We start from the raw sequence: 57,671 nt of genomic DNA on the forward strand, positions 1-57,671 counted from the left end.
ACGAACTGAACCCCGGGCACCCGCACCTGCTGCCTGCCACGCTGAACCCCGGCGCGCTGGGTGCGAACGTGGTGCGCAAGCCGCTGTACTCCCGCGAGGGGCAGAACGTGCAACTGCCCGGCGAGGCCAGCACGCCCGGCGACTACGGCGACCTGCCCGTGGTCGAGCAGGCGTACACCGAACTACCCACGGCGCAGGCACCGGACGGGCCGCGCTACCCGGTGCTGGGCGTGTGGATCGCCGGGGACGAGGTGTGCGGCCTGGGCGTCCGCGAGGGCCGCTCCCGCGTGACGGACAACCGCGCGACCTTCGCCCCGCACGTGGTCGTGCCCGGATGAACGCGCCCACCACCTTCCGGCAGCGGCTGTACTCGTTCCTGGATCCCAGTGACGGGGCGGGCCGCGCCGAGCGGCTGTTCAACGCGCTGCTCGTCACGCTGATCCTCCTGACGATCGCCGTGACGATTGCAGGCACGGTCCCCGAGGTGCAGCGCGAGTACGGCCCGGTCATCCGTGTCTTCGACTACGTGTGCGCCTTCGTGTTCGGTCTGGAGTACCTGGGGCGGCTGTACGTCACGCCGCTGCGGCCCGGGTATGACGGCAGCTTGCGGTCGTACCTGCGCTACGCCACGTCGCCGCTGCCACTGATTGACCTGCTGGTGCTCGTCTCACTGATGGTGCCCGCCACGACCGCTCTGGCCAGCCTGCGCGGCCTGCGCCTGCTGAAGCTCCTGAGCCTGCTCAAGCTGGGCCGTTACTCGGATTCGCTGCAACTGATCGGGCGGGTCATCAGCCAGCGTGCAGGCGAGCTGCTGTCCACGGTCCTGATCGTGCTTGTGCTGGTATTCATCGCCGCCAGCCTGCTGTATCAGGTGGAATCCAGCGCCGGCACCAAAGGCTTCGAGAGCATCCCGCAGGCGCTGTGGTGGGCGGTCGTGACCCTCACCACCACCGGGTACGGCGACGTGTACCCCGCCACGCCCCTGGGCAAGGCGGCGGCCGGGCTGATCATGCTGTTCGGGGTGGGCATGGTGGCCCTCCCGGCGGGCATGATCGCCAGCGGTTTCGCCGAGGAACTCTCCCGCCTGCGCCAGCAGGAGACCGCGGCGGCCTGCTGCCCGCACTGCGGCAAGACTCTCGAATAACGGCGTAACGAATGGGGGCGACGGCAGATGACCGTCGCCCCCCGTCATTCCGTCGCTCAGCGGCGGCCTTTGACCAGCCAGGCGTGCTCCTCGATTCCGGCGGCCTGGTTGGCGGCGCGGGCCATGACGAACAGCAGGTCCGACAGGCGATTCAGGTACACCTGCACGTGCGTGTTGGCGTCCTCCTCGTGCAGCAGGCGGATCACCTCGCGTTCGGCGCGGCGGGCGACGGTGCGGGCCACGTGCAGGCTGGCGGCGGCGGGCGTGCCGCCGGGGTGCACGAAGCCCGTGAAGGGCGGCGCGGCCTCCTGGTAGCGGTCGATCATGGCCTCGATGAACGTGGCGTCCTGCTCGTCCATGCGGGTGATCTTCTTCTCGTACGTGGTGCCGCTGCGCGTGGCGAGGTCCGCGCCCACGTCGAACAGGGCGTTCTGCAGGTACTCCAGGTCGGCGTCCAGCGCCGGGTCGGGTTTGTGGCTGCGGGTGTTGTGCGCGCGGGCCAGTCCGATGGCGCTGTTGAGTTCATCGACGGTGCCGTACGCTTCCACGCGGATGTTTGCCTTGCTGACCCGGTCCGCGCCGTACAGTCCCGTGGTGCCGCCGTCGCCGGTCTTGGTGTAGAGCTTCATGCCCACAGGGTAGTGGATGGTGAACGGTTGATGGTTGATGGAAGGTCCGGCGACCCTCTATCAACCATCAACTGGCGGCGGTTCTTACCGTCCGGTGGATTCGGTCAGTTCCCGCAGGGTCGTGGCGATGTCGGGGCGCAGGTCGGCGGCGCGGTACCGCCACGTCCAGTTGTGGTCGCCGGTGGTGCCGGGGAGGTTCATGCGGGCGTCGGTGCTGAGGTTCAGGAGGTCCTGGAGGGGCACGATGGCCAGCGCGGCGCGGCTTTCGAAGGCCATGCGGGTCAGCTGGGCGGCGAAGGTGTCCTCGGTGGGGTCGCTGCTGGTGTACACACGGAAGTTGTGTTTTTCCTGCTCGGTGGCGTGCACCCACCAGCCGCGGGTGGTGTCGTTGTCGTGCGTGCCGGAGTACACGACCTGATTCTCGCGCAGGTTGTGCGGCAGGAAGTCGTTGACGCTGAAGTCGCCGCCGCCGAACGCGAACTGCAGGACGGCCATGCCGGGGAATTCGAAGTCGTCGCGGAGTTTCTCGACGTCGGGCGTGATGACGCCAAGGTCCTCGGCGATGATGGGCAGGATGCCCAGCGCCTCGCGGACGGCGGCGAACATCTCGTGGCCCATGGCGGGCACCCACTGGCCGTGGATGGCGGTGTCGGCGGGGAAGGGAATTTCCCAGCTGGCCGCGAACCCGCGGAAGTGGTCGATGCGGATCAGGTCGAAGAGGTTCAGGCTACCCTGGAAGCGGTCGATCCACCACTGGAATCCGGCGTCCTGCATGGCTTTCCAGTTGTACAGGGGGTTGCCCCACAGCTGGCCGGTCTCGCTGAAGTAGTCCGGGGGCACGCCGGCCACGACGGTGGGCTGGCCCTGGTCGTCGAAGTAGAACTGGTCGCGGTTGGCCCACACGTCGCTGCTGTCCATGGCGACGAAGATGGGAATGTCGCCGATGATCTGGATACCTTTCTCGGCGGCGTAGCGGCGCAGGACGTTCCACTGGCGGAAGAACAGGAACTGGATGAACTTCACGCGTTCAGTGGTACCGGTCAGCTGTTCGCGGGCAGCGCTCAGCGCTTCGGGGTGGCGGTCGCGGGTGGCGGCCTCCCAGGCGTTCCAGGGCAGGCCGCCGTGCGCGTCCTTGAGGGCCATGAACAGCGCGTAGTCGTCGAGCCACGCAGCCTGCTCCTTCTTGAACGCCTCGAAGTCGGCTTTCAGGTGCTGCGCGCCGCCGAAGGCGTAGTGGGCGTAGGCGCGGCCCAGCATCTGGTTGCGCCACACGTACTGCTGCCCGAAGTCGACCTTGTCGGCGTTGAAGTCCGGCAGGGCGTTGAAGTCGGTGTCTTCCAGCAGGCCGTGTTCGCGCAGGGCGGTCAGGTCGATCAGGTAGGGGTTGCCGGCGAAGGCGCTGAACGCCTGGTAGGGGCTGTCGCCGTAGCCGGTGGGGCCCAGGGGCATGACCTGCCAGTACTTCTGGCCGGCGCGCGCGAGCCAGTCCACGAAGGCGCGGGCGTGCGCGCCGAGTTCCCCGATGCCGTAGGGGCCGGGGAGGCTGGTGGGGTGCAGCAGAACGCCGCTGGATCGTGTGATGGTCATGGGAGAACCTCCTGGTGGTCGGCTGTGGGCCGCTGGCGCGTACGGGAACGGAATCGGGAACCTCTGCCAGGAATGGAAGTGATTCCACGTTGACTGTCAAGGATAGTACCGTGAAGGCGCGGGGCCGTCACCCCAGGTGAAGACCTCCCCAGGTCCAGCGGTCCAGTCAAATGGGCCAGTCAAGTGGGCCAGCCGGTCGGTTCAGGCAGGTGGCCCGGCACAGGGAGATGGGCGTCCTGTCCCGCCTGCACGCCCGGAATCCGCAGCAGAAAGCCCGGTCAACCCGTCTGTCTGGGCGACCGGGCAGCCCCGCCTACTTGGTGTTCAGGAAGTCCAGAATGGCGCGCGCTAGGGCCTGCGCCAGTTGTTCGCGGTACGCGGCGGAGGCCAGTCTGGGCCCCTCGACCGGGTGGGACCCAAAGCCCACCTCGACCAGAATGGCGGGCGTGGTGGGGTTACGGATCACGTAGAAGGCGTCGGTCTGCACGCCCCGGTTCACGGCTCCGGTCGCGGCGATCAGGCGGGACTGCACCTTCTGCGCCAGCTGACGGCTGAACGAGATCTTGGCCTGGGCCAGAATGTCACCCAGCAGGTTCTGCGCGGTGTTCGCCGCCTGACGGGTCAGCTGCTCGCCGAGGCTGCCGCCACCGTTTTCCTGCACGGCCAGGTTGCGGTTACTGCCGGCCAGCGGCTGCCCGAAGTAGTACGTCTCGATGCCCTGCGCGGACGCTCCGGCCGAGTTCACGTGAATGCTGACGAACGCGCTGACCTGCCCGTTATTCGCCAGCCGCGACCGGGCCTCCAGGTCGGCGCTCTTGTTGGTGCTCAGGTGCCGGTCCGTGGTGCGGGTCATGGTCACGTCCACCCCATGGCGTTGCAGTTCGGCGCGGGTGCGCAGAGCCACGTCCAGCGTGACGTCCTCCTCGGTGACCCAGCGGCTGACCATACCGGGATCGATGCCGCCGTGCCCGGCGTCCAGCACCACGCGCGGGCGGGTGGCGGCCGTACTGGCCGGGCGGGTCACGGCGACCGGGCGGGCGGCCGCCGCAGCCGGCGGGCGCGCCGCCGTGGCCGCTGCCGGAATGGCCGACGCGGCCGCGCTGGTGGGCACGTCGATCACCAGCCGCGCGGGCTGACCGCCACCGGCTGGCAGGACGCTGCTTCTGGCGCTGCTGTGCCCGGCGGCCAGCGTGACCGTGACCGTGCGGCCCGACACGGCGTACGCGGTGACGCCCGCCGCGTTCAGGGGGCCCTGTTCGCTGGGCAGCGACACGCCGAGTTTCACGGTGATGGATTGCGACGCCACCTTCGCGCTGACGCTGGGCGCGCCGCCCGAGGCGGGCAGGTCGAACACCAGTCGGGTGTACCCATCGTGGGAACCGACGCGGGGGGCCGCCTGCCCCGAGGTGAACAGGAGCGCGCCGGCCAGCGCGGCGGCGGTCAGCAGGGACCGCGTGGAGGGAACAATCTGACGCTTCACTGCGCGGAGTGTAGCGCCCACGCCCACCCAGCCGGGTGGGAACGCATGAGCCGGGACCGCCCCAGATGAGAAGGCCGCGCCGCGTTCCCCGGTCCGGGGCAGGCCACCTGAACCGAACCTGACGGGCCTCCTCACGCCGCTCAGCGCCCCGCCCGCTACGGTGGGTCTCATGAAGCGCACCCCCTCCCCCACCCTGACGCGTCTGCTGACCGGCACGCTGACGGCCCTGACCCTGGCCGTGGGCAGCGCGCAGGCCGTCACGTTCGGCGGCCTGAACGTCACGCCGCGCGGCCCGCAGAACCTGAACCTCGAAACCGGCGCGACCGACCTGCCGCAGGGCGGCACCGCCACCGACAGTCGCGGCGGCGTGAAACTGACGGCGGCCCGCATGCAATTGCAACCGGGGCAACTGCTGAGCGCGCAGGGCGCGACCATCACCACCCGGCAGGGCGGCACCCTGAAAGCCGCGCAGGTCACGTACGACCTGAAGGCTGGAACGGTCACCGCCACCGGGAACGTCACGTACGACGACGCCCGCTTCACGGCCCTCAGCGCGCCCAGCATGACCCTGAACGTCAAGACCGGCTTCGTGACCGCGCGCGGCGGCGTGAAGGCCAGCAAGCCCGCCATGACCGGCGCCGCGCTGGCCTTCGACCCCAGCACCATGCAGGCCATGCTGTCCGGCCCGTACCGCGTGAACCAGGGCACCCTGCGCGCCGACACGGCCGCCCCCGCTGGGCGCCTGCTGCTGGTGTTCAGCGCCCGCTCAGTCGTGCGCGCCACCGAGGACCCCGACAGCAGTAACCGCAACCGCTTCGAACCGTACCTGCGGTGAGTTGATGGTCGAAAGTCGATGGTTGATGGAGGGGCGTTCCTTCCATTAACCATCGACTTTTAACCTGTGCCCTGCTTACGCGTTGGGTTTCAGGAGGTGGCCGAGGCAGTGGCCGTAACTGACGCCCTGCTGCGCGTCGATCACGAGGTCCTGCACGCTGAACTCCTGCAACACGCCCAGCATGGCGTCGCGCATGCGGGTGTAGATGGTGGTGCGGGCGTGGCAGCGGTCCTCCTCGGGGCAGTGCTCGTGCCAGTTGAGGCTGATACAGGACAGCGGCGCGACCGGCCCGTCGATGGCGCGCACGACCTCGCACAGGCTGATCAGCTGCGGGCGGCGCGACAGCGCGTAGCCGCCGCCGATGCCTTTCTTGCTCTTCACGACGCCCTTGGCGGTCAGGGCCGCCAGGATGCGCACCAGGTAGGGGCGGTGAACGCCGGTCGATTCGCTGATTTCCTCGCTGGACACCCAGCGGGCCGGGTCCTGGGTGCCCAGGAATCCCAGTGCCTGAAAGGCGTACACGTCGGTGGCTGAAAGCCGCATGGCAGGCAGTGTACCGCGCCGCGCGCCCACACCACCCCAGGGTATGAGGTTGGGGGAGTGGGGACTTCAGTCGAGGGTTGTCAGTCCCGCATCAACCCTCGGCGCCGTACCGCTGCTGGAGGTACGCCAGCGCGACGGGGTCCACCTGACCGCCGGGCACCCAGCGTTCCTCCAGGTTCTCGGTGCCGAACAGTGCCCAGGCGGCCGCTTCGGTGTCGGCATCCCAGGGTCCGGCGGGCAGAGCGGCTGCGTGCCCCTGGCGGATCAGCAGGGCCCGCAGCCAGTCCAGCTGCTCCGGCGTGAGGGGACGGGTGGTTTCGGGGCGGGTGAACAGCAGGTCGTGCACGTCGAGCAGGCGGGCCAGTTCCGCGCAGGGGGCGGCGTGGTCGTCGGCGCGCAGGTTCACCCAGTCGTCGGTCAGGCCCCCGTAGCCGCGCCCGGGTCCGGCGCACAGCAGGGCGGCCGACTGACGACCCCGGCTGTCCCCTCCGGCCGCGTCGCCGGCCATCAGGGCGGCCAGCAGGCGGCGCGGCAGGGGCAGGTCCGTTCCGGCTTCCCAGGCGGCGCGCATGGCGGTCACGACGCCCGCCCCGGCCAGGATGTTGCCCTGGATCGCCACGTCCGGCGCGGCGTACCCGCCCGCCCAGGCGTGGCAGCCGGGGCCGGTGAAGGTGGCGCTGCCGCCGCTGGCGGCTACCAGCCCGAACTGCCGCTGCGCGATGCCGGGGTCGGTCGCCTGGAAGTGCGCGCTGACCGCCTGCGCGTCCAGGCCGCTGCTCAGCAGGCGCAGGCCTTCCGGGCCGAAGGTGGGGTTCACGTAACTCTGGGTGGCGACGGCGCCCACGCCGCCCTGCACGAACGGCACCAGCGCGCCCACGGCCAGGAATTTGCTGGCGACGGCCACGCCCAGGTCGCCCGTGCGGGCGTCACGGCCCACGATGGAAAAGGTCATGCGTGTCAGGGTAGCGTCTGCGCGGGGGCGTCCGGTCAGGGTGCGTGGACGGGCCGGAGGGCAGATGCGGTAGCCTCGGACCCGATGAACTTTGCGCAGGCTGTCACCGACCGAACCCGCCGCCTGAACACCCGCCTGTGCGTGGGCCTGGACCCCCGCCTAGGCGAGTACCGAGACGCCGCGCACCTGCGCGCCCACACGCTGGACGTGCTGGAGGCAACCGCACCGTACGCCGCGTGCGTCAAGCCGCAACTGGCGTTCTACGAGGCGCTGGGCCTGGAAGGAATGCGCATTCTGGAGGACGTGTGCGCGGCCGCCCGCACGCTGGGCCTGCCCGTGCTGCTGGACGCCAAACGCGGCGATATCGGCAGCACCGCGCAGGCGTACGCGCAGGGCTGGCTGACCGGACGGCACGCGGGCACGGCCCTGACCGTCAATCCCTTCCTGGGCTTCGAGACCCTGACGCCGTTCGTGGAGACGGCCCGCGTCAGTGGCGGCGCGGTGTTCGTGCTGGTCAAGACCAGCAACCCCGGACAGGCGGACCTTCAGGGGCACGGCGTCAGCGAACGCGTGGCCGACGAGATCACGCGCCTGAACGCCGCCGAGGACGGCGAGTACGCCAGTGTCGGCGCGGTCGTGGGCGCCACGCACCCGCAGGATCTCGCGGCGTTCCGCGCCCGGATGCCGCGCGCCCTGCTGCTGCTGCCGGGCCTGGGCGCGCAGGGTGCCACGGCGGCGCAACTGGCCCCCGCCTTCGATGCGGGCGGAACCGGGGCGCTGGCCAGCGCCAGCCGGGGCGTGCAGTACGCGCGGGGTCTGGACGTACCGGCCAGCGTGCAGGCCGCCCGTACCTTCCGCGACGAACTGAACGCCGCACTGGCCTAAGCGGGCAGCGTCATACGGATTCCGTCTGTTTCGTTGACAACCCGGAAACGCACCGGGTTGCCAACTCCACGCCCGGAGGGGCGTTTCTCTCCCACTCGCATCCGCTCGGATTGAATGGCTTACAGAGCCATTCAATCCGAGTCCGTATCACTCCACGGGCGGGTGCTTCTCGGCGGGTTGCAGGCTGAGCAGCAGGGCGGCCCCGATGACCAGGGCGGCGCCCAGCAGGGCCAGTGGCGCGGGACGCTCTCCGAACAGTGCGGCGGCCAGCGCGGCGGCCACGACGGGTTCCAGGCTGGCGATCACGCTGGCGCGCGTGGCGTTCAGGCGGCGCAGGCCCGCGCTGTACGCCAGGTACGCCAGGTACGTGCTGAAGAACGACAGGGCGATCAGGCTGCCCCAGGCGGGCGCGGTCTTGGCGCTGAACGTCACGAACGGCAGCAGGCACACGGCCCCCACGGGCAGCGCGACGGCCAGCAGCGCGGGCGGCGCGTACCGGTCGAAGAAGGCGCGGCCGTAGATGTAGTACAGCGAGTACGTGAACCCGGCCGTCAGGCCCAGGCCCAGCGCGGCCGGGCTGACGGTCACGCCCTGCCCCCCGCCCAGGCTGATCAGGCCGATGCCGCCCAGCGTGCCGCCGATGGCGAGGGCCTCGCGCCGGCCCAGGCGTTCGCGCCACGCCGCCCAGCCGATCAGGGCGACGAAGGCGGGCGCGGTGTACAGCAGCACGCTGGCGAGGCTCGCGCCGCCCGCCCGGACGGCCAGCTGGTAACTGCCGTAGAACACGCTGACGCCCGCCACGCCGAACGCGGCCGTGACGAGCAGGTCCCGGCCGCGTGGCAGGGGCGCGCGGATCACGGCCGTGTGCAGCGCGTACAGCCCTCCGGCCAGGGCGGCGCGCCAGAACGCGACTTCCAGCGGGGCGATCCCGGCCGCCTGCGCCTGCTTGCCCAGGATGCCCAGCAGGCCCCACAGGACGGCGGCGGTCAGGATCAGCAGCGGCGCGGGAATCAGGGCGCGGGGCGCGGCGGTCATGAACGGGACGGGCCGCGCCACACGACGGCGGTGGCGATCACGGTGATCAGCAGTCCCAGGCCGCCCAGAACGATCAGGGCGATGCTGACCCAGTCGCGCGTTTCGCCCACGGCGGCCAGGGTGTCGTTCGTGAAGGCCTGCGTGTCCCCGGCGGCGGCCAGCACGTCGACCGGGGTGGGTGCGCCAGTCCGGCCGGCCTGAAGCGCGGTCGGCTGGGTGCCCGGCCCGGGTTTCAGGAGTCCGCCCGCGGACAGGGGCGTGTACACGCTGTTAGTGACCCAGTAGCCGTAGTTCCCGGTGGGCACGGCCGTGTCGATGATCAGGCTGGTGCCCTGCACCTGCACGGTCGGGGCGGCGCGGGTGGTCAGGGTGCCCAGGGTGTTCGCTTCGTGCAGGGTGGCGCCGGTGCCCGTGACTCGCAGGTGGTACTGCCAGCCGCCCTGCTCGCGGACGCGCAGGCCAGTATCGGCCAGCACCTGCTGCCCGCCCAGCGCACCCTTGATAAAGATATCGGTGACGCCGGCGCTGAAGCCGCTGGGGGCGTTCCAGGGGTTGCCCATCTGCCCGAAACTGACGGTAAAGCGCATGGTGTCGCCGCTGCTGTCGGCGGCGAAGGCGCGCAGGTCCAGCATCTCGGCCGTGACGGCAGGCCGGGTGGGAAGGATGTACCCGCCGTCACCGCGCGCGTCTCCGGCGGGGTCGGCGATGGTCAGCTGGGAGGCGAGCAGCGGGATGGAGAGCATGGGCAACAGCACGCACGGCAGTATAGGCGGCGCTGCGGGCGCTGCGTGTGGGCCGCGTGCGCCCGCACAGGCGCGGGCCCGGAGCGCCGCCGACGGGCGCCGACTGTGGGGGCCTGACGGCGGCAAGTACAAGTACAGGTGAATTGAACGGCTTGACAGGCCGTTCAATCGGAGTCCGTATTACAGGCGCACGAGGTCGTCGCGGTGCACGGCTTCCGGGCCGTACGTGAAGCCCAGCAGGCCCTCGATGTCGCGGGAGTGGTGCCCGGCCAGGCGGGTCAGGTCCGCCGAGGCGTAGCGGGTCAGGCCGCGCGCGATCTCGTGGCCGTCCGGGTCGATCAGGCGGATGGTGTGCCCCCGCCGGAAGGTGCCCTCGACCTGCGTGATCCCGGCAGGCAGCAAGCTCCCGCCGCGTTCGCGGACGGCGCGGGCCGCCCCGGCGTCCAGCAGGACGCGCCCGGCGGCGATCTCGGCCAGAATCCAGCGTTTGCGGGCTTCCAGGCGGGTGCCGGCGGCCAGGAAGCGGGTGCCGATGGCCTCGCCGCCCACGATGCGGACCAGGGCGTCCGGCGCGTCACCGGGCGCGATCACGACGGGGGTGCCGGCGCGCGTGGCGATCTCAGCCGCCTGGATCTTGGTGTGCATGCCGCCCGTGCCGCGGTGCGATCCGGCCCCTCCGGCGCGGGCCCAGACGTCCGGGGTCACGCGTTCCACGATCGGGATCAGTGTGGCCGTGGGGTCGCTGCGGGGGTCGGCGGTGTACAGGCCGGGCGCGTCGGTCAGGATGACCAGCAGGTCCGCCTCGGTCAGGTTCGCCACGAACGCCGAGAGGGTGTCGTTGTCCCCGACCTTGATCTGCTCCAGCGCGACGGCGTCGTTCTCGTTGATGATCGGCATGACGCCCCGCGCGAGGCAGGCGTCCAGGGTGGTGCGGGCGTTCAGGTAGCGGGTGCGGTCACGGAAGTCGTCGGCGGTCAGCAGGACCTGCGCGACCGGCAGGCCGTACAGGTCCGCCAGTTGCGCGTACGTGTGCATCAGGCGGCCCTGCCCGACGGCGGCCAGCAGTTGCTTCTCGGCCAGGGTGCGGTCGCGCGGCGGGAAGCCCAGCGCCTCCCAGCCGGCCAGGACGGCGCCGCTGGTGACCAGGACGGCCTCGTGCCCGGCGGCGCGCACGGCGGCCAGGCCGCGCATCAGGTCCACCAGTCGGGGGCGGTGCAGGCGGTCCGTGCCGGCGGTCAGGACGCTGGTGCCGAGTTTCAGTACTACGCGCATACCAGCGCAGGATACGCGCCGCGCCGGGCCGCCCCTGCCGCGCACAGGCAGACAGACCCCGCGTGACCCGCCGCGCCCTGCCTTCCGTCAGGTTCCGGTCAGAGTGCAGGCGCTATGAACAGGGCAGTGTTGAAACGTGACCTTCTTTTCGCTGTGATGGGCGGCGCGGCGCTCCTGACGGGCGTGGCGGCCGCGCAGACGGACCCGCCCCGGCCTGCACCGGACCCGGCGCTGGGGCCGCTGGAGGGCGTGCGGCGCTTCATGACGTCCTTTCAGCCGGCGCCGGGCGAGGCGTCCCTGCTGGCCTACGCCCGCCAGGAGGGGCTGGACTGGGCGGCCACGCAGAACCTGTTCGGAACGCAACTGACCGATCCGGGCAACCACTACCTGGAGTGGCGGGGCCTGAGTAACCGCGCGGGCGGCGCGGTGTTCACGACCGTGCGGGCCGCGACGTTCCTGCGCGCCGGGCAGGCGCTGCTGGTCCTGAATCGCGAGTGGTGCGCGGCCGGGCAGTGTCAGGTACGGCACGTGTTCGCGTGGCAGAGTGCGGGCATGTGGAAGGTCGTGCCGGAGGCCAGCGTGATTCCGGCCCTGCGTGACGAGGAGTTCACCGTGGGCCGCGCGCCCGCGTGCCTGCGCGGCGTGCCGCTGGGCGTGCAGTACCTTCCGGCGCGGCTGGGCACGACCCTGAACGTGCTGCCGCTGGTGCCGGAAGCCGCGCGGCGGGCCTGTGAGGCGGCGGGCGTGAACCTCAGCGCCGCGACCCGGCCTGTCACGCTGAACTGGACCGTCTCGGTCGGCAAGTTCCGCCGCTGAGCCGCAGAGCAGCAGGGTTCACCGCAAACAAGCGTCAAGCGCCAGACACACGGCGTTCTGGCGCTTTCACTCTCCTGAAAAGGCGGCGCTTTACTGTCCGGCGGTGTCCTGCGCGGCGAGGTGATCCACGACCGAGCGCAGGGCCAGTTCGAACTCGCTCTGGAAGGTCCACTGGGCGTCCTGGGTGGGTTCGCCGGTCTGGGGGTCCAGGCCGGGCAGGGACTCGCTGAACTGCTGCCAGCCGATCGCCACGGCGTACAGGTGCCGCAGGATGCGCAGCGTGGTGGGCGGGCTGTACGGCATGTGCTCGACCAGTCGGCCCAGCTGGGCGTCCAGGTCGCGGCGGAATTCGGTGGCCAGTTCCGGGCGCACGTTGCGTTCCAGCACGGTGCCCAGCAGCACCAGCAGGCGGCGCAGCGGGGTCAGGGTCTCGCTGGAGTCCAGCAGGGCGTCGCTGACCTGGGTGGGCGTGCGGGGCTGGCGTTCGCGCAGAATCTCGGCGGTGCGGGTGATCCAGGCGTTCAGGTGTTCGCTGAGCAGCGCCAGGAACAGTTCTTCCTTGGTGTCGAAGTACAGGTACAGGGTGCCCTTGGCCAGCCGGGCTTCGCGCGCCACCTGATTCATGCTCAGGTCGGCGTAGGCGGTGGTGGTCCAGAGGCGTTCGGCCGCACGCAGGATGTCGTCCCGGCGGCGGTTCTTTTCTTCTGCGCTGCGGGCGCGGGCGGGGCGGGGGGCGTCAATGACCATCTGGACAGAAGATAGGCCTACGCTGTGGCGGCCGCTGTGAAGGTCTTCACGTATCCCCCCCCAGGGGATCAGAAACCACCCGAAATGAGCCTTTTTACATCAAACGACACCGGTTGGTTAAGACCACCTGTAGACCTCGACTACCGTTCCGGGCAGCACACCCCCGGTCAAACGACCGCCCGCCGCACCCACAGGCAAATCGGTATGCTGTCCCGGACGCCCGCCGCCCGGCCCCCCAACTCCCCTCTCACGATCGGATTCCCAGATGCCCACACCAGATTCCCCCACCCCGGCCCACGACACCCCGGCTCACGACACCCCGGCCCAGGACACGGCCACTGCGCCCACGCTCCTGACCGGCGCCCTGACCGGCAAGGCGCTGGCCGATCAGGTCACGCGCGGCGTGAAGGCCGACCTGCACGCCTGGGAGTTCCGCCCGCACCTCGTCAGCGTGCTGGCCAGCGGCGACCCGGCCTCCCGCGTGTACGTGGACAGCAAGGCCCGCCGCGCCGAACGCCTGGGCGTGCAGTTCACCGCCCGCGACCTGGGGGACACCCTGACCGACGCTGCCCTGCACGCCGCGCTGGACGAACTGTCCGCCGATCCTGGCGTGCACGGCATCATGCTGGAACTCCCGCTCGCCCCCGGCCTGGACGCCGACGCCGCCCTGCTGCGACTCGCGCCCCGCAAGGACGTCGAGGGCCTCAGTCCCGCCAACCTCGCCCTGATCGCCGCCGGGCGTGAGGCCGAGGCGCTGCTGCCGCCCACGCCGCGCTCTATCCGCTTCCTGCTGCGCGCCGCGCTGGGTGACGACCTGCGCGGCCTGAATATCGCCGTGATCGGCCCCGGACGTACCGTGGGCCGCCCCCTGACCTTCATGCTGAACAACCGGGGCGCGACCGTCACGCTCTGCAACGAACACACCCGCGACCTGGGCCGCGTGCTGGCCCCCATGAACGCCATCGTGGTCGCCGTGGGCCGCGCCGGACTGCTGCGCCCGGAACACGTGCAGCCGCACCACGTCGTGATCGACGCCGGCATCAACGTGCAACCCGGCGGGGTCGTTGGGGACGCCCTGCCGGACCTGCCCGTGCACGCGCAGTCACCCGTGCCGGGCGGCGTGGGCCCACTGACCAGCGCCCTGATGTACCAGAACCTCGTGCGCGCCGTGAAACTCCAGCGCGGCGAGCCCGTCGAGTGACGCCGCAACACACGACCCGCGTGGCGTTCATGACCGACGCGCCGCGCGTGGCAGGCAGCGAGGTCTGGCTGCTGGACGTGCTGCCGCTGCTGCCCGCGCACGGCCTGAACCCCACGGTGTTCCTGCCGCACGGCGAGGCGCTGGATGAACTCGCCCGCCGCTTCGGGGAGGCCGGGGTGCCCGCCCGGCGGTACGACGACCTGAAGGCCATCACGGCCGACCTGAACAGCTTCGACCTGCGGGTCGTGCAGGCCTGGGACCCCGGCACGTACCGCGCACTGGACACCCTGCGCGCCCCCCGCGTGGCCGTGGTGCACGATCAGCTGGACTACCACTACCCGGCCGGACTGAAGGGCTGGTACCGGCAGGTGTACCGCGCGACCAAACTGGGCGGCCTGCGCCGCGCCGATTCGGTCGTGACCGTCTCGCAGTGGGGGCAGGCCTTCTTGCAGGGCACCATGGGTCTGCCCCGCGTGGGCGGCCTGACGAACGGCGTGAACCCGGACCGCTACCAGCCCGCCCCGCCCGCCGGGCGCGCCGCACTGCGCGCCCGCCTGGGCTTCAGCGGCTTCACGGTGCTGGTGCCCGGCCGGTTCGCACCGGAGAAGAACCAGCTGGCGGCCGTGCTGGCGGCCCGGCACGCTCCGGACCTGAACTTCGTGTTCGCGGGCGACATGGATTCCAGCGTGGGAAGCGCGGCCCGCACCCTGACCCGCGCGCTGCGCCTGCGCAACGTGACCTTCCTGGGCCGCCGCTGGGACCTGCCGGACCTGTACCGCGCCGCCGACGCGCTGCTGCAACCCACCCTGGCCGAGAACCAGTCGCTGGTCACGCTGGAGGCCATGGCGTCGGGCCTGCCGGTCGTGACCACGCCCATTCCGGCGCAGGCCGAACTGATCCGCGACGGCGTGGACGGCCTGCTGGTCCCGCCCGTTCCGCACCTGCTGGCGCGCGCCCTGCGGGCCATGGCGGCCCACCCTGACCGCACGGCGCAGTTCGGAGTGCAGGCCCGCCAGCGCGTGCTGGAGCGGCACACCCTGACCGGCACGGCGGCGCAGGTGGCGGCGCTGCTGCGCTCCTGCCTGCCGGACTGATCAGGCCAGACTGACCGGATTCACCGGCCCCGTTCCCTTCAGGCGCTCAGGAAGGCGCTGACCAGTGTGGGCAGGGGGCCGGGGTCCATCAGGAAGGCGTCGTGCCCGTGAATGGAGTTCAGTTCAAGGTAACGGGCGCGGGGCAGCAGGGCCGCGCCGGCCTTCACCTCGGCGGGGGGGTACAGGACGTCGCTGCTGATCCCGACGACCAGGGTGGGCGTCTGGATGGTGCGCAGGTCGTCGTCGGTGGGCTGGAAGGCGTCCATGGCGCCGGTCAGGGCCACGTAACTGCGTTCGCAGAAGCGCGCCTGGAGTTTCTCACCGTGGTGGTGCAGGTAACTGGTGATGGCGGGCAGTCCGGGCACGCGCTGGCCGGTCTGCGTGACGGCGAAACTGTCGGGGCTGCGGTACGAGAGCATGGCGATCTGCCGGGCGACGTTCAGGCCTTCCCCGCCGGGCGCGGCGCGGATGGCGCTGCGGGCGGCGGTGTTCAGGCCGATGGCCCACGGCGAGTGCCGCGCCGGGGCGCCGATGATCACGGCGCGTTCCACGAGGTCCGGGCATTCCAGCAGCCAGGCGTAGGCGAGCATGCCGCCCATGCTGGCGCCCACGATCCGCACGCGGGTCACGCCCAGGTGTTCGAGCAGCGCGCGGCCGGTGCGGGCCATGTCGCGCAGGGTCAGGGGCGCGTCGGCCCCGGCCACGCGGGGCAGGTCGGCGGGACCGGTCGTACCGGCGCAGCCGCCCAGCACGTTCGCGCAGATCACGTAATCACGCGTGGGGTCCAGGGGGCGGCCCTCGCCCAGGAAGTCCGGCCACCACTCGTGCACGGCGCTCGTGCCGGTCAGGGCGTGCAGGACGAGGGTGGCGGTGGGTTGCGGCGTGCCGTACGTGTGGTACGTGACGGTCACGTCGTTCACAGGCTGTCCGCAGTCGAGCAGCAGGGGCGCGTGCCGGAACAGACGGGCAGTCTGCGCGGCGGGGGTCAGGTCAGGCTGGCCCGCCTGACATCGGTCCGTGGCGGCCGTCCCGTCGTCCGCTTCGGCGGTCGCGGGGACCGGGAGGTGGACCTGGGCCGGGTGCGTCTGGGCGGTCACTGCGCCACTCCTGGTTGCGCGGCTTCCGGCTGAACGGCTTCCGCTTCGGTCAGCGCGGCGGCCAGCGCCTGCGCGAAGTCGTCGCGGATGTCGTCGATGTGCTCGATGCCCACCGACACGCGCACCAGTCCGGGCGTGACGCCCGCCGCCGCCTGCGCCTCGGCACTCAGCTGGCTGTGGGTGGTGCTGGCCGGGTGAATGACCAGCGTGCGGGTGTCCCCGACGTTCGCCACGTGCTGCGCGAGGTTCACGGCGCGGATGAACGCCTCGCCCGCCGCGCGCCCGCCACGCAGTTCGAAGGTCAGGACCGCGCCCGCCCCGCGCGGCAGGTAATGCTGCGCGCGGTCGTAGTGCGGGTGATTACTCAGGCCGGGGTACGTGACGCGCGCCACGTCCGGGTGGGCTGCCAGCCACGACGCGAGCGCCAGGGTGTTCTGCGCGTGCCGCTCGGCGCGCAGGCTCAGGGTCTCCAGGCCCTGAATGAACTGCCACGCCTGCTGCGGGGCCAGGGTGGGGCCCAGGTCGCGTAGGCCCTCGGTGCGGGCGCGGGTGATGAACGCCACGTTCGGCAGGCCCAGCGGGTTACCCTCCCCGAACGTCTCCCAGAAGTTCAGGCCGTGGTAACTGGGGCTGGCCTCGGTCATCAGGGGGTAACGGCCGTTGCCCCAGTCGAAGGTGCCGCCGTCCACGATCACGCCGCCGATGCCGTTGCCGTGCCCGCCGATCCACTTGCTGGCCGAGTGCAGCACCACGTCCGCGCCGTGCCGCAGCGGCTGGCAGTAGTACCCGCCCGCGCCGAAAGTGTTGTCCACGAACACCGCGACCCCCTGGGCGTGCGCGGCGGCCGCGATCGCCTCGAAATCCGGGATGTTCAGGGCCGGGTTCCCGATGGTTTCCAGGTACACGGCGCGGGTGTGGTCGTCGATCAGGGCCGTGAATTCCTCCGGGCGTTCCTCACGGCTGGTGAAGCGCACCTCGATCCCCAGGCGGCGTAGGGTCACGCGGAACTGGTTGACGGTCCCGCCGTACAGGTTCGGGCTGGACACGATGTTATCCCCGGCCTGCGCGACGTTCGTGATCGCCAGGAACTGCGCGGCGTGCCCACTGGCGACCGCCAGCGCGCCCACGCCACCCTCCAGGGCCGCGACCCTCTGCTCGAACACGGCGTTCGTGGGGTTCATGATGCGGCTGTAGATGTTCCCGAACGCCCGCAGGCCGAACAGGTCGGCGGCGTGCTCGGGGGACTGGAACACGTAACTGTTCGTGGCGTAGATGGGCGTCTGCTGCGCCCCGGTGGTCGGGTCCGGCTGCTGACCGGCGTGAACCTGCAACGTTTCAAATTTGTGCGCCATGACGTGCGCCTCCTCGGTGGGGACCGTGGGACGCCGCCTGTGTAAAAGGACCGCGCCCCTGCTCGTGGGTTGCGAGAAGGGGCGCTGAAACGAATCAACCGCGTGACCTTCCCTCTTGGTCCCTCCCGGCGGTCATCGTTGACCCGCGGCGGATGGGCTGGCCTTGGCACCGTGACGCGATGAGGTCCGGTTGCCGCGCCGTCTACGAGCCAGTTCTCTCGGGCGCTCTGAAGTGGGTCGCTCCACGCAGGAGCTACCGCGCAGCCTAGCGTCCCGGGCCGCCCAGGGTCAAGGGCGTAGAGACCGGGAGCGCGGGGCAAAAGCGGCAGGCCGCCATGTGGTTGGCGGGTCAGCCGGGCTGCGCCGCGCAGTCGGGGCACTGGCCGTACAGGGTGACCTCGTGGGCGCGGACAATGAATCCGCCGGGGTAGACGGTGCCGCTGGGCAGTGCGACCGGGCAGGTGTGCAGCGTGAAGACGCGGCCGCAGTCCTGGCAGGAGAAGTGGTGATGGTGGCCCTGGCCGCTGGCCTCGTAGAGGGTTTCGCCGTCGAGCGTGACGGGGTGGATGCGGCCCTGGTCGGTCAGGAGTTTCAGGGTGCGGTACACGGTGGCGATGCCCAGGCCCGGCAGGTCGCTCCGCGCGCGGTCGTGCACGTCGGCAACGGCCAGTGGTCCCTGGGCGGCCTGCATGATGCGGGTGATCACATCGCGCTGGCGGGTGCTGCGGGTGGCGGTCATGGCCGCAGGCTAGCACTCCTGATCGGGGCGTATCAAAAAGCAGCCCACCTTTGATGGGTGGACTGCTGGATGGGCGGCAGCGGTGTTCAGCGGCGGTTGGGGTTGCCCATCTCGTCGGGCGCGATGGGGCTGCCGACGGCTTTGGCGTCCACATGGCTGGCCGGGGCGGGTTTCACGCCGGGGTGCGCCGGGGTACCCAGTGCGGGGGGCACGCTGCCCTCGGCGGGCGCCTGCTGCGCGTAGCTCTGCACGGACTGGGCGGCGGGCGCGGTCTGCTGGCCGGCGGGGGCCTTGGTGAAGTTCACGGCGGCGGTGGAGGGAACGCTGCCCAGGGTGCTGGCGGCGCTACGGGCGGGCGTGCCGGTGGCACGGGCGGGCGCGGCGGGCTTACCGCTGCCGGCTGGCTGTCCGGATTTCTCCAGCATGCTGTCCGCAAACTGTTCCAGGCGGGGAGTGACCACGCGGTCCATGACGGTCTTGAAGGCCAGGGTGCCCAGCGTGGCGACGAGTGCGCCGCCCACGCCGCCGCTACCCTTGTGGGACTTCTGCGCTTTCATGAGGGCTTTCTGGTGTTTGGCGGGGCTGGCGGCGTCCACGTACACTTTCTTGCTGCGCTTGAACTGCCGGCCGACGACCATGCCGATCACGGCGCCCACGGCGGACGCGCCACCGAGCATCTTCAGCGGGTCTTTTTGCAGGTTGACCTGCAGGCTGGCCTGCTGGGTCAGGGCGTCCACGCTGTTTTTCAGGCGTTCACGGGCTTCCTCGCGTTCCGTGAGGTACTCGGCCATCAGGACTGCCCTCCTTTTTTCATGTCGTCGCGGAAGGTCGCGGCGGTGCTGACGGGAATGCCGGGGGCGTCTTTCAGCACGACGGGTTCCTGAAGGTTGGGGTCGTGGTGGTGCCCGTGGGTGCCACCGCGGTGGCCTTCACCAGCGTCGCTGCCGTCGATCTGCTTGTTCAGGCCGCTGCCGTAGTTGGCGGGTTCGCCGCCGGGTTTGCTTTCGTACACGGGGACGGTGATCTCGCCGCCTTCGATGCGGACGGTGGCGGTGCCGCTGCCCTCGCGGGTCACGCGGTTCTCGCCGGCGGCGTGGTTGCTGGCGTCCCGCCCGATGTCGACGCGGGGGCCGTTGGGGTTGTAGGCGTCACGCTCGGTGGAGCCGCCGGTGCTGTGGGTGCCGGCGTTGTGCGTCATGTGGCTGGCTGCGCCGGTGGCGGGGATGGCCTTGCTGGTGCCGGAGCTGACGGCCGGGGCGGTGTCGCTGTCGGTATCGGAGCGGCGGGAGCGGGGTTCGTTCATCTGCACCTCGGTGCCGAGTTTCTTGATGCCCAGGAAGATCAGTGCGCCGGTCACGGCGAAGCTCAGCAGGGCGATGATCAGCGCGGCGGCCCACGCGCCCAGGCCCAGGCGCATCAGGCCGTAGAACACGGCCAGGATGATGAAGACCAGACCCAGGATCAGCGGGCCGGTGGAGGCCAGCAGCAGCACGGCGCCGATGCCCTTGGCCTTGGCGATTTCTCCGGCTTTGCGGGCCACGGCGTTGATCTCGGATTTCACGAGGGTCAGGCCAGCGTCGAACACGTCGACCAGCGCGCCCCCCATACTCTTGCGTTCTTCCATGCTTTCCCTCCAGGTACCCTCACGAAACGTGAACAGCGGGCCTCAATGCTTATCAGCATAATGAACCCTGTGAGCCGCTCTGTGCAGGGACAAGAAAATCTCAACCCGGACCCATCTTCCGGCGCGGGCGGTTCCGGGCCGCTGCTCAGCGCCGCGCAGCGCAGCAATCTGCTGCCACTGACCGCCGCCGGGTACGCGTGGTGGCGCGCGCGGTCCCTGCGGTCGCTGGGCGCGGATTTCACGCTGGAGCGCGAGGCGGCGCTGTTCCGGGCGCTGTGCCGCCCGCAGGCCGGTCAGGACTGGCTGGACGTGGGCACCAGCGCGGGCTTCTACGCGGGCGTGCTGGCCCGCGCGGACTGCCGGGTGCTGGCTGTGGACCTGAGCGCCCCGATGCTGCGTGAGGGAGCGAAGCGCGAACCGGACGCCCGGATCGACTGGGCGCAGCTGAACATGGAGCGTAGCGACCTGCCGCCCGCCTCGTTCGACGGGGTGACGGTCGGCGCGACCCTGAACGAGACGCGCGGCCCGGCGGCCCTGCTGGCCGAGTGCGCGCGGGTGCTGCGGCCCGGCGGGCAGTTGTGGCTGATGTACCTGCGCCGCACGGGCGGACCCCTTCAGGCGGTGTTCGAGCGGCCGAAGGCGGGCGGCCTGAACTTCCCGGACCCCGCGTGGGTGGGGCGGCACCTGCCGGGCCTGATCCGCACGGACGGCCTGAGTGCGGGGGCCGTGCAGTTCGAGCGGTACGTGAAGGGCACCGACCCGCAGGGTGCCCATGGGGCCGCCGGCCGTGGCGTGTGGGAAACTCTGTAAGAATGCGTGACGTTTCCCCCACAGGCGGCCCCTACACTCGGGAGCAAGGAATCCAACCGTGACTGACGTGACCTTCACTCCCCCTACTGGCACCGCCCTGATCCAGGCGGTCGCGCACTGCCAGGACATCACGCGGGAGCACAGCAAGACCTTCTATCTTGGCTCGCGGTTCTTTCCGGCGCAGCAGCGCCGGGCCGTGTGGGCCGTGTATGCCGCCTGCCGCGACGGCGACGATATCGTCGACGAGCGCAGCGGTGAGGCGGCCCGCGCCGGACTGGACGACTGGTGGGCGCGCACGCAGGCGGCTTTCGCGGGCCGGCCCGGTGAGCATCCCATCGACACGGCCCTGTCGTGGGCAGCGCTCAGTTACCCCATTCCGCTGTCCGCCTTTGCCGAGCTGCACGACGGACTGCGCATGGACCTCGCCGGGCACGAGTACCGGACGATGGACGACCTGATCCTGTACTGCCGGCGCGTGGCGGGCGTGGTGGGGTTCATGATCGCGCCGGTCAGCGGGTACAGCGGCGGCGAACGCACCCTGCACGCCGCGCTGATGCTGGGGCAGGCCATGCAACTGACCAACATCCTGCGTGATGTGGGCGAGGACCTGCGCCGGGGCCGGGTGTACCTGCCGGAAACGCTGCTGCTGCAGTACGGCGTGACCCGCGCCGACCTGGAACGCGGGGTGGTCACGCCCGGGTACCGCGCGCTGATGGAGCACCTGTCGGGACTGGCGCGGGACTGGTACGCGCAGGGCCGCGCCGGAATTCCCTGCCTGCACGGCAGCGCCCGGCTGGCCGTGGCGACGGCCGCGCGTGCCTACGAGGGCATTCTGGACGACCTGGCGCGCAACGACTTCGATAATTTCGGCCGGCGGGCGCACGTGAGCGGCACGCGCAAACTGATGATGCTGCCGCGCGCGTGGTGGGAGTTACGGTCGGCCCCTGTTCCCTGAGCTTCCCGCGCCGCCAGTCACCCCAGTCCAGGCCAGTTCATTTCAGCGCCGTTCATCAACGCCAACTTCATCCATCCTGATCACGCCGCGCTGAGCGGCGGAGGTACTTCCATGACTGCTTCCACGGTTTCCACTACTCCTGGCAAACGCAAGACCGCGCTGATCATCGGTTCCGGTATCGGCGGCCTGAGCCTCGGCATTCGCCTGCAATCGCTGGGTTTCGATACGACCATCCTTGAGCGGCTGGACAAGGCGGGCGGGCGCGCGTACCAGAAACGCACCGAGGACGGGTACGTGTTCGACATGGGGCCGACCGTGATCACGGTGCCGCACTTCATCGAGGAACTGTTCGCGCTGGAACGCGACGCCGGGATGCTGGGCGGGGCGGATTACCCCCCGGCGGTGCTGGCCCCGGACGCCCGCGTGCGCGAGGGCGAGAGCGGCGGCCCGCGCACGCGCGAGTACGTGAACCTCGTGCCGATCCTGCCCTTCTACCGCATCTACTTCGATGACGGCACCTTCTTCGATTACGACGGCGATCCGGTCAGCACCCGCCGCCAGATCGGCGAACTGGCCCCCGAGGACCTCGCCGGGTACGAGCGTTTTCATGACGACGCCCGCGCCATCTTCGAGCGCGGCTTCCTGGAACTGGGGTACACGCACTTCGGGGATGTGGCGACCATGCTGAAGGTCGTGCCGGACCTGATGCGCCTGGACGCCGTGCGCACCCTGTTCAGCTTCACCGGCAAGTACTTCACGAACCCCAAGATGCAGCAGGTGTTCTCGTTCGAGACGCTGCTGGTCGGCGGGAACCCCCTGAGCGTGCCCGCCATCTACGCCATGATTCATTTTGTAGAGAAGACCTGGGGCATCCACTACGCCATGGGCGGCACGGGCGCGCTGGTGCAGGGCTTCGTGCGCAAATTCCAGGAACTCGGGGGGCGCATCGAGTACGGGCAGGGCGTGCAGGAGATCCTGGTCACGGACGACCGGGGCCGCCCGGTCCGGCACCCGCTGGGGCGGCGCGTGGCGCGCGGCGTGCGGCTGGAGAGCGGGCAGGAACGCCATGCGGACATCGTGGTCAGTAACGGCGACTGGGCGAACACGTACCTCAAGCGCCTGCCGGCCGCCGCGCGCCTCGTGAACAGCGACCTGCGCGTGAAGGCCGCCCGCCAGAGCATGAGCCTGCTGGTCATCTACTTCGGGTTCCGCAAAACCGACACGGACCTGAAACTGCGTCACCACAACATCATCCTGGGGCCGCGCTACCAAGAACTGCTGACCGAGATCTTCGGGAAGAAGGTGCTGGGCCGCGACTTCAGCCAGTACCTGCACGTGCCCACCCTGACCGACCCCAGCCTCGCGCCGGAAGGGCACCACGCGGCGTACACGCTGGTGCCGGTGCCGCACAACGCCAGCGGCCTGGACTGGACGGTGGAAGGCCCGAAACTGGTCGAGCGGGTGTACACCTTCCTGGAGGAACGCGGGTACATCCCGGACCTGCGCGCCCGCCTGACGCACAGCGAGTTCATCACGCCCGACTACTTTGAGGGCACGCTGGACAGCTACCTGGGCAACGCCTTCGGCCCGGAGCCGACGCTGATCCAGAGTGCGTTCTTCCGCCCGCACAACCGCAGCGAGGACGTGGGCAACCTGTACATGGTCGGCGCGGGCGCGCAGCCCGGCGGCGGGACGCCCAGCGTGATGATGAGCGCCAAGATGACGGCTCGCCTGATCGCGCAGGACTTCGGGATTCACCCCAGCGTGCGCGACGGCGTGCCCGCCACGGAAGGCAGCGGCGCAGAGAGCGCGGCCGACTGATCCAGCACAGAGGGGAGGGGCCGCCACATGAAAGGATGTGTGGCGGCCCCTCCCCTCTGCTCCTCAGCGGGGGTAGAGAGCGTTCACGGTACTCTTGTCGGTCACCGAGAAGCCGTTGCGCTGGCCCATGCGGTTGATGTCGATGCTGGAGTTCAGGGGCTGGATGGCGATCTTGCCGTCGAAGAAGGCGGGGTAGTGCATGATCGAGTCGAAGTCGTACGCGCCGTAGCCGGCGCTGCCGCTGCGGATCTGGTACTGGCTCTGCCAGTCGGCGGGGATGTTCGCCCAGACGATCTGCACGTACTGGTCGCGGTCCGGGCGGGTCTGCTCGTGGAACAGGCCCATGGCGTGCCCGAACTCGTGGATGATCGAGCCGGTCGTGCAGCGGTCGGCCAGGGTGATGGTCTGCTTGCCGCCCACCATGCCCAGGCTGGACGCGCAGCTGGTGCCGGTGTTGTACGTGATTTCCACGTAGTTGCGCTGCGTGGTGCCCGTGCGGGGCGTGACGACGACGTTGGTTGTCGAGCGGATAGTGGACGCGGCGGCGGCCACGCGGTCCCGGATGGCCTGCGGGACGTTCGCGGCGAAGGTGTACGGGATGGTGCGGGCCGTCCAGCGGTAACGCGTGTCGACGACGTAGGTACCCTGCGGGGTGACGCTGCCCAGGTCCGCGAGGATGATGTCGTCCTCAAGCATCAGGTAGCCGTCCTGCTCGAAGCCCGTCACCTGCTGGCGGGTGCCGTCGGGGAGGATCAGCGTGGCGGGCCGGGTGTTCGGGGCCGTGCGGGCGGACGGGCCGTCCTGCTGCGGGGAAGGCTGGGACGTGGAGCACGCGGCGAGCAGAAGGGAAAGCAGCAGAACAGGTGTGACTTTACGCATGGCAGAGCACCTCGGTTGTGGGATGTCCAGAGATTAGAGGAAACTGAGAGTCCTGTAAAGTCGCCCGGTCAGCTGGCACGCGGTATGGTCAGTCACTGCTGATCCGGCGCTCAGGCATCAGGCGGTATGGGCGCGCAGCCAGTCCACGATCCGCGCCCGGACCCGGTCACGCGGCTCGTCGTTCAGCAGTTCGTGATAGCCGCCGTCCTCGATCAGCAGGTCACGGTCACCCGAGGCGATGGCCTGCATGAAGCGCTGGCTGCCGCGCGGGTCCGTCAGGCGGTCAGCCGCGCCATGCACGACCAGGGTGGGCAGCGTCCAGCGGGCGTACAGCGGCCACAGCGACGCGCTGAGCGCCAGCATGCTCGCGCCCGTCAGGGCCGGGACCTTCCCGTGGTACATGCGCGGGTCCGCCTCGTACGCGGCGACTTCCTCGGGCAGGCGCGACAGGCCGCCGGTGCCCAGGTCGGTGGTGGGCAGGCCCGGCGCGAGGCGCGCGATGACCGGGGCGAGCCGTTTCACGAGCGCGGGTTCGTTCTCGCCGACCAGCAGGGCCGGACTGGACAGGATCACGCCGCTGATCCCGCGCGGGTCGCGGGCGGCGCTGGCAGCCGTGACCAGCCCGCCCATGGAGTGCCCCAGCAGGAACAGCGGGCGGGGGTCGGCGCGCAGGGCCTCACGCGCCGCGAGGTGATCTTCCACCAGAACGCGGACGTCCACCACGGCCCGCGCGCCCCCGGACGCGCCGTGTCCGCGCTGGTCGGCGGCGTACACCGTGAACCCCGCCGCGACCAGCGTGGGAATCAGGGCGTGGTATCGGTCCACGTACCGCGCGGCGTACTCCCCGAATCCGTGCGTGAGCAGCACGTTTCCGCGCGGATCGGCGGCGTGCCAAACGTAGCCTTTCACGGGAGCGCCGGGCACCGTCCAGTCCTGACTTTGCATGGACCGAGTGTAGGGCAGCCGCCTCCCCGGGAGGAAGGGCCGGGCACCCGGCGCCGGAAGTCAGCGCAGCGTCTTGACGAGTTGCCGCTCGACGAGTTGCGCGGCAATGGGGCCCCGGATGCGGCGGAACAGGTGGTAGTCGAAGAAGTACACCTGCCCGGCCTGACTGGCGCGCAGGCGACTGGTGATGGCCCCCGCGTTCCACTCGGCGCGCGCGCGGCTGGGCGTGCTGGTCCCGGCAGCCAGGACGATCACGGCGTCCGGGTTGATGGCGGCCAGGCCTTCCACGCTGACCACGGCGTCCTTCTTCTCGCCGTCGATGACGTTCACGCCGGCGTCGCGCAGCAGGCCGCCGGTCCAGTCGTCGCTGCCGCTGATGGTGAAGGTGTTGCGGGCGTCGCCGCCGGTCGTCCAGACGACTAGCACGCGCTTCTTCCCGAAGGAGGCCAGCTGCGCGCGGGTACTCTCGACGCTCTTCGTGTAGGTGTTCAGGGCGGTGCGGTACGCAGCCTCGCGGTTCAGGGCGCGGGCCAGGGTGGGGAGGGTCTTCTGCCACGCGCTGCGGTCGATGCCGTCCAGCAGCAGGGTGGGCGCGATGCGGCTGAGCTGCGGGTACACGTTTGAGGCGTAGGTCTCGCCGACGATCAGGTCGGGCCGCAGGGCCGTCAGGATTTCGAGGTTCGGGTTGAAGCGGTCCCCGACGTTCACGGGCGCGCTCGTGACGCGGCTGCCGAGGTACTTGATGTCGCGGATGGGTGAACCGAAGGCCGGGGTTTTCAGGAACGTGGAAGCCTCGCCGTAGCCGACGGGCTGCACGCCGATGGACAGTAGCAGGTCCAGGGCGTGCGGGCCGAGCGCGACGACGCGCAGCGGTTGCCTGGGGATGGTGGTTGTTCCGGCGCTGTGCGTGACGGTCTGGGGGTAGGTGGCGGCGGAGGCGCTGCACAGGGATGCGGTGACGGCAGTGGTGATCAGTTGTTTGTGCATGGGTGTCCTTGTGCGCCGGGGTCCGTGAGGAACCGCCGCGCTGGTGTGGGGGATTCTGCCAGACTTAAATCCGAGTTTCAAGGTCAGGATTAGATTGGGGGAAAGCGCAAGCATGAAGCTCCGCTCAACCGCACCCACGGCATCCCCACAGCCTGACCGCGCAGACTGGACCGCATGGCAGACATCGCACGCAAGGCAACGGCCCACTGGGAAGGCGACCTCAAGCACGGCAAGGGCACCGTGAGCACCGAGAGTGGCGTTCTGGACGGCGCGCAGTACTCGTTCGGCACCCGCTTCGAGAACGGCAAGGGCACCAACCCCGAAGAACTGCTGGCCAGCGCCCACGCCGGGTGCTTCACCATGCAGCTCAGCGCCCTGCTCGCCAACCACGGCCACACCATCGAATCCCTGGACACCCAGGCCACCTGCGAGATGGTCAAGGACGGCCCCGGCTTCAAGGTCAGCGCCATGAAACTCGTCGTGCGCGGCAAGATCACCGGCAGCGACCAGACCGACTTCGAGGAGCACGTCAAGCAGGCCGCCGACATGTGCCCCATGAGTCAGGTCATGAAAGGCAACGTGGAAATCACCCACGAAGCCATCCTGGAATAAGGTTCTCGTTCCTGCGGCGCCCCGGCCTTCATGGTCAGGGCGCCGTCTCCTGTCGCAGCAGGCCAACCTGCGCATGTGCGAGCGCCCCCTGTGTGACAGGCTGGCGCGCATGAGTCACCTGTTCTATCTGGTCGGCGCGCCCGGCAGCGGCAAACGCACGGTCGGCAAGGCGTTGTCGGCCCTGACGGGCGCGGCGCTGCTGGACAATCATCTGACGAACGATCCGGTGTTCTTGGCGGCGGGTATCTCAGGAATCGAGCCGGTCAGCGACGAGGTGTGGGCACTTTGTTTCGCCGTGCGGCAGTCGGTCAGGACCGCGACGCTGCACGCGCCACCCACGCTGGCCCACATCTTCACGAACTACCTGACGGCGCAAGATCAGGAGTGGATGAACGTGGAGCGGCTGCGGCAGCTGGCAGCGGCGCGGGGGGTGCCGTTCGTGCCGGTGTGGTTGACGTGCCCACTCCCGGAGCTGGAGCAGCGGATGGGCCTGCCAGAACGGGCCGAACGGCTGAAACTGCGCGACCCGGCGCAGCTGCGGGAATTGCTCGCCCGGGCCGGGACGCTACCACCCCCGGCGGACGCGCTGGTGCTGGACACCTCGCGGCTGGGACCGCTAGAGGCGGCGCGGCGGATCGTGGCGTTCGCGGGGGGTGTGCCGGTGGCAGATGCGCTTGCCAGTCCTGGGTGATTCCCATTACAATATAATTATGTCTGCAACATATCTGGAGTATTCAGATCCGAACGGGGCCGAGCACAAATTCTACGAGGTCACCGTGGAGGGCGCGGACCTGACCGTCCGCTACGGCCGCATCGGCACCGACGGCCAGACGCAGCGCAAGACCTTCCCCAGCCCTGAAAAAGCGCAGGCAGAAGCCGAGAAGAAACTGAAGGAAAAGCGCCGCAAGGGCTACGAGGAAGCCGTGCAGGGCGTGCGGCAGAAACGCGAGGTGGTGCGCCGCACCTTCACCGAGACCCGCGCCACCACCCGCCAGGGCGCGCCGATCCTGTGGAAGTTCGACACCGGGGCCACGGCGTTCGGCATCTTCGCGGGCGACGATCAGGTGTGGGTGGGCAACGAGGCCGGGCAGGTGCACGCCCTGAGCCCCGACGGCGAGGTCCACCGCTCCTTCACCCTGCCCGACGGCGTCAAATGCCTCGTGCGCGACGACCGCTGGACCTTTGCCGGCTGCGACGACGGGAACGTGTACGACCTGAGCGGCAAACTGCCGTTCGTGGCGTACGAGGTCGAGGGCAGCGCCGCGCTGCTGTGGCTGGACATCCACGCGGGCACCCTGGCCGCCAGTGACGCGGGCGGGAACGTGTTCGCCTTCGACGCCGAGAGCGACCAGCAGTGGGCGAACGTCGGCACCGGCGGCAGCATGGGCTGGATGGTGCGCGTGGACGAACGCGGCGTGTACTACGGGCACTCGGTGGGCGTGGGCATGTATGACCGCGCCAGCGGCCTCCCGCTGTGGCAGGCGAAGACGCGCGGCGGCGTGCTGTTCGGCTGGCAGGACGGCAGCGACCTGTACGCGGGCACCACCCAGAACCTCATCCAGCGGTTCACGAAGGCGGGCGAGCACGTGCAGGACTACGCCTGCGACGCCGCCGTGCTGTCGTGCGCCACCAGCCCCGGCGGCGAGTACGTGTTCGCCGGGGACAGCGGCAGCGCCGTGTACTGCTTCACCCGCAGCGGCGAGCGCCTGTGGAAGCTGGGCAGCGGGGTCGGCGGGGCGCTCAGCATGCAGTACTCGGGCGGGCGGCTGTATCTCGTGACCACGCGCGGCACCCTGGCCGCCCTGGACGCCAGCGCCGGGGCCATCCAGGCCGCGCAGCGCGGCGAGGCCCCCACCCCGCGCGACGTGAAACTCGCTGCCGCCGTGCAGGCCAGCGCCCCCCTGACGCAACTGGCCGTCACCGCCGACACCGGCCAGGGCGTGCGGCTCGTGTGCGAGCGCGACGGCACCCGCCTGCGCGTCCGCCCCACCGACCCCGGCTACCACGCCTGGAACGTGCAGTTCCCCCGCAACCTCCGTGAAGCCGGAGCCACCTACCTCGTGGACGGCCTGGAGGACGCCGGAGGTTTCTACCGCGTGGTCGGAGATATCCGCCGCGTGGGGTGAGCGGGGTGTAGGACGTGGGGGGTGGGGTGCGGGAAAGGCGAAACCCCACACCCCACCCTCCCGTCAGTACACGTGGAAGTCGTTCAGGCCGGTATCTTCGCTGTAGGTGGTCTGCACGTCCTGAATGCGGGCGTGGGGCGGGCCGCGCCGCAGCCAGTGCAGCAGGCGGTCCAGTTCGGGCTGGGGACCCTCAGCGACGATCTCGACGCGGCCGTCGCTGAGGTTCTCGGCGTACCCGGCGAGGTTCAGGTCGCGGGCGTGGCGCTGCACGTAGCGTCGGTAGCCGACGCCCTGCACAGTTCCGGTGATGAGGGCGGTCAGGCGCATGCCGGGCATGGTAGCGGGTGCGGGGTCGGGTGTGTGTGCGGGGGGTGTGTTCCTGACGGTTGCGTGAGGCGGCGGCGGGTGCGGCGTTCACGCGCTGGCCGGTAGAATGGCGGGAATGCAGGCATTGGGGCGGGGCGTGACGGTAGAGCTGGTCAGAATGGTCGGGTCCTGTGATGGGCGCGGGTCGGCGCGCGTATGGGCCGGAGGGCGGGCGTGAGCGACGATCCGCGCCGGAACGAGAGCGGACTGGACGCCGCGCCCGCACCGGAGGCGGGGCCTGATCTGAACCCTGACCTGAAGCCGAGGCCGGACGCTCCGCGTGGACGGCGGGTGTGGCCGTGGGTGCTGGGCGTGCTGGCGGCGCTGCTGCTGGTCCTGGCGTTCCTGCCGACTCTGCTGGGTGGGGCGCTGCTGTCCCGTTTTGGCGGGGATGTGATCTCGGCGGACCGGGTGGGTGGGCCGCTGTGGGCGCCCACGCTGGGCGGCGCGCAGGTGACGCTGCCGGGCGTGAGTGCGTCGGCCGGGTCGGTGGGCGTGAGCGTGGACGCGGTCAATCCGTTCACGCGGACGGTGCGCCTGAACGTGTCGGCAAGCGGCGCGGATGTGCGCCTGAAGCTCGCGGACCTGCTGGGCGGGACGGGCGGCGGCGCAGGCGGGGGCGGCGGCTGGAAGGTGGCGCTGTCCGGGCTGGACGTGCAGGACTCGCGGGTGTCGGTGGACGGGCGGGGCATCAACGTGCCGGACGGCCGGTTCCGGGTCACGCAGGGTCAGGACGGCCGGACGCTGCTGCGCGGCGCGACCGGCGAGGGCGAGTTGAACGCCGACCTGCGCGTCTCCGAGTCGGGGGGCGCGAACGTGTTCACGGTGGACCTCGACGCGGACGCGCGGGTCCTGAATCACTACTGGCCGGGCGTGACGGGTGGCCGCATCAGCGGGCAGTACGTGATCGGCAGCGGCCCCATCCGGGGTGACCTGAAAGTCACGGACGCCAGCCTGCGCGTGCCCGAGGCGAACTTCGTGACCGTGACCGGCGTTGCCGGGACGGCCACGCACCGGGGCGACCTGATCGACCTTCAACTGGCGGGGCGCGGCTGGAACGGCCCGGTCACGGCGTCGGGCGGCGTGGACCTGAAGGCGCAGAACTGGCGGGTCACGGCGAACGCCGCGCCGACCGTGGCGGGACTGGCCGGGGCACTCGGCACGACCGGCAGCGGGGGCCTGAAGTTGCAGGTCACGGCGGGCGGCTGGTCGACCGTACGGGTCACGGCGACCGCGCAGGGGGCCGGTGAGGTGGCGGGCGTGGGTTTCCGCGACGCGGCCGCGAAGTACACCTTCCTCAGCGAGAACGGGAATGTGGCGACCCAGACGAACGACCTGAGCTTCAGCGCGGTGACCTCGCTGGCCGGGTCCGACCAGAAACTGGCGGGGCGCTGGGCGTTCGGGAAGTCCGGCGCGGCCTCACTGGTCGGGGCGTTCGGGCAGAAGCCCCTGAACGTGAACGCTTCCATCGACGCGAAGAACGTCCTGACGCTGCGCGGCGAGGGCCTGGGCGGGCCGCTGTCGGGCACGCTGGCCCTGAGCGGCGTGAAACTGAACGCCGTGCTGAACCCCACGTACGGGGCGGTGCAGGCCCGCGTGGCGGTCAGCGGCACGCCGGACGACCTGCGGGCGACCATCAGCGGCGCGCAGGCCGGGCCGTTCAGCGGCCTGTCGGGCACGGCGGCGCTGGACCGCCGGGGGCTGCGGGCCGATCTGGGCGCGGCCCGCATCAACCTGAACCGCGAGTTCCGGGGCACGTGGCAGGCGCAGGGCCTGAGCGGCTCCGGAATCATCCTCAGTGGGCGCGGGAGGCTGGACCTGACGGGCGGCGACGTGACCGGGCAGCTGGAGGCGACCGTGCCGGGCGTGCGCGACACGCTGGCCGGGCCGCTGGACCTGAACTACACCCGGCAGCGCGGCACCTTCCGCAGCGGCGCGCAGGTCCTGACCTGGAACGGCGACAGTTTCGGCGTGCAGGCGCGTGAGCTGCCCGTGGCGGGCGGCCTGAACGTGACCGGCGACGTGACCGTGACCACCGCCCTGAAGGCCTTCGGGACGCTGCGGGCGACCGGGGCGGGCGTGACCCTGAATGCCACGGCGCGCGGCACGTCCGCCAGCCTGCGCGGATCGGCGGGCGGCGTGACCGTGCTGGCCGACACGCAGCTTCAGGCCCCTTACCTGACGACGGCGCGGGTGCAGGGCGCTGATATCCAGGGTGTCCTGAGCGTGGACCGTGGCGTGCGCTTCACGCTGACCACCGCCGGCGACACGGCGCGCGGCGTGATCGACGGCGACCGCTGGGACGCCACAGGCCGCGTGAACCTCGCGGCGCTGCGGCCCCTGGTCAACGTGGACGGGCTGGGCGGCACGCTGGACCTGAATCTGGCCGCGCAGGGCGGCTCGGCCCGCGTGAACGCGCGGGCGCTGGGCGCGGGCGTGACCGGCACCCTGACCCGCGCGGGCGGACCGCTGGGCGCGAACCTGCGGGTCACGTACGCGGGCGCGCAGGCGGCGCTGTCGGGCCGGGTGTACCCGGACGTGCAGGCGCAGGGCCGCGTGAGCGCGCAGGGGCAGACCCTGAACCTCGGCGTGACCGGGGCGTACGGCGACCTGCGGGCGCGCGTGACCGGGCAGACCGGGCCGCTGTCGTTCAGCGGCGTGACGCTGCCCGCGCAACCCGTGAACCTGAGCGGCACCCTGACGCCGCGCCTCACGGCCAGCGGCACCTGGGGCGACCTGAACGTTACGTACGACGCGGCGACCGGACTGGCCCGCGTGACCGGGCAGCAGGCCCTGACGGCCTTCGGGCAGGCGGGGCGCGTGCAGGGCCGCGCGACCTGGGGCCCCGGCCCCGGCGGGTCGTTCCGGGGCGCCGTGGCGGCCAGCGGCGTGCTGGACCAGTACACGGTGGCCCTCAACGGCCCGTGGGATGACCTGAACGTCCTGCTGAGCGACGGCGAGGGCCTGCGCGCGCGCGGCACGGCCTCGCTGCCCGCTGGCCGCTACGACGTGAACGTGAGCGGCCCGCTGGGCGGCGGGCTGTTCGTGGACGGCAACGTGCAGGGCACGGGTCTGGAACCACGCGGCACCGTCACCGTGACCGACGCGCAGGGCGGACGGGCGCTGGTACAGCTACAGGGCTTCGACAATCTGAACGTTCAGGCACAGGGCCTGACGCTGGGCGGGCAGACCCTGCGGGGCAACCTGAGTGCCGTGAACGGCGTGCTGAGCGGCAGCCTGAAAGCCGGGCCGCTGGATGTCCGCGCCGTGAACGGGCAGTTGCGGGTCAGTGGGGAACTGGCCGGGCAGACCATCCTGGCGACCGGGAAGGTCACGCTGCCCGCCACCCTGGAGAACCTGAACCTGAGTGTGACCGGGCCGTACTTTGCGGCGCAGGCCGGGGGGAACGTGGCGAACCTGCGCGGCACCCTGACCCTGAAAGCCCAGTCGTACGGGTCGGGCGCTGCGACCCTGAGCGTGCCGGCGCAGTCGTTCCCGCTGTCCGGGTCCCTGACCGGGGCGCGCGTGAGCGTGGGCGGCCTGACCTACCGGGGCGGAATGTGGTCCGGCGCGTTGGGCGCCCGTTACGCGCTGTCCGGGCAGCCGGGCACGCTGCGGGTGCTGGGCGAGGCCGCGCGCCTTGTGGTCGCCCCGACCGGGCCGGTGGCGGGCCGCGTGACGGTCCTGCCGGCACTGGGCGGCGCGGTCAGTGCGGACCTGACGGCGGTGCGGGCGCTCCTGCCCGCAACCGTCCGCCCGGAGGTCGTGGCGGGGCGACTGGTGGCCAGCCTCTCCCCTACCAGCGCCGTGCTGAGCACGGCGGGCACCCGCTACCTGGGCGACCCGCTGAGCCTGAACGCCCGCGTGGACTGGGCGGGCGGCCTGCGGGCCAGCGGCACCCTGACCCACCCCGGCACGCGCATTCCGGTGCGCTTCGACGGCCGGGCACTGACCGTGAGTGGCGCGGCGCTGGACGCACGGGTGCTGACGCCCGTGCTGGCGGGCGCCTCGGGCCGCGTGAGCCTGAACCTGACCCTCCCGGACCTGACCGGCCCCGACCCGCTGGCCCGCGCCAGTGGCCGCGCCGACGTGAACGTGCGCGCTGGAACGCCGGGCAACGATCAGCGCGCGCAGGGCCGCGTGACCCTTGCGCGCGGGCAGCTGTCCGCGAACCTGAGCAGCTCGCTGGCCGGGTACGCCGTGACCCTGCGCGGCCCGCTGTACCCGCAGGCGAACGCGGCGCTGACTCTGGACGACCTGCGCGCCACCCTGACCGGCCGCGCCGACACGACCCTGACCCTGCGGGCGACCGGGGCCTTCCAGGGCCGCGCGGTGAACCTGACCGCGACGGGTACCAACCTGACGGGCACGGACCTTGCGCGCCGCGCCGCCGTGACCCTGAGCGGCACGCTGGCCGGAGCCGCCGTGAACCTGAATGCCCGGCAGGCGGCAGGGGGCGCCTCACTGAGCGACTGGCAGACGGCCGGGAGTATCAGCGTGGCGGACCTGCGGCCCCTGGCGGGCGTGGACGGCACCCTGAACGCCGCGCTGAGCGGCACGCTGGGTGACCTGCGCGTGCAGGCCAGCGGCGCGGCGGCGGGCGTGCGCTTTACCGCCCCGGCGCGGTACGTGAGCGGCGTCCTGCGCGTGGACGGCGCGCAGGCGACCCTGATGCAGAGTGAAGGAACGCAGGGCAGCGGGACGCAGGTAACAGTACGCGCCAGCGGGACGGTCCTGCCCGCCCTGAAGCTGAGTGCGCGGGCCACCCTGAACGAGTGGCTGCCCGGCACCTTCACCGCGCAGATCGGCGGCGCGCTGGCCAGACCGGACGTGAACGTACAGGGCGTCCTGACGGATGGTCCGGCTGGGCTGCGCGCGGCGGGCTCGCGGGTGCGAGCGCACCTGCTGGGCCGCGATTACCGCGCGGACTTCACGGGCGCGGCCCTCAGCGGCGGGCTGCGCGGGCAACTGGGCGCGAACGCGCTGGGCGGCCTGCTGAACGCCGCGCTGCAACTGAACACCACCTACGTGAGCGGCCCGAACGTGGTGCGCCTGAGCGGTCCTATCGGCTGGCGCAGCGGCGCGGGCTTCATCGGGCGCCTGCGGGCCGTGGGCGACATTCCCGGCGGCCCCCTGGACGCCCTGCTGGACGGCACGGACGGCGGCGCCCTGAAGGTCGCGGCCCTGATCGGCACGGGCGCGCGGCAGGCCCGCGTGACCGGGCAACTTCCGGCGGATCTTCCCTTCCGGCCCGGCGGCACCCTGGACCTTCAGGCCTTCGACGCGGGCGCCCTGTGGGGCCGCGCCGCACAGCTGACGGTCAGCGGGCAGGCGACCCTGGGCGGCGCGACCTGGACGGCCCTGAACGCTAACTTCGCCGGGCGCGTGCTGGACAGCGCCGGCGACTTCACGGGCGATCTGGGAGCCACCTACCGCGCCGGGAACGCCAGCCTGCGCCTGAGCGGCGAGCGGGTCTCGGGCGGCGGCACGCTGGAGGGCGGCGAGTACCGCCTGACCCTGCGGGCCGGGAGTGTGCAGGCTCCGCTGCGGGTGGCGCGCCTGCTGCCTGCCGGGCTGGGCGTGGACGCCCTCACGGTGGCCGGCACCCTGAATGCCACGGGCTCGCTGTCCGGCGGGCTGCGGGAGGTCACGGCGCGCACCCTGGCCGTGAAGGGCGTTCAGGCGCAGAGCGGGCCGTTCAGTCTGTACGGTCAGGCGGCGTACGTGCCGCGTACCGGCACCCTGAGCGCCGACCTGAACGGCAGTCTGCGTGGCGGCCTGCTGCGGGCCAGTGGGGCGCTGCCGGGCGGTCTGCGGGTCACGGCGCAGCGCGTGGACAGCGCGTACCTGAATGCCGCGTCGCTCGGGAAGGGCACGCTGGCGGCGGATGTCACGCTGCGCGGCCCGGTCACGGACCCGCTGGCGCAGGGCACGCTGGACCTGAGGACCGACGCCCTGAACGGTCACGTCATCCTGTCCGGCCGGGTGGTCTCGCCGGACCTGAACGCCCGCGTGGACCTGCTGGGCAGCGCCGGGGGCACGCTGTACGCCCAGGCGAGCGACCTGGATCTGGCGCGCGGCCGGGTGAACGCGCGGGTGTACGGCACCGTGACCAGCGGCGGGAGCCGCGCCGCGCTGGACCTGCGCGGCAGCTGGCCGAACCTGACCGGGACCGTGCAGGCGCAGGTGGCGGGCCTGAACGATCCCGTGACCCTCAGCGGGAACGGGCGGGGCGGCTACGACCTGAACGCCGGAACGCTGGGCGGCGGCACCCTGACCCTGGGCGGCGGGTCGGGCAGCGGGTCGGGCGGCCTGATTCCCGCGCTGGGCGGCACCCTGAACCTGACGCCGCTGCCCCTGCTGGGTGGCACCGGGCAGCTTACGCTGGCGGGTACGCTGGGCGGCACGCTGGCCGCGCCGACCCTGGCGGCGGCGGTGCAGTCTGCCGGAGCGTCGGCCTACGGCGTGACGCTGGAGGACCTGAGCGGCACGCTGAACGCCTCGCTGGCGGGCCTGAGCGGCACGCTCTCGCAGGTGGTGCCCCTCACGGTGACGGGCGCGGTCCCCGCTGACCCCGCTGTGGGCAGTGGACCCTCCCCCACCGGAACGGCCCAGGGCACCCGCGCCGTCGTGACTCTGAACGGCACGAACCTGACGCTGGACGGCCTGCGTGTCCGGGCGGCGGGCAGCACCATGCAACTGGGCGGCACGGCCAGCCTGAGCGGCCCGGCCGCCGACCTGAACGTGGCCAGCCAGGGCACCCTGGACGGCACGCTGAAGGCCACCTACCGCGCGCAGGCGCTGGCCGTGAGTGGCGCGCTGAGTGGCCCGCAGGCGCTGCGGGCGGCGCTGGATGTGCAGGCCGACCCGCTGACCGGCTGGCACGGCACGGCCCGCGTCACGGGTGGCCCGGCGGGCGTCCTGACGGCCCCCCTGGCCCTGACGGTGGGTGGGGCGTTCGCGCACCCACTTGTCACGGGCAGCGGCGAACTCCTGAAGGCGGGCGCGCGCGTCGTGGCGTCGGCGGACGGCGTGCAGCTGCGTCTGGTCGACGCGCCGGGTGCGAAGGCCAGCGGCGCGGTCGAACTGCGCCCCCGCAGCGGCGTGTGGACCCTGCTGGGCGCGGCCAGCCTGACCCGCCCGGAACTGTCCCTGAGCGTCACGCCGAGCGGCCCGCTCAGTGACCCGGACCTGCTGCTCAGCGTCCGCCGGGGCGGGTGGCGGGCGGGCGGCACGGCCAGCCTGGACGCGGCGGACCTGACCGTCTCGGACGGCCTGCGGGACGGCACGCTGCGCTGGACGGGCGGGCAACTGGCCGTGAACCTGCCGGGCCTGACCCTGGACACCCTGAACCTGAAGGGCGTGAGCGGTCTGCTCAGCGCCAGCGGAACGGTCGGCACGGACGCGCTGGACGGTCAGCTGACCGCCTCGCTGTCGAACCTGAGCACCCCCTACCGCGTGCCTTACCTGGATCTGGCGCTGGGCGGCGACCTGAACGCGGCGGTCACGCTGCGCGGCGGGCGTCCCTCGGTGACGGGCACGGCGGCCCTCCCGGCGGGCACCCTGAACTTCACGGCGGCCGAGTCAGCAGCCCCATCAACGGCCCAGGCCGGCGCACAGGCGGGCGGCCAGTGGACCGGCCGGGTGAGCGGGACGGTCAGCGCTCCCCTGATCACGAAGGTCACCCAGACCACGCCCGTTCAGACCACGGTGTCGGCCACGACGACCGGCACGCTGGGCGTGGATGTCCGCGCCGACGGCAGCGGCCTGACCGGGCAGGTGACGGCCACACGCTACCCGCTGACGCTGGCCGGGCAGACCCTGAACGTCAGCGGCACGCTGGGCCTGACCGGGCAGGCATTCCGGGCGGACCTGCGCGGCTCGAACGACATGGGCGAGGCGGTCGTGGCAGCCTCCGGCGGACTGGCGGACCTGCTGCCGGCCCTGAGCGGCCCGCTGGCCGTGCAGCCCACCGGGGACGGGTACACCGTGCGCGCCACGCTGGATAACGTGGAGGTGCAGAACCTGAAGATCGCGCCGCAGCTGTCAGGCCGCGTGAGTGGCGAGGCGAACCTGCGCGACGGGGGCGGCACCTTCGTGCTGCGCTCGGACAACCTGACCGTGGGGCCCAAGGTCCTGCCGGCGCGGCTGGAAGGCACGCAGGTGTCGGGCGACTGGCGCATCCGCGGGTTCCTGGGGCAGTCGGAGTTCACGGCGGGCCTGGGCGGCGGCGAACTGTTCGGGCAGGGCACGCTGCGGGCGCTGCCGCTGGGCGCGGTGATCGGGGCGTTCGCCGGGACCAGTCCGGGCGAGGGCGTGGTCACGGGTCTGGTCCGCTTCCGCTTCCCGGTCAGCGATCCGCTGGCGGGGACGGCCAGCGTGGTCGCCGAACGCATCCGCGTGAGCAGCGTCAGGGGCACGGGCACCGCCGCCGTCACCGAGACGCTGACCGGAACCGGCACGCTGGAGTACGCGCGGCGCGAACTGCGCAACCTGAACATTCAGCTGAGCGGCGCCGGAACCTGGGACGTGCGCGGGCAGTACACCCGCGAGCGCGTGGCCGTGACCGCGCAGTTCAGTAACACGACCTTCACGCCGGCGCTGCTGCTGGTGCCGGCACTGGCGGCGTTGCAGCCGGACCTGAAAGGCACGCTGGAACTCTCGGCGGCCGGGACGTACGAGCGGCCGCGCGGCCTGATCCGCGCGCAGAACATCACCGGGAGCGTGGCGGGCCTGAGCGTCAGCGTCCCGGCCTTCGCGGGGGACCTGCCGGACAGCGGCGCGTTCACCGGGGGCGGCACGGTCCTGACCGGCGGCACGGTCGGTTCGAACGGGCAGATCACGCTGGCCGGGCAGCTCACGCTGGGCCGCCTGAGCGACACCCGCGTGAATTTCAGCGGCCTGCTGGCCCCGCAGGTGCTGGGTTCGCTGCCGAACACCACGGTCACGCTGGCGCAGCAGACCGAGTCCCGCTGGACCCTCAGCGCCCAGAGTCTCAGCGCCGCCAGCGGCACGGTCCCGGCCGGTTCGCTGAGCGTCACGGGGGACCTGGCTCCCCGCTGGGACCTGACGCTGGCCGCCCGGAACTTCAACCTGCCGCTGAAGGTCATCTACGGGCGCGAGAGCACCCTGAACGCCGACCTGCGCGCCGTGGACGACGGCGAGGCCATCCGCATCAGCGGCGCGGCCGACTTCACGCGCCTGATCCTGGGCCGCTCGAACGCGCAGGCCACGCTGCCTGCGCCCGGTCAGACCAGCGTGGGCAGCACCGACAACACCAACGGCCGCACCACCGACAACTACGTGAGCCCGCTGCCGGAGGAACTGCGGACCTTCCCGCAGGCCGCCCAGCCTGAGGGGACCCGCCCGGCCCGCCCGTTCCTGGAGCGGCTGTCCCTGGAGGACATTCCCATCCGGGCCGTGAACGGCATCCGCGTGGACGAGAACCTCGTGCGGGCCGACTTTACGGGCAGTCTGGTCGTGTCTGGCACCGGGGCGCGCCCGCGCCTGACGGGCGACATCCGCTCGCAGCGCGGCTTCGTGTACCTGCGCGAGAACGAGTTCACGCTGGCCGACAGTACCGTCACGTTCGGCGGCGAGAACCTGTACCCGAAATTCAACGTGACCGCCACCGGGCAGGTCACCGCGACCCTCAGCGAGTCCCGCCAGCGGGTGCCGGTGAAACTGAACCTGCAGGGCGAGTTCGTCACGCCGCCCGGCGGCTCGGCCCTGCTGGACCTCACCACCACCCTCAGCTGCGCGCAGGACGGCCCCGCCTGCGCCGACCCGACCAGCGGCGCGGCCTACAGCGAGGCGGAACTGTACGCGCTGGTCGCCACGGGCGTCCCGAACCTGACGGCGCTGCCCAGTAACCTCACGGCCCTGGGCACCAGCGCCTTCCAGACGGCCCTGAACGTGTTCGTGCTGGGCGAACTGGAACGCACCATCGCCGCCGCGTTCGGCCTGGACGTGTTCCGCCTGACCCCGCAACTCGGGAATGCCGACGGGTCGCTGGGGGCCACCATCACGCTCGGGTCGTACCTGACGCGCGACCTGTACCTGCAGTATCAGGTTGACCTGAACGGCGAGGGTCTGATCGACGCGCAGTACAGCACGCCCGACGATCAGTTCACGTTCCGGGTCAGTACGCCCATCAGCGGCCTGAACCTGCAGTCCATCCGGCCCAGTTTCAGCGCCGGGTACAACGTCAACGGGCGCACCAACGTCAGCCTGGGCGTCGAGAGTGCCGAGCAGGGCACCACGCTGCGCTTCGGCGTGACCTACCGCATCGGCGGCCGCTGAGCGCCGGCAGAAGCAGCAGGAAAAAGGGCCGCCCGGTCTGCACCGGGGCGGCCCTTCCACTGTGCTGTCCTCAGCGGCTGGTCGTGATGTTCGCGCGGGGTTCCAGCGCGTAGAACGCCACGATGGCGACCAGGGTGCCCACCCAGCCGGGCGCGCTGCCCAGTTCCAGGTCGAAAGGGCGGCCCAGGACGGTGCTGCCCAGCTGCCCGGTCAGTCGCTCACCAGTCTGCTGCGCGACGACGTTCCAGCCGATGATAGGTTCGCCCATGAAGCCCGTGACGCGGTCCACGCCACGCAGCGTGAGTTTCTGCGCGCCGACGTTGCCCTTGAGTTCGCCGTCCTGCAGTTCGATCTTCACGGGGTCCGCGCCGACGCTGCCCTGCACGCCCCGCTCGGTGATCTCGAGGTTGATGTCCTTGCCGTGCAGTTTTCCGCCTGCGCGGCCCTTGATGGTGTCGCCGTCGATGGTGCAGCGGATGTCGTAACCGTCCGCTCCACCAAGGCGGCCCTTGATGAGGTCTTCCATGCGCGGAAGTATAGCGGGGTCCAGCGTGAGGCGTGCCCACGAGGGTCAGTTCGGGCAGGTCAGTCTGTGCGGATCAGGCCCAGCCCCTCGAAGTAAGCGCGGCGCGTGACGGTGGGGCCGCCGTCACCCAGGGTCACGCGGCCGGCGCCCCAGCGTTCGAACAGGATTCTCAGGGTGCCGCCCAGCAGGGCCGCGCCGAACCAGGCGGGCGGCGCGCCGTTCCAGCGCAGGGTCTGGCCGTCCCAGGCGAGGTGCGGGCAGTCCTGGTCCTGCGCGGCCCAGAACATGCCGCCCCCCTCACCCGGCGCGTCCCCGAGGCGCTGGGCGCGCACGGTCAGGGGCGGCTCGCGGACCTGGGTGTCGTACTGCGCTTCCTGCCAGACCTGCGCGTACAGGGCGTACAGGCTCTGCTGCAATTCGTGCGCCTGGGCGCGCACGCGGGCTTCCTCGCGGCCGGTCAGGGTGCCGGGCGGGCGGTCCAGTTCGGCGCGCAGGCTGCCCAGTTTCGCTTCCAGCGGGGCGAGGCGCTGCCGGGGCGTGGGCGCGGGCGGTGGCGGCGGCGGGTCGCCCTGAAGCGTGGCGGCCGGGTCGCGGTACTCGCGGCTGCCCCAGCCGCCCACCTCGCGCAGCGTGGCGTCCTCGATTACCCACAGGCGCGTGGCGACCTCCCGCGCAAAGCGGCGGTCATGCGTGACGATCACGACCGCGCCCGCGTACGCCTGCACCGCGCCTTCCAGGGCCAGCAGGGCGTCCACGTCCAGGTGGTTGGTGGGTTCGTCCAGCAACAGCAGGTCGGCCCGCAGGCCGCTGACGAGCGCCAGTCCGGCACGCGCGCGCTCCCCGCCGGACAGCACCTCGGGCGTCTTGGGCCAGTCGGCGGCGCCGAAGCCCGCGCGGCCCAGCAGGGTGGTCGCCTGCCGCCCGAAGCGCCGCTCGAACTGCGCGTGCAGGCCCTCGCCGGGCGTCAGGCCGTGCCAGGTCTGGTCGAGGCTGGCGACCGTCACGCCACCCGCCACGCGCAGCAGCGGCTCCGGCAGCGGCAGGCCGGTGTCCGGGTCGCGGCCCGGCGGGTCCGGGTGCAGTTCGCCGGACAGCAGGCGCATCAGGGTGGTCTTGCCCGTGCCGTTGGCGCCCATCAGGGCCACCCGGTCCCCCTGCCGCAGCCGGAAGGCCGCGCCGTGCAACACGGGCCGCCCGGCGTAACTCTTGCTCAGGTGCTCGCCCCACGCGACCAGCGGCGCTTTCGCCGTGCCGGCCAGCAGGCGCATGCGGATCTGGCGTTCCGGCAGGGGCGCCTCGGGCACCGCGACCCGCTCGGCGCGGCTCTTCAGGGCGCGCGAGCGGCGGCCCCAGCGGTCCAGGGTGTCCACGCTGCCCGCCAGCCGCCCGGCCTCCTGCCCGCCCAGGCGGGCCGCGCGGGACTGCGTGCGCCGCTCTAGGTCCCGCTGCGCCCGCGCGCGCGAGTACCCGCCCGCGTACGGGGTCGCCTCACCCGCGTCCAGCCACACGCTGCGGGTCGCCACGCCATCTAGGAAGTCGCGGTCATGGCTGGTGAGCAGCACGCCGCCCCGGAAGTCCCGCAACCAGCCTTCCAGCCACTCGCGCATGCGGATGTCCAGGTGGTTGGTGGGTTCATCCAGCACCAGCAGGTCCGGTTCTCTCGCCAGGGCCAGCGCCAGGGCCAGCCGGGTGCGCTCCCCGCCGGACAGCGTGGCCGCCTCGCGCCCCAGGAAGCGCGTGAGATCCAGCATACCCAGCACCCGCGCCGCCCGCGCCGGCCAGCGGAAGGCGTCCAGGTCGTCCAGGCGGACGTGCAGCGTCGTCCAACGTTCCAGGGTGTCCGGGTCGCCCAGGTCCGCCTCCAGCGCCAGCAGGTCGGCCTCCAGCTCCCGGTAGGGGTGCGCGGCGTCCAGCAGGGCACGCACGCTCAGGCCCGGCGGGTGCGCGTGATGCTGCGCCAGCACCGCCACCCGCAGCCCCTCCTGCCGCCAGACCTCCCCGTCGTCCGGGACGCGCTCGCCGGTCAGGACGCGCAGCAGCGTCGTCTTGCCCGCCCCATTGCGGCCCAGCAGCGCCACGCGCTCACCGGCCGTCACGCTCAGGTCCACGCCGTCCAGCACCGCCCACTCGCCGTACAGGACGCTCAGGCCGGACGCACTGATCAGGGTGGAAGGCAGCACAGACACGCCCGCAAGGCTAGCAGAGGCCAGCGCCCCGCGACTCCGCCAGAACGCGCATTCCAGCGCCTCACCGGACCTTCATACCAGCTGGTCACATGCGACAACGCCGCGAGCCACCGCCCGTTAAGCTACTTATATGACCGACAGTCTCATGGAGAGTCTGACCGACACCCCCACCGAAACCCCCGCGCAGGCCGCCGCCATCCGCGCCGGGTGGACGATCACCACCGTGATCCTGGGCGCGCTGCTGCTGACCAGCCTGACCAGCCTACTCGTCACGCTGTTCTCCGGTCGGGGCAGCGCCGGCCAGATCCGCTTCCTGCTGGAAGCCGCGCTGTGCTGGAACGTGTACCGGGGACACGGCTGGGCGCGCGCCCTGCTGGTGTTGATGCTGCTCGGCACGGGCGCGCTGCTGCTGAGCGCCGGGAATCCGTTCAGCACCGTCCTGGGGGTCGTGCCGCTGCTGGGCGCCGCCGCGCTGTGCTTCGTTCCGCAGGTGAACGCCTACTTCCGCTACGCCTCGAAGATGTAAAGGGCGCAAGTTATTATATTTTAATGCCAAATTTAGCACCCATAACTAATCGCTAATAATTAAAAGGAGTCCATTGTGTCCCAGTCGCACGACAACGCCAGCAGCGAAAGCTTGAAAAATCTTGTCGAACAGATAGATTCCGATAAACCGAAAATTCTTTTACCGGAATTTCAACGTGATTTTGTCTGGGAGATCGAACAAACCCATGCATTGTTTGATAGCTTAGTAAGGGGCATATTTGTTGGCTCTGTCATTTTTGGCAAGCCCTCCTTTGAAATGACACTTCGGAAAATCGATGATAGGCCCAGGAAAGGGAAGGGGAAAAATGCCCCCATAACTAGAATATCCTTTACCGAGGAACAAATAAAGAAATCTAGCCAAGTCGACGGCCTCAAAATCGTACTTGATGGGCAACAGAGAACCACCAGTATATATAGAGCATTAAAGGGAATAGACAAAGTCTTCTTTGCAGTAAGATCAGATGCGGATGTCTCTATTATTAAAGACTCAGATTTGGAAAATGCCATGCACCCACATCTCGGCATAACTGGCGAGGACCATGAAGACTTTGTCTGCATACCACTGCATTTTGCGTTTGAGTATATGATAAATGCTCCTTTTGATGATGAAGTGAAAGAATATTTCATAAAAAATACCAAACTAGGCTCTAAGCTTAACAATAGCGGCGACACGGAAAATGTAAATTACCACTTCCGAATATTTCGGCAGATGCTTCCGAAGTTCAAGACAATGTTTGAGCAGCCGCAATTGTTATCATATTATCTTCTGGATATGAGTCTCGATAAATTTACAACTTTCTTCGAAAGGAGCAATTCAAAGGGAATACAGCTCAATTTCACGGACATCTTGGCGGCAAAGGTTTTTGGCTCCTTTAACTTGCGTGACGCATTCGAAAAATTTAGCGAAACGCATAAAGGTATGCCGGTAAATAGAGAATTGATGGTTAGAGCGACCGCCCTGATGACTGGCAGATTTTCGGATAAAATCGAAAAATCGAAGCTTCTTACCGAATTGAAGGCAGATGATTTTATAGCGCATTGGGATGACGTAGTGGAATTGCATGATAGGGCTCTCGCATTTTTAATAGAGCAAAGATTTGCAATTGCGGTCAAATGGCTCCCCTACGATAATATGCTCATTCCTCTTATGATGTTCTACAGAGAGTTAGATAACATCAATAGCGGCAGCTTAAATCATTCGCAATACACATTTATAAGATGGTGGTATTGGGCGTCGGTATTCTCAGAAAGATACACTGCTGCTTCAAACGAAAAAATTACTGCTGATGTGAAAATACTGCAAAAAATTGCGCGCGGCGAGCACATAGAGGCCAACTACTTCTTGAGGTTTAGGCCCTCTATTGATGATGCGGAAGAGCTCGTTTCATATAACAGATCACAGAGCGCTATATATCGTGGTGTCCTCAACTTGGTGCATTTTGCCTCATCAGGATTGAGAGACTGGACGAACGGAGGATTGATATCGACAGGGCACCTCGGCTCGAAAGAACTTCAAGATCATCACTTCTTCCCGAAAGGATTCCTGAAGAAGACAGCAAACTCTCAAGACTGCTCAGATTATGAGGTTGACGTCATCAAAGATTGTGTTCTAAACAGAGTCCTTATGCCAAAAGACACAAATCTGAAAATCAGCGATAAAATGCCATATGATTACTTGGTAGATTTGAAGAAGAAAAATCCAAATATCGAAGACAGTCTCAAATCACATATGGTTCCACTGGAATTGATTTCTGATTCACAGGCTAGTTATAAAATAAAACATATGCTCATAAAGAGAGGGATGGAAATATTAAAAAATATAAGACACGAAACCATAGAGGCCGAACCTAACATTCGACTGCAATTTACTGTCGAGTCAACATCGCGCCCAAATAGCTGAATAGATAAATCATCCGATTTTCAGATAGAGAACATCTGCTAATTTACCGTTATCATGCGGGGGATGTCTGCGCCCCACCCTGCCCCTTCCCTGCCCGACGCTCCCTCCGATCCCACCCCCCGGCCCGCCTTCGTGGTGGCGGCGCTGTATCAGTTCCGGGTGGTGGCCGACCCGGCGGGCCTGCGCGAGCGGCTGCTGCCGCTGGGGGCCGCGCACGGCCTGTGCGGCACGCTGATCGTGGCGTCCGAGGGCATCAACGGCACGGTCGCTGGGAGCCGCGCGGGCATTGACGCGCTGCACGGGGCGCTGCTGGCCGAGGGGTTCACGGGCCTGGAGTACAAGGAATCCGGGGCCAGCGAGCAGCCGTTCCGGCGCTTCAAGGTGCGCGTGAAAGCCGAGATCGTGACGATGGGCGCGGCGGTCGAACCGACCCGGGAGGCCGGGCAGTACGTGGCCCCGCACGACTGGAACGCACTGATCAGCGCGCCGGACGTGGTCGTGATCGACACCCGCAACCGCTACGAGGTGAAAGCCGGGACGTTCCGGGGTGCGCTGGACCCTGGGATCGATTCGTTCCGGGAATTCCCGGCGTGGCTGGACGCACATGCCGCCGAGCTGGAAGGCAAGCGCGTGGCGATGTTCTGCACCGGGGGTATCCGCTGTGAGAAGAGCACCAGCCTGCTGCGCCAGCGCGGGTACGCGGACGTGTTTCACCTGCAGGGCGGGATCCTGCAGTATCTGGAGGACGTGCCCGAGGAGGACAGCCGCTGGGACGGCGAGTGCTTCGTGTTCGACGGCCGCGTGACCGTCGGGCACGGCCTGCGCGAGGGCGGGGCCGTGATGTGCCACTCGTGCGGGTGGCCGCTGGACGAGCAGGAACGCACGGACGCGCTGTTCGAGGAGGGCGTCAGCTGCCGCCACTGCCACGCGCAGACCACGCCGGAGCAGAAGGCGGCGTTCCGGGCGCGGCAACGGCACTTCGACCGGCAGGCGACCACCACCGCCCCGTGAAGGCAGCCGCGTGAGGCGCCTGGCGGCGGGCGTACTGGCGGCGCTGCTGCTGGGCGGCGGGGCGCTGCTGGCCCTCACGCCCCGGCAGGCACCGCCCACCCCGCAGAGCGCCGAGGTGACGTTCGTGCGCGGCATGATCCCCCACCACGCCCAGGCGATCACGATGGCACAGGCCCTGCGGCGGCGTTCCGGGGACCGCACGCTGCGCTCGCTGGCGCTGGATATCGAGCTGGGGCAGCAGGAACAGATCCGGCAGATGCAGGGCTGGCTGCACCTGTGGAACCTGCCGCCCGTGGACCCGGCCGCGCCCCTGCCCGCCGCGCACGCCCGGATGATGGGCATGGCGTCACCCGCCGAACTGAATGCCCTGAACACCCGGCCCGTTCCGGAAGCCGAAACGCTGTTCGTGCAACTGATGATCCGCCACCACCAGGGAGCGCTGGTCATGGCGCGGCCCGCGCTGGACGGCGGTGTACGCCCACAGGTGCAGTTGCTGGCGCGGCAGATCACGGGTACGCAACGCGGCGAGATCACCGCACTGAGCGCCCTGCTGCGGCGGCGCGACCAGACCCCGCTGCCGCCCCCGCCGGGACTGGAAACGGACAGCGTCGCCCCCGTCCACCATCACTGATAGAGGAAAACCAGCCGCAACCTCCTCCCTACTCCTCCAGCGCCTGCGGGGGCAGCGGCGCGGGGAACACCAGGGCACTCAGGGCCACGCCGCCCAGGCCGGTCATGACCGCCACGCCCAGCCACAGTTCCAGGCTCAGGTTACTCAGGCCCAGGCGCACGGCCCCGCCCAGGTACGGCACCCACACGCACAGCGGCAGCAGGAACGCGAAGGCCCGCACCTGCCACACCCGCGCGGCACTGGGGCGCAGCAGGGCATGCAGCGCGTCGGCCAGCAGGCCACTGAACGCCGCCAGCAGCGGTACCCGCCACTCGCCGGGCGCCAGCATGAAACTCATGCCCAGATTCGTCACGAAGTACATGACCGTCACCGCCCCGAACGGCAACGCGAACCGGCGCAGGATCAGCAGGACCGGCGCGGTCATGATCAGCGCCGTCAGCAGGATCGCGCTCAGTTCGCCGCGCGTCTGCACCCAGCCCAACCCCTGCGGGACGGTCATCAGGCCCCACAGGTACATGTGCATGAACGCCGTGGCCGCCAGCAGGGACGTGCCGGACAGCGCCGCCACCCACCGCACACCTCCCGCCGCCGTGCGCGCCGCCGGGGACCGCCACGCCGCGTTCAGGGGCGACGCCACGATCAGGGCCGCGCCCGCGAACAGCAGCAGGTGCGTGGGCGACAGCAGCGCCTCAATCCCCACCTCGATCCCGAACGCGGTGTGCCACCCCATGTCCCCCAGCCCGCCCAGCCCGAACAACGGCACACCCAACGCCGCCAGATGGTACCCCTCCGGGAACGCCGCCAGACTGCGCCGCCCCCGCCGCCACCCACGCGACGCCAGCAACAGACACCAGCCCGCCACGGCCAGGAACCCGCTGTAGAACAGCGCGTGCCACGGCGTGAAGAAAGTCTCCAGCGACTCCCCGAACTGGTTGTGCGCCCACCCATCCACGAAGATCCCGCCCAGCAACCACCAGCCCAGCGCGATGGTCAGCAGGTTCTGCCGCGTTGAGGCGCGGTACGCAGCGTCGGCCGGTACAGCCTCCGCCACTGGGGGCGAAACGGTGGTCATGCCCTCAGTGTACCGGGGGCCGTGCCCGTTCTCCGAGCAGGCAAGCGATATCGCCTGCTTCCCCCGGAGTTGAGGTGGAAGGTGGGCGCCTAGCGGCGGGCCTCCCCACCCCCCAGCCCCCTACCCCAAAGGGGCAGGGGGGGCAACGTTGCACTGGGCAGGTATTTCACGGATTTTTTGGGGGAGGATTGGACGGGCACGGCCACGTCCTAGACGCCATCCTCCGCCCCCGCGCCGTTCGCCCCGCGCGCTTCGCGCACGACGGGCCGCGTCGCCACGATGGTTGCGTGGCTATGTGGCTTGGTGCGTGCTGGAAGGTTCTACTTTCTGGGCCTCCGCAAAAGCTTGGTTTTCAAAGTAGATCAGCGGCGTTCAGCAAGGCACCCTGCCAGCCACCGCAGACCACCACCGGCCGTCGTGCGCGCAGCGCGCGGGCCTTCCACCGGAGGCGGCAGGATGGCGTCGAAGCCGAACACGTCACCGCCCACAGCAACCCCGCCGCACCAGTAAAACCTCTTGCCCAGTGCAACGCCTGCTCCCCCTGCCCCTCTGGGGGAGGGGGCTGGGGGGTGGGGCAGCACACGGGAACCCCGCCGCCAGGCGCCCACCTTCCAGGTCATCTACCCGAAGTACCCGAGCAGGTCGATCAGCGTGCGGGCGTAATCATTGGGTTTGATGCCGCGTTTTTCGAGTTTCACGCTGGGCGGGAAGGTGACGACTTCGGTCTTGAAGGGGAAGGCGCGCAGGCCGGGCGCGTCGTAGTCGAGGGTCTTGTAGGCGAAGGTGATCTGGATCTGGGTCATGGTTTCGCCGATGCTCAGGACGCGGCGGGCGGCGGCGGTGAGGCGGAGTTTGGCGAGGTCGATGAAGTTCTGCACTTCGGGGGTGGGGGGGCCGTACTTTTTGCGCAGGTCGCGTTCGACGCGGCTGATGGCCTGGAGGGTGCGGCTTTCGCTGAGGCGGCCGTAGGTGGCGATGCGGGCTTCCTCGTCGCTTTTGCCGTCGGCGGTGAGGAAGTACTCGGGCGACAGGCGGGCGTCGATGGGCAGGTCGATGCTGATGTTGACGGGTCCCTCGATCTTCTCGCCCTTGAGTTTGGCGACGGCCTCGGCCAGCAGTTCGGTGTACACGTCGATGGAGACGGCCTGCACGTGCCCGTGCTGTTCTTCGCCTAGGATGTTGCCCACGCCGCGAATTTCCATGTCCTTCTCGGCCAGCAGGTGCCCGCTGCCGAGGTCCTGGAGGTCCGCGATGGCCCACAGGCGGCGCTGGGCGTTCTCGGTCATGCGGGGCGGGTAGAACAGGTAGGCATAGGCGGTCTGGGCGCGGCGGCCCACGCGGCCACGCAGCTGGTACAGCTGGGCGAGGCCGAGGCGGTCGCTGCGTTCGATCAGGATGGTGTTCGCTTCAGGGATGTCCAGGCCGGTTTCAACGATGGTGGTGGCGAGCAGCACGTCGAAGGCGCCCTGCTCGAAGCCGAGCATGATCTCCTCGAGTTCTTCCTCGTTCATGCGGCCGTGCGCGACGCCGATGCGGGCCTCGGGGACGAGGTTACGCAGGTAGAGGCTGCGCGCGCCGATGCTGGCGATGCGGTCGTGGATGTAGAAGACCTTGCCGCCGCGCTCGATTTCCGTGAGGATCGCGTCGCGCACCGTGATCGGATCGAAGGGGGCGAGGACGGTCTGGATGGGTTTGCGGCCCTTGGGTGGCGTCTGGATGGAGCTCATGTCGCGCAGGCCGACCATGCTCATGTACAGCGTGCGGGGGATGGGCGTGGCGGACAGGGCCAGGGTGTCCACGGCGCGGGCGTCCTGTGGAATGTCGATCTTGCCGTCCCTGGCGGTGGGCGGCAGGCCCCGCAGCGCGCGGAGTTTTTCTTTCTGGCCGACGCCGAAGCGGTGTTCCTCGTCGACGATGATCAGGCCCAGGTCGCGGAATTGCACGTCGCCGCTCAGGAGGCGGTGCGTGCCGATCAGGATGTCCACCTTGCCGGCAGCGGCGTCCGCGAGAATGCTGCGCGCCTGTTGCGGCGTCGTGAAGCGCGACAGGCCCTCCACGCGCACCGGCATGCCCTTGAAGCGTTCCACGAAGGTGCTGGTGTGCTGCTCGGCCAGCAGCGTGGTGGGCACCAGCACCGCGACCTGCTTGCCATGCCCGACGACGCGGTGCGCGGCGCGCAGGGCCACCTCGGTCTTCCCGAAGCCCACGTCGCCCGAGATGAGGCGGTCGGCGGGGTTGGCTTTCTCCAGGTCGCGCATGGTTTCTTTCAGGGCCGTTTTCTGGTCGGCGGTCAGTTCGAAGCTGAAGTTCTTCTCGATCTGCTCGTCCCATTCGGGCTGCGCGGGGAAGGCGTTGCCGGGCGTGACCTGCCGCGCCGCGTACTGCACCAGCAGTTTCCCGGCGACCTCCTCGGCATTCTTGCGGGCTTTCTCCTTGGCTTTCGCCCAGTCTTTCTTGTCGAAGGAACTTAAGCTGGGCGGGTCGTCCGTGGTGCCCGGGTGGCGGCGCAGGACCGGCAGTTGCTCGATGGGGACGCGCAGCGTCGCGCCGCCCCGGTACGTGAGGTTCAGGTAATCCCGCGTGACGCCCAGCACCTTCAGGGTTTCCAGGCCCTCAAACTGCCCGATGCCGTGCTCCGGGTGAATCAGGTAATCCCCGACGTGCAGGCCCAGCGCGTCCGTGACGGGTTTGCCGTTCAGGCGCTTGCCGCGCAGGGCGCTGCCCCCCTGGAAACCGTAGATCAGGTCCTCGGTGATGACGACCGTGTTGTGCTCGGGAATGACGAACCCGCCCTCACCGGCCGCGCGCAGGAAGCCCAGGCCGCCCTCCGGCACGCGCGGCACCTTCAGCCAGGGGATCTCGTGGGTGTTCAGCAGTTTGTCCGCGAGGTACGCGGCCGTGCGGTCGTGCCGCACCAGGATCAGCACGCGGTAGTTCGCCCCCCGCCACTCGTCCACGTCGCGTTCCAGGTCGCCCAGGCGGGCGCGGTAGAACGGCAGGGTCGTCAGGCCGGTATCCAGGTCCGGCAGGTCCAGCGCCGTGCGCCCGAAACTGGTGATTTCCCGCGCCGCCAGTTTCGGCCACAGTGTGTCGATCAGCACGCCCAGGCTGCTCGCGTAGAACTCCGGGGAATCCAGGAACACCCGCCCGGGCAGCAATTCCAGGCGCGTGGCGTCCCACTTCACCTCCGTCAGGTACTCGGCGGTGGGTTCCAGCGTGAAGCTCTGAGCTTTCTCGCCCGTCAGCGCGCCCGGCTTCAGGAACCGCAGGGTGTCCAGCTCGTCCCCGAAGAACTCCGCGCGCACCCACACGCCCTCCTCCGCCTCGGCTGGCAGGCCCAGGCCCGGCGCGAGCCGCAGTTCCAGCGTGTCGCCCTGAATCTCGAAGCCGGGCTCTTCCCCACGCTCGTAGCCCAGGCGTTCCAGGCGCGAGAGCAGTTCCTCACGCGGGTAGTTCGAGCCGACCCGCAGCGTCAGGGCGTGGTCCTCCGGGCGGGCCGGGAACAGGTCCAGCGCCGTGTTCACGTCCAGCACCACGTGCTCGTGCCGGGCGTCCCAGTCGCGCAGGCCCGGGTTCACGCTGACCGGCGCACCAAGCGCGCCCGCCGTGGCGTAACTGCCCAGGCGGTCCGGGGTGGTCAGCAGCACCGCCGGGCCAGGGAACGCCGCGAACAGCGCCGCCCGCGCCACCTGCGGCAACAACAGAAGATTCCCTGCCGGAGCGGCAGGCAGCAACTTGGAAAGATTGGGCGCGGCAACAGTCACCTGAAGAGTTTACGCGCCCCCGCGCGGAAAGACCGAGAGCGAACAGACGAGGCGGCGCTCAGCCGGCACCCGGCGGCCCGGCACTCAGCGGCCCGGGGTCTTACAGCCGGTCAGTAGCGTTTTCGTGGTCGTGGTGCTGTTGCCGGTGAAGGTACTCAGGGTCGCCACGCCCTGATGCTCCCACCACTGCAGCCCACCGCGTGCGCCCGCCGGGCCGCTGAGGCTGGCGTAGCGCGCGCCGCTCGCGCTGATCGCCTGCGCCAGCCCGTGCCGCTGCCCGTTCCAGTCGAGCATGGCGAACAGGGGGTCCTGGCCGAACTGCACGTAGTACACGCTCAGCTTCTTGCCGGCGTCGCAGGTGTACTGGAACACGCGGTAGTTCACCTGAACGGGCGGCGTGGCGGCCCCCGCCACCGACCCCATCACGACGCTGCCTGCCACCACACCAGCCCACCACAAACGAAGGTTCATGCGGCCACCCTAGGCCCCCCGCATGAAGGGAACCCGAGCGGCGCATGACAGGCTCCGGCGTATGCTCGCAGCATGCCACGCGACTGCAAGCCGCGCCCACACGCCGCCACGCGGCTGCTGATCGGCCTCGCCGCCGCTCTCATCGTCACCCTGCTCACCCCGCGCGAGTGGCTGCCGGAAGCCCGCACACTGACCGCCTGGGTCACCTTCTGCGTGACCGTGATGGCGCAGCTGTGGCCCGTCATGATGACGGCCGGACCCGAACGCACCCGCCAGCTCGCCACCCGCGAGGACGACACCCGCGCCGTCGCCGCGACCATCACCACCTTCACCGCCATCATCAGTCTGGTCGGCGTGATCTTCCTGCTGTCGGCCGCGCACGACCAGCGCGGTCTCCCGGAAATCCTCCTCACGGTCCTCGCGGTCCTGACGGTCGCCGCCTCGTGGCTGCTCGTTCAGACCGAGTACACCCTTCATTACGCCCGGAACTACTACCGTAACGGCCGCGGCGTCCAGTTCCTGCATGGCGACACGACCCTTCAGGAACCCACCTACTGGGACTTCGCGTACCTCAGCGTCACCATCGGCATGACGTATCAGGTCAGCGACACCAACCTCAACACCCGCAGCATGCGCCGGCTTCTGCTCGGGCACGCCCTGCTGTCCTTCGTGTTCGGCACCGTCATCATTGCCGTCACCATCAACGGCGTGGCCGGACTGATCCAGTAATACGGACTCCGGTTGAAAGGTTTGCAACAACCGTTCAATCCGAGCGGATGCGAGTGGGAGCCCTGCGGATTCCGGGCGTGGAGAGTGGGCAGGGTGGCGGCCACAGCAAACACCCGCCCTCACACTGGAGGGCGGGCGCAGGCTCTGTTCGCTCAGCCGAGGCGAACCAGGGCGCGGGCGGCGAGGATGTCCACGAGGTGCGCGCGGTACTCGGCGCTGGCGAAGCGGTCGCCGAGCAGGTCGCCCGCCTCGACGAGGCCGGTGGGGGCCGTGTTGCCGCCCTTCACGGCGTCTTCCAGAGCAGGGAGGCGGTGGGCGCGTTCGGCCGCGCCGGTGTACGCGGCGCGGACCTCGCCGCTGGCGTGCCGGGCAACGGCCAGACCGACGATGGCGTAGTGACTGGCGGGGTGCCGGAACTTCTCGTAGGCGCTGGCCTGGATGGTGGCGGGAACGCGGATGTGCGTGAGGAGTTCGCCGGGCTGCACGGCACTTTCGAACATCCCGACGAACATGTCGTCGGCGTGGACGGTGCGCTCGCCGCCGGGGCCACGGATGACGAATTCCACGCCCAGGGCCAGGGCGGCGGCGGGGTAGTCGGCGCTGGGGTCGGCGTGGGCCAGGGACCCGCCGATGGTGCCGCGGTTGCGGACCATGGGGTCACCGACCCAGCTGGCCACCTCGGGGAACAGGGGGAGGTCGCTGCGCAGCACCTCGGCGTGGGTGGTCATGGCGCCCACCACGTACCAGTCGCCGTCGCGGGTAATCCCTTTCATTTCCTGGATGCCCCAGATGTCCAGCAGGGCGGGCGGCTGCGCCAGCCTGAGTTTCATGGCGGGCAGCAGGCTGTGCCCGCCGGCAATGAGTTTCAGGTCGGGGTTCGCGGCGAGCGCGGCGATGGCCTGATCGACGCTGTCGGCTTTCTGGTAGTCGAAGCTGGCTGGATACATATATCCCTCCGTGATGGGGGTTGATGGTTGAGAGGTGATGGTTGATGGAGAAGGGACGGTCTGTTCTATCGACCATCAACCTTCACCCATCAACGGTTCAGTCGTCGGCGGCCTGTGGCTGGTTGCTGCGGGCGTCGCGGACGGCCTTCCAGACTTTCTCGGCGGTGTAGGGCATGTCGAGGTGCGCGATGCCGCACTCGTGCCACAGGGCGTCCATGACGGCGTTGGCGACGGCGGCGGTGCTGGCGATGGTGCCGGCCTCGCCGATGCCCTTGACGCCCAGGGGGTTGTGGGGGCTGGGGGTGACGGTGTGCCCCAGTTGGAAGGTGGGCACGTCGTCAGCGCGGGGCATGGCGTACTCCATGTACGTGCCGGCCAGCAGATTGCCGTCCTCGTCGTACGCGGCGTCTTCCAGCAGCGCCTGACCCATGCCCTGCGTGATGCCGCCGTGCACCTGTCCCTCGGCGATCAGGGGGTTGATCAGGGGGCCGCAGTCGTCGATGCAGCCGTAGTTGCGGAGTTTCACGTGGCCGGTGTCGGTGTCGATCTCGACGACGGCGATGTGCGTGCCGAAGGGGTACACGAAGTTCTTGGGGTCGTAGAAGGCGGTGGCTTCCAGGCCGGGTTCGAGGTCCTCGGGGTAGTTGTGCGCCAGGTGCGCCATCAGGGAGATGTCGAAGAAGGTCTTGCTCTTCTCGGGCGCGCCTTTGATGCGGAACACGCCGCCTTCGTGTTCGACGTCGTCCACGCTGGCTTCCAGGAGGTGCGCGGCGATCTTCTTCATCTTGGTGGTGATCTTCTGCAGGGCGACTTTCAGGGCGCTGCCGCCCACCGCCGCGCTGCGGCTGCCGTAGGTGCCCCAGCCGTAGGGCATGCGGCCGGTGTCACCGTGGATCAGGTCGATGTCCTCGATGGGAATCTGGAGTTCGTCGGCGGCGATCTGCGGGAACGCGGTCTCGTGGCCCTGGCCGTGGCTGTGGCTGCCAGTGAACAGCTCGACCTTGCCGGTGGGGTGCACGCGCACGAGGCTCGATTCCCACTGTCCGGCCTGCGCGCCGAGCTGCCCGACGAGGGCGCTGGGGGCCAGTCCGCAGGCTTCGAGGAACGAGATCAGGCCGACGCCCAGGATCTTGTTGCTGCCTTTCATGCGGGCCTGTTCCTCGCGCAGGGCCGGGTAGTTCATCATGGTCATGGCCTTGTCGAGGGCCGGCTCGTAGTTGCCGCTGTCGTACACGAGGGCCACGGGCGTCTGGTACGGGAACTCGTCTTCCTGAATGAAGTTCTGGCGGCGCAGTTCGGCGGGGTCCATGTTCAGTTCGTGCGCGGCGATGTCCACGATCCGCTCGACGAGGTAAGTGGCCTCGGGGCGGCCCGCGCCACGGTAGGCGTCGACGGGCACGGTGTTCGTCATGACGCCCGTGACCTTTGCGTGAATGGCGGGGATCTTGTACACGCCGTTCAGCAGCGTGGCGTACAGGTACGTGGGCACGGCGGGCGCGAACAGCGTCTGGTACGCGCCGAGGTTCGCCAGGGTGTTCACGCGGAAGCCCAGGATCTTGCCCTCGTTGCTCAGGGCCAGTTCGGCCTCGGTTTCGTGGTCGCGGCCCTGCGCGTCACTGACGAAGGCCTCGCTGCGCCGCGCGGTCCACTTGACGGGGCGGCCCAGCAATCTCGTGGCGAGCAGCACGATGACCTCTTCCTGGTACTGGAAGATCTTGGTGCCGAAGCCGCCGCCCACGTCGGGGCTGATGACGCGCAGTTTGTGTTCGGGGATGCTCATCACGAACGCCGCGAGGATCAGGCGGTGAATGTGGGGGTTCTGGCTGGTGGTGTACAGCAGGTACTCGCCGCTGGCGGGCGTGAACTGCGCGAGGCTGCTGCGCGGCTCGATGGGGTTGGCGATCAGGCGGTGGTTCTTCAGTTTCACGCTGACCTTGCGGGGCGCGGCCTTGAAGGCCTCGTTGGTGGCGGCCTCGTCTCCGATCTCGAAGTTGAAGGCCACGTTGCCGGGTACGTCGTCGTGCACCAGGGGCGCGCCCTCTTTCAGGGCGGCGCTGGCGGTCGAGACGGCAGGCAGCGCGTCGTAATCGACTTCCAGGGCGGCGGCGGCGTCCTCGGCCTGCGCGCGCGTCTCGGCGATCACGACGGCCACGATGTCCCCGACGTGGTTGGCTTCATCCAGCGCAATGGCGGGGTGCGCGGGGGTTTTCAGGTCCGGCAACAGCCACCCGACCGGGATGCTGCCCAGCCCGGCGTCCTTGACGTCCTGTCCGGTCAGCACGTGCACCACGCCGGGCAGGCCCGTCACGGATTCCTTGTTGATGCCGCCGATCTTCGCGTGCGCGTAGGGGCTGCGGACCATCGCGGCGTGCAGCGCGCCGGGAATCACGATGTCGTCGGTGTAGTTGCCGGTGCCCGTGATGAAACGCGGGTCTTCCTTGCGCTTGAGGGCCTGCCCGAAGTACTTCTCGGTCTTGGTGTCCGTCATGAGGTGGGACCTCCCTGGAGGGGGTGATGCGCTGAAGGGTAGGGCGGGATCGGGTCTCAGGGTTCAGGAAGCCGGGGGTGCGGCGTCCCGGATGTCCAGCGGGGGGACAGGGACGTACCGCCGTGACCCCTGAACGCCGTTCAGTCGTCGGCGGCGGCGGCGTTACCCTGCATGGCGCTGGCGGCGTGCTGCACGGCGCGGACGATGTTGTGGTAGCCGGTGCAGCGGCAGTAGTTGCCTTCGAGGTGGTGACGGATCTGGTCCTCGGTGGGGTTGGGGGTGTGCTTGAGCAGTTCGGCGGAACTCATGATCATGCCGGGCGTGCAGAACCCGCATTGCAGGCCGTGTTCTTCCCAGAAGCCGGTCTGGAGGGGGTGCAGGTCGGCGACGGTGCCGATGCCCTCGATGGTGGTGACGTCCATGCCGTCGGCCTGCACGGCCAGCAGGGTGCAGCTTTTCACGGCGTCGCCGTTCAGGTGCACGGTGCACGCGCCGCACTGGCTGGTGTCGCAGCCGACGTGCGTGCCGGTCAGGGCGAGTTCCTCGCGGATGAAGTGGACGAGGAGCGTTCTGGGTTCCACGTCGCGGGTGTAGGACTTGCCGTTCACGTTCACGGTGACGTTCATGGGTGCCTCCCTCAGGGACCTTGGGTCCTGTCGAGCTGGTGCGTTAAAGCTGGTGCGGCCGGTATCTGCCGGTGTCTGCGGCGCGCCGCAGCGAACGCCGGGAAAGGCGGAAGCAGCAACAGGGGAACCGACGCCGGAACTGAGTTGTGTGACCGGCCTTATTGAAACACAAAAAAGGTTGGAAAAGGGTGCCGGCCCGGCAGCGCCAGCAGGGGCGCCGGCCGGTGCGTGGGCCGGGCGTGGGCCAGTGTATGAGCCGGTGCAGCGGCAGTGCCGGTGGGGGCGGCGCGTGGTAGGTTGGTGGGGTCAAGCAAGTGGGTGTCACCGGGTGCGGCGCGGGCCGCAGGTCCGGGTGACGGGGTTCCTTTCCGGAGGGTTCCAGTCTGGTGGGCCGGGTCCGCGAATAAGGCTTAACGGTCGGGCCTGTGGAGTGCGCGTTCTGCCGCTTTCCGTGGGGGCGGGGTGATGGGCGCGGGTGCAGAACGGGAGGTTATCGGGGCGGCATGAACGAGCGACTCGTACTGGAAAGGCAGCGGCGCGTCACGGCCTGGAACCGCTTCGTGGCGCGCGGCGGCGCAGGTGGCGCGGCGGGCGTGAGCCGCGCGGCGGGGGACGTGCCCTCGGGCGTGCTGGCCTCCTGGGGCCGGTCGGCGCTGACGGTCTCGCCGGACTGCGTGACGGCCCCCGTGTCCGATCAGGGGCCGGCGTGGACGGGTTCGCCGCTGGAGTTCGCCACGCGGTCCCTGCGGCCCGAACTGGGCACGCTGGCGCAGGACGGGGACCTGATGGTGGCGCTGGCCGACACGCGCGGGCAGCTGCTCTGGACGGCCGGCAGTCCCCGCATGCAGCGGCTGGGGCGGGCGCTGAATTTCGTGCCCGGCGGTCACTGGGACGAGTGCAGCGTGGGCACCAACGCGCTGGCGCTGGCGCTGCGGGAACGGCAGGCGGTGCGGGTGTTCGCCGCCGAGCATTACGTGCGGGCCGTGCATGACTGGGTGTGTTACTGTGCGCCGCTGCGGGACGCGCGCGGGTCGCTGCTGGGCGTGCTGAACCTGAGTACCGTGTGGGATCAGAGTACGCCGCTGGGACTGGCGAGCGCGCAGCATTACGCGCAGCGGATCGAGGCGCAGCTGGCGCAGCAGGACGTGCCGGCAGGCGTGCAGGTGCGGCTGTGCGGCGCGCCCAGCGTGCACCTG

Annotated in this window: 46 protein-coding genes (2 of these 46 running past the window's edge); 20 read left to right on the forward strand and 26 right to left on the reverse strand. The window is 69.8% G+C overall.

Translation table 11 applies throughout. The features are described 5' to 3' along the window. Both M8445_RS14810 and M8445_RS14815 read left to right on the forward strand, forming a co-directional pair. Window positions 1–338 carry the 3' portion of a glutathionylspermidine synthase family protein gene (locus M8445_RS14810; RefSeq protein ID WP_273988736.1) on the forward strand. Its footprint begins 826 nt before the window's first position, so only the last 338 of its 1,164 coding nucleotides appear in the window; its start codon lies beyond the left edge, outside the window; it ends in the stop codon at window positions 336–338. Beyond that, window positions 335–1,144 carry an ion transporter gene (locus M8445_RS14815; RefSeq protein ID WP_273988737.1) on the forward strand — a complete coding sequence of 270 codons (810 nt, stop codon included), beginning with the start codon at window positions 335–337 and terminating at the stop codon, window positions 1,142–1,144. The genes M8445_RS14810 and M8445_RS14815 overlap by 4 nt, the downstream gene beginning before the upstream one ends. A 56-nt stretch (window positions 1,145–1,200) precedes the next feature. Here M8445_RS14815 and M8445_RS14820 read toward each other — a convergent pair whose 3' ends face one another. From M8445_RS14820 to M8445_RS14830, 3 genes are all read right to left on the reverse strand, one after another. After that, window positions 1,201–1,773, reverse strand: a complete 573-nt coding sequence (locus tag M8445_RS14820; protein ID WP_273988738.1) for a cob(I)yrinic acid a,c-diamide adenosyltransferase — start codon at window positions 1,771–1,773, stop codon at window positions 1,201–1,203. Between the two features lie 84 nt (window positions 1,774–1,857). Beyond that, window positions 1,858–3,360 (reverse strand): 4-alpha-glucanotransferase, encoded by a 1,503-nt coding sequence (malQ, locus tag M8445_RS14825; protein ID WP_273988740.1) that lies wholly within the window; start codon window positions 3,358–3,360, stop codon window positions 1,858–1,860. A gap of 313 nt (window positions 3,361–3,673) precedes the next feature. Beyond that, window positions 3,674–4,840: an N-acetylmuramoyl-L-alanine amidase family protein gene (locus tag M8445_RS14830; RefSeq protein ID WP_337961605.1), complete on the reverse strand. Its 1,167-nt coding sequence runs from the start codon at window positions 4,838–4,840 to the stop codon at window positions 3,674–3,676. 169 nt (window positions 4,841–5,009) lie between these two features. Here M8445_RS14830 and M8445_RS14835 point away from each other — a divergent pair, with 169 nt between their 5' ends. Next, window positions 5,010–5,675 (forward strand): hypothetical protein, encoded by a 666-nt coding sequence (locus M8445_RS14835; RefSeq protein WP_273988741.1) that lies wholly within the window; start codon window positions 5,010–5,012, stop codon window positions 5,673–5,675. A gap of 75 nt (window positions 5,676–5,750) precedes the next feature. Here M8445_RS14835 and M8445_RS14840 read toward each other — a convergent pair whose 3' ends face one another. Together M8445_RS14840 and M8445_RS14845 are read right to left on the reverse strand one after the other, a co-directional pair. After that, the gene (locus M8445_RS14840; protein WP_273988742.1) at window positions 5,751–6,218 is read right to left on the reverse strand and encodes an Rrf2 family transcriptional regulator; all 468 of its coding nucleotides are present in this window, start codon (window positions 6,216–6,218) and stop codon (window positions 5,751–5,753) included. Window positions 6,219–6,309: 91 nt separating this feature from the next. Further along, window positions 6,310–7,170, reverse strand: a complete 861-nt coding sequence (locus M8445_RS14845) for a DUF1028 domain-containing protein (RefSeq protein ID WP_273988744.1) — start codon at window positions 7,168–7,170, stop codon at window positions 6,310–6,312. Between the two features lie 84 nt (window positions 7,171–7,254). Here M8445_RS14845 and pyrF point away from each other — a divergent pair, with 84 nt between their 5' ends. Next, window positions 7,255–8,055 carry an orotidine-5'-phosphate decarboxylase gene (pyrF, locus tag M8445_RS14850; protein WP_273988746.1) on the forward strand — a complete coding sequence of 267 codons (801 nt, stop codon included), beginning with the start codon at window positions 7,255–7,257 and terminating at the stop codon, window positions 8,053–8,055. Between the two features lie 147 nt (window positions 8,056–8,202). Here the strand turns inward: pyrF and M8445_RS14855 are convergent, their stop codons facing one another. The 3 genes from M8445_RS14855 to proB form a co-directional block, all read right to left on the reverse strand. Continuing rightward, a complete protein-coding gene (locus M8445_RS14855) occupies window positions 8,203–9,090 on the reverse strand; it encodes a DMT family transporter (RefSeq protein ID WP_273988747.1) in 888 nt (295 codons plus the stop codon). Further along, window positions 9,087–9,845: a glucodextranase DOMON-like domain-containing protein gene (locus M8445_RS14860; RefSeq protein WP_273988748.1), complete on the reverse strand. Its 759-nt coding sequence runs from the start codon at window positions 9,843–9,845 to the stop codon at window positions 9,087–9,089. The genes M8445_RS14855 and M8445_RS14860 overlap by 4 nt, the downstream gene beginning before the upstream one ends. 168 nt (window positions 9,846–10,013) lie before the next feature. Further along, the gene (gene proB, locus M8445_RS14865) at window positions 10,014–11,105 is read right to left on the reverse strand and encodes a glutamate 5-kinase (protein ID WP_273988749.1); all 1,092 of its coding nucleotides are present in this window, start codon (window positions 11,103–11,105) and stop codon (window positions 10,014–10,016) included. A gap of 126 nt (window positions 11,106–11,231) precedes the next feature. On the opposite strand from proB, the gene M8445_RS14870 reads away from it, so the two are divergent. Continuing rightward, window positions 11,232–11,921 carry a hypothetical protein gene (locus M8445_RS14870; RefSeq protein WP_273988751.1) on the forward strand — a complete coding sequence of 230 codons (690 nt, stop codon included), beginning with the start codon at window positions 11,232–11,234 and terminating at the stop codon, window positions 11,919–11,921. A 90-nt stretch (window positions 11,922–12,011) separates the two neighbouring features. Here M8445_RS14870 and M8445_RS14875 read toward each other — a convergent pair whose 3' ends face one another. Beyond that, the gene (locus tag M8445_RS14875; protein ID WP_273988752.1) at window positions 12,012–12,668 is read right to left on the reverse strand and encodes a TetR/AcrR family transcriptional regulator; all 657 of its coding nucleotides are present in this window, start codon (window positions 12,666–12,668) and stop codon (window positions 12,012–12,014) included. Between the two features lie 265 nt (window positions 12,669–12,933). On the opposite strand from M8445_RS14875, the gene M8445_RS14880 reads away from it, so the two are divergent. Further along, window positions 12,934–13,869, forward strand: coding sequence for a bifunctional 5,10-methylenetetrahydrofolate dehydrogenase/5,10-methenyltetrahydrofolate cyclohydrolase (locus M8445_RS14880; RefSeq protein ID WP_273988753.1), 936 nt, complete (start codon window positions 12,934–12,936; stop codon window positions 13,867–13,869). Continuing rightward, entirely contained in the window at window positions 13,866–14,963 is a 1,098-nt protein-coding gene (locus tag M8445_RS14885; RefSeq protein WP_273988755.1) for a glycosyltransferase family 4 protein, read from the forward strand. The genes M8445_RS14880 and M8445_RS14885 overlap by 4 nt, the downstream gene beginning before the upstream one ends. A gap of 38 nt (window positions 14,964–15,001) precedes the next feature. On the opposite strand, the gene M8445_RS14890 is transcribed toward M8445_RS14885, so the two are convergent. The 5 genes from M8445_RS14890 to M8445_RS14910 form a co-directional block, all read right to left on the reverse strand. Continuing rightward, entirely contained in the window at window positions 15,002–16,060 is a 1,059-nt protein-coding gene (locus M8445_RS14890) for a homoserine O-acetyltransferase family protein (RefSeq protein WP_273988756.1), read from the reverse strand. Then, entirely contained in the window at window positions 16,057–17,412 is a 1,356-nt protein-coding gene (locus M8445_RS14895) for an O-acetylhomoserine aminocarboxypropyltransferase/cysteine synthase family protein (protein WP_273988757.1), read from the reverse strand. Before M8445_RS14895 ends, M8445_RS14890 begins: the two co-directional genes overlap by 4 nt. Before the next feature lie 349 nt (window positions 17,413–17,761). After that, window positions 17,762–18,151, reverse strand: a complete 390-nt coding sequence (locus M8445_RS14900; RefSeq protein ID WP_273988759.1) for a Fur family transcriptional regulator — start codon at window positions 18,149–18,151, stop codon at window positions 17,762–17,764. Window positions 18,152–18,237: 86 nt separating this feature from the next. Beyond that, the gene (locus M8445_RS14905; RefSeq protein ID WP_273988760.1) at window positions 18,238–18,942 is read right to left on the reverse strand and encodes a hypothetical protein; all 705 of its coding nucleotides are present in this window, start codon (window positions 18,940–18,942) and stop codon (window positions 18,238–18,240) included. Beyond that, entirely contained in the window at window positions 18,942–19,775 is an 834-nt protein-coding gene (locus M8445_RS14910) for a phage holin family protein (protein ID WP_273988762.1), read from the reverse strand. Before M8445_RS14910 ends, M8445_RS14905 begins: the two co-directional genes overlap by 1 nt. Before the next feature lie 60 nt (window positions 19,776–19,835). Here M8445_RS14910 and M8445_RS14915 point away from each other — a divergent pair, with 60 nt between their 5' ends. The 3 genes from M8445_RS14915 to crtI all read left to right on the forward strand — a co-directional run bounded on the left by M8445_RS14915 (window position 19,836) and on the right by crtI (window position 23,361). Further along, complete coding sequence (locus tag M8445_RS14915) at window positions 19,836–20,585, forward strand: class I SAM-dependent methyltransferase (RefSeq protein ID WP_273988763.1); 750 nt, start codon at window positions 19,836–19,838, stop codon at window positions 20,583–20,585. Window positions 20,586–20,652: 67 nt separating this feature from the next. Next, the gene (locus M8445_RS14920) at window positions 20,653–21,540 is read left to right on the forward strand and encodes a phytoene/squalene synthase family protein (protein WP_273990941.1); all 888 of its coding nucleotides are present in this window, start codon (window positions 20,653–20,655) and stop codon (window positions 21,538–21,540) included. A gap of 111 nt (window positions 21,541–21,651) precedes the next feature. Further along, on the forward strand, window positions 21,652–23,361 hold the full coding sequence (crtI, locus tag M8445_RS14925) for a phytoene desaturase family protein (protein ID WP_273988764.1): 1,710 nt from the start codon (window positions 21,652–21,654) through the stop codon (window positions 23,359–23,361). 63 nt (window positions 23,362–23,424) lie between these two features. Here crtI and M8445_RS14930 read toward each other — a convergent pair whose 3' ends face one another. The 3 genes from M8445_RS14930 to M8445_RS14940 all read right to left on the reverse strand — a co-directional run bounded on the left by M8445_RS14930 (window position 23,425) and on the right by M8445_RS14940 (window position 26,172). Then, on the reverse strand, window positions 23,425–24,240 hold the full coding sequence (locus M8445_RS14930) for a M12 family metallopeptidase (RefSeq protein WP_273988766.1): 816 nt from the start codon (window positions 24,238–24,240) through the stop codon (window positions 23,425–23,427). 117 nt (window positions 24,241–24,357) lie between these two features. Beyond that, window positions 24,358–25,185: an alpha/beta hydrolase gene (locus M8445_RS14935; protein ID WP_273988767.1), complete on the reverse strand. Its 828-nt coding sequence runs from the start codon at window positions 25,183–25,185 to the stop codon at window positions 24,358–24,360. Window positions 25,186–25,245: 60 nt separating this feature from the next. Next, a complete protein-coding gene (locus M8445_RS14940) occupies window positions 25,246–26,172 on the reverse strand; it encodes an ABC transporter substrate-binding protein (RefSeq protein WP_273988770.1) in 927 nt (308 codons plus the stop codon). Window positions 26,173–26,346: 174 nt separating this feature from the next. Between M8445_RS14940 and M8445_RS14945 the strand changes: the two genes are divergently transcribed. From M8445_RS14945 to M8445_RS14955, 3 genes are all read left to right on the forward strand, one after another. Continuing rightward, window positions 26,347–26,784, forward strand: coding sequence for an OsmC family protein (locus tag M8445_RS14945; protein WP_273988771.1), 438 nt, complete (start codon window positions 26,347–26,349; stop codon window positions 26,782–26,784). Between the two features lie 109 nt (window positions 26,785–26,893). Further along, window positions 26,894–27,475 (forward strand): P-loop nucleotide/nucleoside kinase family protein, encoded by a 582-nt coding sequence (locus M8445_RS14950; protein ID WP_273988773.1) that lies wholly within the window; start codon window positions 26,894–26,896, stop codon window positions 27,473–27,475. 19 nt (window positions 27,476–27,494) lie between these two features. Further along, window positions 27,495–28,910: a WGR domain-containing protein gene (locus M8445_RS14955; protein WP_273988774.1), complete on the forward strand. Its 1,416-nt coding sequence runs from the start codon at window positions 27,495–27,497 to the stop codon at window positions 28,908–28,910. 63 nt (window positions 28,911–28,973) lie between these two features. On the opposite strand, the gene M8445_RS14960 is transcribed toward M8445_RS14955, so the two are convergent. Further along, window positions 28,974–29,237, reverse strand: a complete 264-nt coding sequence (locus M8445_RS14960; protein ID WP_273988775.1) for an acylphosphatase — start codon at window positions 29,235–29,237, stop codon at window positions 28,974–28,976. A gap of 213 nt (window positions 29,238–29,450) precedes the next feature. Between M8445_RS14960 and M8445_RS14965 the strand changes: the two genes are divergently transcribed. Then, window positions 29,451–39,578: a translocation/assembly module TamB domain-containing protein gene (locus M8445_RS14965; protein ID WP_273988776.1), complete on the forward strand. Its 10,128-nt coding sequence runs from the start codon at window positions 29,451–29,453 to the stop codon at window positions 39,576–39,578. A gap of 70 nt (window positions 39,579–39,648) precedes the next feature. Here the strand turns inward: M8445_RS14965 and M8445_RS14970 are convergent, their stop codons facing one another. Both M8445_RS14970 and M8445_RS14975 read right to left on the reverse strand, forming a co-directional pair. Further along, the gene (locus tag M8445_RS14970) at window positions 39,649–40,104 is read right to left on the reverse strand and encodes a hypothetical protein (RefSeq protein ID WP_273988777.1); all 456 of its coding nucleotides are present in this window, start codon (window positions 40,102–40,104) and stop codon (window positions 39,649–39,651) included. A 59-nt stretch (window positions 40,105–40,163) separates the two neighbouring features. Further along, a complete protein-coding gene (locus M8445_RS14975) occupies window positions 40,164–42,290 on the reverse strand; it encodes an ATP-binding cassette domain-containing protein (protein WP_420704096.1) in 2,127 nt (708 codons plus the stop codon). Between the two features lie 130 nt (window positions 42,291–42,420). On the opposite strand from M8445_RS14975, the gene M8445_RS14980 reads away from it, so the two are divergent. The 4 genes from M8445_RS14980 (at window position 42,421) to M8445_RS14995 (ending at window position 46,378) form a co-directional block, all read left to right on the forward strand. Then, on the forward strand, window positions 42,421–42,816 hold the full coding sequence (locus M8445_RS14980; protein WP_273988779.1) for a hypothetical protein: 396 nt from the start codon (window positions 42,421–42,423) through the stop codon (window positions 42,814–42,816). Window positions 42,817–42,891: 75 nt separating this feature from the next. Beyond that, complete coding sequence (locus tag M8445_RS14985) at window positions 42,892–44,736, forward strand: DUF262 domain-containing protein (RefSeq protein WP_273988781.1); 1,845 nt, start codon at window positions 42,892–42,894, stop codon at window positions 44,734–44,736. Window positions 44,737–44,799: 63 nt separating this feature from the next. Then, window positions 44,800–45,747: an oxygen-dependent tRNA uridine(34) hydroxylase TrhO gene (trhO, locus tag M8445_RS14990; protein WP_273988783.1), complete on the forward strand. Its 948-nt coding sequence runs from the start codon at window positions 44,800–44,802 to the stop codon at window positions 45,745–45,747. 10 nt (window positions 45,748–45,757) lie between these two features. Continuing rightward, entirely contained in the window at window positions 45,758–46,378 is a 621-nt protein-coding gene (locus M8445_RS14995) for a DUF305 domain-containing protein (protein ID WP_273988784.1), read from the forward strand. A gap of 28 nt (window positions 46,379–46,406) precedes the next feature. Here the strand turns inward: M8445_RS14995 and M8445_RS15000 are convergent, their stop codons facing one another. The 3 genes from M8445_RS15000 to M8445_RS15010 all read right to left on the reverse strand — a co-directional run bounded on the left by M8445_RS15000 (window position 46,407) and on the right by M8445_RS15010 (window position 51,685). Then, window positions 46,407–47,450 (reverse strand): hypothetical protein, encoded by a 1,044-nt coding sequence (locus tag M8445_RS15000; RefSeq protein WP_273988785.1) that lies wholly within the window; start codon window positions 47,448–47,450, stop codon window positions 46,407–46,409. Between the two features lie 620 nt (window positions 47,451–48,070). After that, window positions 48,071–51,214, reverse strand: a complete 3,144-nt coding sequence (locus tag M8445_RS15005; protein ID WP_273988787.1) for a DEAD/DEAH box helicase — start codon at window positions 51,212–51,214, stop codon at window positions 48,071–48,073. 84 nt (window positions 51,215–51,298) lie between these two features. Beyond that, the gene (locus M8445_RS15010) at window positions 51,299–51,685 is read right to left on the reverse strand and encodes an MliC family protein (protein ID WP_273988788.1); all 387 of its coding nucleotides are present in this window, start codon (window positions 51,683–51,685) and stop codon (window positions 51,299–51,301) included. A 72-nt stretch (window positions 51,686–51,757) separates the two neighbouring features. On the opposite strand from M8445_RS15010, the gene M8445_RS15015 reads away from it, so the two are divergent. Continuing rightward, window positions 51,758–52,414 (forward strand): DUF1345 domain-containing protein, encoded by a 657-nt coding sequence (locus M8445_RS15015; RefSeq protein ID WP_273988789.1) that lies wholly within the window; start codon window positions 51,758–51,760, stop codon window positions 52,412–52,414. 152 nt (window positions 52,415–52,566) lie between these two features. Here the strand turns inward: M8445_RS15015 and M8445_RS15020 are convergent, their stop codons facing one another. The 3 genes from M8445_RS15020 to M8445_RS15030 form a co-directional block, all read right to left on the reverse strand. Then, the gene (locus M8445_RS15020) at window positions 52,567–53,361 is read right to left on the reverse strand and encodes an FAD binding domain-containing protein (RefSeq protein ID WP_273988790.1); all 795 of its coding nucleotides are present in this window, start codon (window positions 53,359–53,361) and stop codon (window positions 52,567–52,569) included. A gap of 97 nt (window positions 53,362–53,458) precedes the next feature. After that, on the reverse strand, window positions 53,459–55,849 hold the full coding sequence (locus M8445_RS15025) for a xanthine dehydrogenase family protein molybdopterin-binding subunit (protein ID WP_273988791.1): 2,391 nt from the start codon (window positions 55,847–55,849) through the stop codon (window positions 53,459–53,461). A 140-nt stretch (window positions 55,850–55,989) separates the two neighbouring features. Beyond that, window positions 55,990–56,475, reverse strand: a complete 486-nt coding sequence (locus M8445_RS15030) for a (2Fe-2S)-binding protein (protein ID WP_273988792.1) — start codon at window positions 56,473–56,475, stop codon at window positions 55,990–55,992. Window positions 56,476–56,978: 503 nt separating this feature from the next. Here M8445_RS15030 and M8445_RS15035 point away from each other — a divergent pair. Next, window positions 56,979–57,671: the 5' portion of a helix-turn-helix domain-containing protein gene (locus M8445_RS15035; RefSeq protein WP_273988794.1), read on the forward strand. It continues 519 nt past the right edge of the window; only the first 693 of its 1,212 coding nucleotides appear in the window; the start codon lies at window positions 56,979–56,981; its stop codon lies beyond the right edge, outside the window.

The sequence above is a fragment of the Deinococcus aquaticus genome (genome assembly GCF_028622095.1).
GTDB classification, from domain to species: domain Bacteria; phylum Deinococcota; class Deinococci; order Deinococcales; family Deinococcaceae; genus Deinococcus; species Deinococcus aquaticus.

Coding starts and splice junctions, on each gene's coding strand:
- M8445_RS14815 (WP_273988737.1), top strand. CDS start 335: ATGAACGCGCCCACCACCTTCCGGCAGCGGCTGTACTCGTTCCTGGAT.
- M8445_RS14820 (WP_273988738.1), bottom strand. CDS start 1,773: ATGAAGCTCTACACCAAGACCGGCGACGGCGGCACCACGGGACTGTAC.
- malQ (WP_273988740.1), bottom strand. CDS start 3,360: ATGACCATCACACGATCCAGCGGCGTTCTGCTGCACCCCACCAGCCTC.
- M8445_RS14835 (WP_273988741.1), top strand. CDS start 5,010: ATGAAGCGCACCCCCTCCCCCACCCTGACGCGTCTGCTGACCGGCACG.
- M8445_RS14840 (WP_273988742.1), bottom strand. CDS start 6,218: ATGCGGCTTTCAGCCACCGACGTGTACGCCTTTCAGGCACTGGGATTC.
- M8445_RS14845 (WP_273988744.1), bottom strand. CDS start 7,170: ATGACCTTTTCCATCGTGGGCCGTGACGCCCGCACGGGCGACCTGGGC.
- pyrF (WP_273988746.1), top strand. CDS start 7,255: ATGAACTTTGCGCAGGCTGTCACCGACCGAACCCGCCGCCTGAACACC.
- M8445_RS14855 (WP_273988747.1), bottom strand. CDS start 9,090: ATGACCGCCGCGCCCCGCGCCCTGATTCCCGCGCCGCTGCTGATCCTG.
- proB (WP_273988749.1), bottom strand. CDS start 11,105: ATGCGCGTAGTACTGAAACTCGGCACCAGCGTCCTGACCGCCGGCACG.
- M8445_RS14875 (WP_273988752.1), bottom strand. CDS start 12,668: ATGGTCATTGACGCCCCCCGCCCCGCCCGCGCCCGCAGCGCAGAAGAA.
- M8445_RS14880 (WP_273988753.1), top strand. CDS start 12,934: ATGCCCACACCAGATTCCCCCACCCCGGCCCACGACACCCCGGCTCAC.
- M8445_RS14895 (WP_273988757.1), bottom strand. CDS start 17,412: ATGGCGCACAAATTTGAAACGTTGCAGGTTCACGCCGGTCAGCAGCCG.
- M8445_RS14900 (WP_273988759.1), bottom strand. CDS start 18,151: ATGACCGCCACCCGCAGCACCCGCCAGCGCGATGTGATCACCCGCATC.
- M8445_RS14905 (WP_273988760.1), bottom strand. CDS start 18,942: ATGGCCGAGTACCTCACGGAACGCGAGGAAGCCCGTGAACGCCTGAAA.
- M8445_RS14910 (WP_273988762.1), bottom strand. CDS start 19,775: ATGGAAGAACGCAAGAGTATGGGGGGCGCGCTGGTCGACGTGTTCGAC.
- M8445_RS14915 (WP_273988763.1), top strand. CDS start 19,836: ATGAACCCTGTGAGCCGCTCTGTGCAGGGACAAGAAAATCTCAACCCG.
- crtI (WP_273988764.1), top strand. CDS start 21,652: ATGACTGCTTCCACGGTTTCCACTACTCCTGGCAAACGCAAGACCGCG.
- M8445_RS14930 (WP_273988766.1), bottom strand. CDS start 24,240: ATGCGTAAAGTCACACCTGTTCTGCTGCTTTCCCTTCTGCTCGCCGCG.
- M8445_RS14935 (WP_273988767.1), bottom strand. CDS start 25,185: ATGCAAAGTCAGGACTGGACGGTGCCCGGCGCTCCCGTGAAAGGCTAC.
- M8445_RS14940 (WP_273988770.1), bottom strand. CDS start 26,172: ATGCACAAACAACTGATCACCACTGCCGTCACCGCATCCCTGTGCAGC.
- M8445_RS14945 (WP_273988771.1), top strand. CDS start 26,347: ATGGCAGACATCGCACGCAAGGCAACGGCCCACTGGGAAGGCGACCTC.
- M8445_RS14950 (WP_273988773.1), top strand. CDS start 26,894: ATGAGTCACCTGTTCTATCTGGTCGGCGCGCCCGGCAGCGGCAAACGC.
- M8445_RS14955 (WP_273988774.1), top strand. CDS start 27,495: ATGTCTGCAACATATCTGGAGTATTCAGATCCGAACGGGGCCGAGCAC.
- M8445_RS14960 (WP_273988775.1), bottom strand. CDS start 29,237: ATGCGCCTGACCGCCCTCATCACCGGAACTGTGCAGGGCGTCGGCTAC.
- M8445_RS14970 (WP_273988777.1), bottom strand. CDS start 40,104: ATGGAAGACCTCATCAAGGGCCGCCTTGGTGGAGCGGACGGTTACGAC.
- M8445_RS14980 (WP_273988779.1), top strand. CDS start 42,421: ATGACCGACAGTCTCATGGAGAGTCTGACCGACACCCCCACCGAAACC.
- trhO (WP_273988783.1), top strand. CDS start 44,800: ATGTCTGCGCCCCACCCTGCCCCTTCCCTGCCCGACGCTCCCTCCGAT.
- M8445_RS15000 (WP_273988785.1), bottom strand. CDS start 47,450: ATGACCACCGTTTCGCCCCCAGTGGCGGAGGCTGTACCGGCCGACGCT.
- M8445_RS15010 (WP_273988788.1), bottom strand. CDS start 51,685: ATGAACCTTCGTTTGTGGTGGGCTGGTGTGGTGGCAGGCAGCGTCGTG.
- M8445_RS15015 (WP_273988789.1), top strand. CDS start 51,758: ATGCCACGCGACTGCAAGCCGCGCCCACACGCCGCCACGCGGCTGCTG.
- M8445_RS15020 (WP_273988790.1), bottom strand. CDS start 53,361: ATGTATCCAGCCAGCTTCGACTACCAGAAAGCCGACAGCGTCGATCAG.
- M8445_RS15025 (WP_273988791.1), bottom strand. CDS start 55,849: ATGACGGACACCAAGACCGAGAAGTACTTCGGGCAGGCCCTCAAGCGC.
- M8445_RS15030 (WP_273988792.1), bottom strand. CDS start 56,475: ATGAACGTCACCGTGAACGTGAACGGCAAGTCCTACACCCGCGACGTG.